The 56745-nt window shown below is 58.3% G+C and carries 57 protein-coding genes and 1 pseudogene (1 of these 58 only partly in view); 35 read left to right on the forward strand and 23 right to left on the reverse strand.

Annotated features, from left to right (window positions below; translation table 11 throughout):
- Positions 1-385 precede the first annotated feature (385 nt).
- Together rhtA and AC1D2P_RS06645 are read left to right on the forward strand one after the other, a co-directional pair.
- Entirely contained in the window at positions 386-1273 is an 888-nt protein-coding gene (gene rhtA, locus AC1D2P_RS06640) for a threonine/homoserine exporter RhtA (protein ID WP_477758423.1), read from the forward strand.
- Positions 1274-1441: 168 nt separating this feature from the next.
- A complete protein-coding gene (locus AC1D2P_RS06645; protein ID WP_046032344.1) occupies positions 1442-1723 on the forward strand; it encodes a hypothetical protein in 282 nt (93 codons plus the stop codon).
- Here AC1D2P_RS06645 and AC1D2P_RS06650 read toward each other — a convergent pair.
- Positions 1710-2282 carry a TetR/AcrR family transcriptional regulator gene (locus tag AC1D2P_RS06650; protein ID WP_046032345.1) on the reverse strand — a complete coding sequence of 191 codons (573 nt, stop codon included), beginning with the start codon at positions 2280-2282 and terminating at the stop codon, positions 1710-1712. The genes AC1D2P_RS06645 and AC1D2P_RS06650 overlap by 14 nt on opposite strands.
- Positions 2283-2372: 90 nt before the next feature.
- Here AC1D2P_RS06650 and AC1D2P_RS06655 point away from each other — a divergent pair, with 90 nt between their 5' ends.
- A complete protein-coding gene (locus tag AC1D2P_RS06655) occupies positions 2373-3101 on the forward strand; it encodes an SDR family oxidoreductase (protein WP_046032346.1) in 729 nt (242 codons plus the stop codon).
- Between the two features lie 36 nt (positions 3102-3137).
- Positions 3138-3728, forward strand: a complete 591-nt coding sequence (locus AC1D2P_RS06660; protein WP_046032347.1) for a 2-hydroxychromene-2-carboxylate isomerase — start codon at positions 3138-3140, stop codon at positions 3726-3728.
- On the opposite strand, the gene AC1D2P_RS06665 is transcribed toward AC1D2P_RS06660, so the two are convergent.
- The gene (locus tag AC1D2P_RS06665) at positions 3725-4723 is read right to left on the reverse strand and encodes a zinc-dependent alcohol dehydrogenase family protein (protein WP_477758424.1); all 999 of its coding nucleotides are present in this window, start codon (positions 4721-4723) and stop codon (positions 3725-3727) included. The two genes, AC1D2P_RS06660 and AC1D2P_RS06665, sit on opposite strands and share 4 nt — an antisense overlap.
- 106 nt (positions 4724-4829) lie before the next feature.
- Between AC1D2P_RS06665 and AC1D2P_RS06670 the strand changes: the two genes are divergently transcribed.
- Positions 4830-5750, forward strand: a complete 921-nt coding sequence (locus tag AC1D2P_RS06670; RefSeq protein WP_177412269.1) for a LysR family transcriptional regulator — start codon at positions 4830-4832, stop codon at positions 5748-5750.
- Here AC1D2P_RS06670 and AC1D2P_RS06675 read toward each other — a convergent pair.
- The 4 genes from AC1D2P_RS06675 to AC1D2P_RS06690 form a co-directional block, all read right to left on the reverse strand.
- A complete protein-coding gene (locus tag AC1D2P_RS06675; protein ID WP_223522815.1) occupies positions 5743-7551 on the reverse strand; it encodes an aminopeptidase P family protein in 1809 nt (602 codons plus the stop codon). The genes AC1D2P_RS06670 and AC1D2P_RS06675 overlap by 8 nt on opposite strands.
- Before the next feature lie 64 nt (positions 7552-7615).
- Positions 7616-8773, reverse strand: a complete 1158-nt coding sequence (locus tag AC1D2P_RS06680; protein ID WP_477811352.1) for a cysteine desulfurase family protein — start codon at positions 8771-8773, stop codon at positions 7616-7618.
- A gap of 204 nt (positions 8774-8977) precedes the next feature.
- Positions 8978-9592 carry a LysE family translocator gene (locus AC1D2P_RS06685; protein ID WP_046032352.1) on the reverse strand — a complete coding sequence of 205 codons (615 nt, stop codon included), beginning with the start codon at positions 9590-9592 and terminating at the stop codon, positions 8978-8980.
- A gap of 103 nt (positions 9593-9695) precedes the next feature.
- Positions 9696-9965 carry a hypothetical protein gene (locus tag AC1D2P_RS06690; RefSeq protein WP_077431685.1) on the reverse strand — a complete coding sequence of 90 codons (270 nt, stop codon included), beginning with the start codon at positions 9963-9965 and terminating at the stop codon, positions 9696-9698.
- A gap of 301 nt (positions 9966-10266) precedes the next feature.
- On the opposite strand from AC1D2P_RS06690, the gene AC1D2P_RS06695 reads away from it, so the two are divergent.
- The gene (locus AC1D2P_RS06695; RefSeq protein ID WP_109787094.1) at positions 10267-11370 is read left to right on the forward strand and encodes a sigma-54 interaction domain-containing protein; all 1104 of its coding nucleotides are present in this window, start codon (positions 10267-10269) and stop codon (positions 11368-11370) included.
- Here AC1D2P_RS06695 and AC1D2P_RS06700 read toward each other — a convergent pair.
- Positions 11367-11732, reverse strand: coding sequence for an antibiotic biosynthesis monooxygenase (locus AC1D2P_RS06700; RefSeq protein WP_477811353.1), 366 nt, complete (start codon positions 11730-11732; stop codon positions 11367-11369). The genes AC1D2P_RS06695 and AC1D2P_RS06700 overlap by 4 nt on opposite strands.
- A gap of 94 nt (positions 11733-11826) precedes the next feature.
- Here AC1D2P_RS06700 and soxR point away from each other — a divergent pair, with 94 nt between their 5' ends.
- The gene (soxR, locus tag AC1D2P_RS06705; RefSeq protein ID WP_109787096.1) at positions 11827-12294 is read left to right on the forward strand and encodes a redox-sensitive transcriptional activator SoxR; all 468 of its coding nucleotides are present in this window, start codon (positions 11827-11829) and stop codon (positions 12292-12294) included.
- Positions 12295-12378: 84 nt separating this feature from the next.
- Here soxR and AC1D2P_RS06710 read toward each other — a convergent pair whose 3' ends face one another.
- The 3 genes from AC1D2P_RS06710 to AC1D2P_RS06720 all read right to left on the reverse strand — a co-directional run bounded on the left by AC1D2P_RS06710 (position 12379) and on the right by AC1D2P_RS06720 (position 15108).
- On the reverse strand, positions 12379-13149 hold the full coding sequence (locus tag AC1D2P_RS06710; protein ID WP_046032357.1) for a MetQ/NlpA family ABC transporter substrate-binding protein: 771 nt from the start codon (positions 13147-13149) through the stop codon (positions 12379-12381).
- Positions 13150-13224: 75 nt separating this feature from the next.
- Positions 13225-13890 carry a methionine ABC transporter permease gene (locus AC1D2P_RS06715; protein WP_046032358.1) on the reverse strand — a complete coding sequence of 222 codons (666 nt, stop codon included), beginning with the start codon at positions 13888-13890 and terminating at the stop codon, positions 13225-13227.
- Between the two features lie 3 nt (positions 13891-13893).
- Positions 13894-15108: an SfnB family sulfur acquisition oxidoreductase gene (locus AC1D2P_RS06720; RefSeq protein ID WP_477758426.1), complete on the reverse strand. Its 1215-nt coding sequence runs from the start codon at positions 15106-15108 to the stop codon at positions 13894-13896.
- Positions 15109-15372: 264 nt separating this feature from the next.
- Between AC1D2P_RS06720 and AC1D2P_RS06725 the strand changes: the two genes are divergently transcribed.
- Positions 15373-15831, forward strand: coding sequence for a VOC family protein (locus tag AC1D2P_RS06725; protein ID WP_046032359.1), 459 nt, complete (start codon positions 15373-15375; stop codon positions 15829-15831).
- 135 nt (positions 15832-15966) lie between these two features.
- On the opposite strand, the gene AC1D2P_RS06730 is transcribed toward AC1D2P_RS06725, so the two are convergent.
- Entirely contained in the window at positions 15967-17292 is a 1326-nt protein-coding gene (locus AC1D2P_RS06730) for an ATP-binding protein (RefSeq protein ID WP_046032360.1), read from the reverse strand.
- Positions 17289-17969 (reverse strand): response regulator, encoded by a 681-nt coding sequence (locus AC1D2P_RS06735; protein ID WP_046032361.1) that lies wholly within the window; start codon positions 17967-17969, stop codon positions 17289-17291. Before AC1D2P_RS06735 ends, AC1D2P_RS06730 begins: the two co-directional genes overlap by 4 nt.
- A gap of 152 nt (positions 17970-18121) precedes the next feature.
- Here AC1D2P_RS06735 and dsbD point away from each other — a divergent pair, with 152 nt between their 5' ends.
- From dsbD to AC1D2P_RS06755, 4 genes are all read left to right on the forward strand, one after another.
- On the forward strand, positions 18122-19855 hold the full coding sequence (gene dsbD, locus AC1D2P_RS06740; protein WP_477758427.1) for a protein-disulfide reductase DsbD: 1734 nt from the start codon (positions 18122-18124) through the stop codon (positions 19853-19855).
- Positions 19855-20721, forward strand: a complete 867-nt coding sequence (locus tag AC1D2P_RS06745) for a TlpA family protein disulfide reductase (protein ID WP_477758428.1) — start codon at positions 19855-19857, stop codon at positions 20719-20721. Before dsbD ends, AC1D2P_RS06745 begins: the two co-directional genes overlap by 1 nt.
- Positions 20697-21467, forward strand: a complete 771-nt coding sequence (gene dsbG / locus AC1D2P_RS06750) for a thiol:disulfide interchange protein DsbG (RefSeq protein ID WP_223522799.1) — start codon at positions 20697-20699, stop codon at positions 21465-21467. The genes AC1D2P_RS06745 and dsbG overlap by 25 nt, the downstream gene beginning before the upstream one ends.
- A gap of 256 nt (positions 21468-21723) precedes the next feature.
- Positions 21724-22272 (forward strand): RNA polymerase factor sigma-70, encoded by a 549-nt coding sequence (locus AC1D2P_RS06755; RefSeq protein ID WP_077431677.1) that lies wholly within the window; start codon positions 21724-21726, stop codon positions 22270-22272.
- Between the two features lie 33 nt (positions 22273-22305).
- Here AC1D2P_RS06755 and AC1D2P_RS06760 read toward each other — a convergent pair whose 3' ends face one another.
- Both AC1D2P_RS06760 and AC1D2P_RS06765 read right to left on the reverse strand, forming a co-directional pair.
- Positions 22306-23100 (reverse strand): substrate-binding periplasmic protein, encoded by a 795-nt coding sequence (locus AC1D2P_RS06760; protein ID WP_177412267.1) that lies wholly within the window; start codon positions 23098-23100, stop codon positions 22306-22308.
- A gap of 89 nt (positions 23101-23189) precedes the next feature.
- Positions 23190-23816 carry a TetR/AcrR family transcriptional regulator gene (locus AC1D2P_RS06765; RefSeq protein ID WP_046032367.1) on the reverse strand — a complete coding sequence of 209 codons (627 nt, stop codon included), beginning with the start codon at positions 23814-23816 and terminating at the stop codon, positions 23190-23192.
- 190 nt (positions 23817-24006) lie between these two features.
- On the opposite strand from AC1D2P_RS06765, the gene AC1D2P_RS06770 reads away from it, so the two are divergent.
- The 8 genes from AC1D2P_RS06770 (at position 24007) to ppnP (ending at position 33421) form a co-directional block, all read left to right on the forward strand.
- A complete protein-coding gene (locus tag AC1D2P_RS06770) occupies positions 24007-25797 on the forward strand; it encodes an acyclic terpene utilization AtuA family protein (RefSeq protein WP_477758429.1) in 1791 nt (596 codons plus the stop codon).
- A 12-nt stretch (positions 25798-25809) separates the two neighbouring features.
- The gene (locus AC1D2P_RS06775) at positions 25810-26679 is read left to right on the forward strand and encodes an SDR family oxidoreductase (RefSeq protein WP_477811354.1); all 870 of its coding nucleotides are present in this window, start codon (positions 25810-25812) and stop codon (positions 26677-26679) included.
- Positions 26680-26682: 3 nt separating this feature from the next.
- Positions 26683-28299 (forward strand): geranyl-CoA carboxylase subunit beta, encoded by a 1617-nt coding sequence (atuC, locus tag AC1D2P_RS06780; RefSeq protein WP_477758431.1) that lies wholly within the window; start codon positions 26683-26685, stop codon positions 28297-28299.
- A gap of 123 nt (positions 28300-28422) precedes the next feature.
- Positions 28423-29580: a citronellyl-CoA dehydrogenase gene (gene atuD / locus AC1D2P_RS06785; protein ID WP_046032371.1), complete on the forward strand. Its 1158-nt coding sequence runs from the start codon at positions 28423-28425 to the stop codon at positions 29578-29580.
- A complete protein-coding gene (locus AC1D2P_RS06790) occupies positions 29577-30374 on the forward strand; it encodes an enoyl-CoA hydratase/isomerase family protein (RefSeq protein ID WP_077431674.1) in 798 nt (265 codons plus the stop codon). Before atuD ends, AC1D2P_RS06790 begins: the two co-directional genes overlap by 4 nt.
- A gap of 117 nt (positions 30375-30491) precedes the next feature.
- Complete coding sequence (locus AC1D2P_RS06795) at positions 30492-32453, forward strand: acetyl/propionyl/methylcrotonyl-CoA carboxylase subunit alpha (protein ID WP_477811355.1); 1962 nt, start codon at positions 30492-30494, stop codon at positions 32451-32453.
- 71 nt (positions 32454-32524) lie between these two features.
- Positions 32525-33067: a 3'-5' exonuclease gene (locus AC1D2P_RS06800; protein WP_109787108.1), complete on the forward strand. Its 543-nt coding sequence runs from the start codon at positions 32525-32527 to the stop codon at positions 33065-33067.
- Positions 33068-33136: 69 nt separating this feature from the next.
- A complete protein-coding gene (gene ppnP, locus AC1D2P_RS06805) occupies positions 33137-33421 on the forward strand; it encodes a pyrimidine/purine nucleoside phosphorylase (RefSeq protein ID WP_007940055.1) in 285 nt (94 codons plus the stop codon).
- A gap of 68 nt (positions 33422-33489) precedes the next feature.
- Here the strand turns inward: ppnP and AC1D2P_RS06810 are convergent, their stop codons facing one another.
- Positions 33490-34296, reverse strand: coding sequence for an MOSC domain-containing protein (locus tag AC1D2P_RS06810; RefSeq protein WP_046032375.1), 807 nt, complete (start codon positions 34294-34296; stop codon positions 33490-33492).
- A gap of 92 nt (positions 34297-34388) precedes the next feature.
- Entirely contained in the window at positions 34389-35324 is a 936-nt protein-coding gene (locus AC1D2P_RS06815) for a chemotaxis protein CheV (RefSeq protein WP_477811356.1), read from the reverse strand.
- A gap of 461 nt (positions 35325-35785) precedes the next feature.
- On the opposite strand from AC1D2P_RS06815, the gene AC1D2P_RS06820 reads away from it, so the two are divergent.
- From AC1D2P_RS06820 to AC1D2P_RS06830, 3 genes are all read left to right on the forward strand, one after another.
- Positions 35786-36256, forward strand: coding sequence for a hypothetical protein (locus tag AC1D2P_RS06820; RefSeq protein ID WP_109787110.1), 471 nt, complete (start codon positions 35786-35788; stop codon positions 36254-36256).
- Positions 36257-36663: 407 nt separating this feature from the next.
- Positions 36664-37557, forward strand: a complete 894-nt coding sequence (locus AC1D2P_RS06825) for a sensor histidine kinase (RefSeq protein ID WP_077431670.1) — start codon at positions 36664-36666, stop codon at positions 37555-37557.
- Positions 37554-38213, forward strand: a complete 660-nt coding sequence (locus tag AC1D2P_RS06830; RefSeq protein WP_477811357.1) for a response regulator transcription factor — start codon at positions 37554-37556, stop codon at positions 38211-38213. The genes AC1D2P_RS06825 and AC1D2P_RS06830 overlap by 4 nt, the downstream gene beginning before the upstream one ends.
- Here AC1D2P_RS06830 and yegS read toward each other — a convergent pair.
- A pseudogene (gene yegS, locus AC1D2P_RS06835) lies at positions 38197-39114 on the reverse strand (lipid kinase YegS). The gene AC1D2P_RS06830 and the pseudogene yegS sit on opposite strands and share 17 nt — an antisense overlap.
- Positions 39115-39436: 322 nt before the next feature.
- On the opposite strand from yegS, the gene AC1D2P_RS06840 reads away from it, so the two are divergent.
- On the forward strand, positions 39437-39745 hold the full coding sequence (locus AC1D2P_RS06840; protein ID WP_223522791.1) for a hypothetical protein: 309 nt from the start codon (positions 39437-39439) through the stop codon (positions 39743-39745).
- A gap of 64 nt (positions 39746-39809) precedes the next feature.
- Here AC1D2P_RS06840 and AC1D2P_RS06845 read toward each other — a convergent pair whose 3' ends face one another.
- Together AC1D2P_RS06845 and moaB are read right to left on the reverse strand one after the other, a co-directional pair.
- A complete protein-coding gene (locus tag AC1D2P_RS06845; RefSeq protein WP_477758432.1) occupies positions 39810-41036 on the reverse strand; it encodes a molybdopterin molybdotransferase MoeA in 1227 nt (408 codons plus the stop codon).
- Entirely contained in the window at positions 41020-41559 is a 540-nt protein-coding gene (gene moaB / locus AC1D2P_RS06850) for a molybdenum cofactor biosynthesis protein B (RefSeq protein WP_007895059.1), read from the reverse strand. Before moaB ends, AC1D2P_RS06845 begins: the two co-directional genes overlap by 17 nt.
- A gap of 80 nt (positions 41560-41639) precedes the next feature.
- Here moaB and mobA point away from each other — a divergent pair, with 80 nt between their 5' ends.
- Entirely contained in the window at positions 41640-42248 is a 609-nt protein-coding gene (gene mobA / locus AC1D2P_RS06855) for a molybdenum cofactor guanylyltransferase MobA (RefSeq protein WP_077431666.1), read from the forward strand.
- Positions 42249-42320: 72 nt separating this feature from the next.
- On the forward strand, positions 42321-42542 hold the full coding sequence (locus AC1D2P_RS06860; RefSeq protein ID WP_046032385.1) for a YgdI/YgdR family lipoprotein: 222 nt from the start codon (positions 42321-42323) through the stop codon (positions 42540-42542).
- Positions 42543-42607: 65 nt separating this feature from the next.
- Here the strand turns inward: AC1D2P_RS06860 and AC1D2P_RS06865 are convergent, their stop codons facing one another.
- The 3 genes from AC1D2P_RS06865 to AC1D2P_RS06875 all read right to left on the reverse strand — a co-directional run bounded on the left by AC1D2P_RS06865 (position 42608) and on the right by AC1D2P_RS06875 (position 44294).
- A complete protein-coding gene (locus AC1D2P_RS06865) occupies positions 42608-43498 on the reverse strand; it encodes a pseudouridine synthase (RefSeq protein ID WP_477758433.1) in 891 nt (296 codons plus the stop codon).
- 71 nt (positions 43499-43569) lie between these two features.
- On the reverse strand, positions 43570-43887 hold the full coding sequence (locus tag AC1D2P_RS06870) for a transcriptional regulator (RefSeq protein ID WP_223522785.1): 318 nt from the start codon (positions 43885-43887) through the stop codon (positions 43570-43572).
- 170 nt (positions 43888-44057) lie between these two features.
- Positions 44058-44294: a glutaredoxin family protein gene (locus tag AC1D2P_RS06875; protein ID WP_007973483.1), complete on the reverse strand. Its 237-nt coding sequence runs from the start codon at positions 44292-44294 to the stop codon at positions 44058-44060.
- Positions 44295-44493: 199 nt separating this feature from the next.
- Here AC1D2P_RS06875 and AC1D2P_RS06880 point away from each other — a divergent pair, with 199 nt between their 5' ends.
- Positions 44494-46206 (forward strand): cation:proton antiporter, encoded by a 1713-nt coding sequence (locus AC1D2P_RS06880; protein WP_109787115.1) that lies wholly within the window; start codon positions 44494-44496, stop codon positions 46204-46206.
- Between the two features lies 1 nt (position 46207).
- On the opposite strand, the gene AC1D2P_RS06885 is transcribed toward AC1D2P_RS06880, so the two are convergent.
- Positions 46208-47416 carry an ammonium transporter gene (locus AC1D2P_RS06885; RefSeq protein WP_477758434.1) on the reverse strand — a complete coding sequence of 403 codons (1209 nt, stop codon included), beginning with the start codon at positions 47414-47416 and terminating at the stop codon, positions 46208-46210.
- A 308-nt stretch (positions 47417-47724) separates the two neighbouring features.
- Here AC1D2P_RS06885 and AC1D2P_RS06890 point away from each other — a divergent pair, with 308 nt between their 5' ends.
- The 8 genes from AC1D2P_RS06890 to AC1D2P_RS06925 all read left to right on the forward strand — a co-directional run.
- Entirely contained in the window at positions 47725-48039 is a 315-nt protein-coding gene (locus tag AC1D2P_RS06890) for an ElaB/YgaM/YqjD family protein (protein ID WP_077431665.1), read from the forward strand.
- 1 nt (position 48040) lies between these two features.
- Positions 48041-48430, forward strand: coding sequence for a phage holin family protein (locus tag AC1D2P_RS06895; protein WP_046032392.1), 390 nt, complete (start codon positions 48041-48043; stop codon positions 48428-48430).
- The gene (locus AC1D2P_RS06900) at positions 48427-48768 is read left to right on the forward strand and encodes a hypothetical protein (RefSeq protein WP_046032393.1); all 342 of its coding nucleotides are present in this window, start codon (positions 48427-48429) and stop codon (positions 48766-48768) included. Before AC1D2P_RS06895 ends, AC1D2P_RS06900 begins: the two co-directional genes overlap by 4 nt.
- Before the next feature lie 157 nt (positions 48769-48925).
- Positions 48926-50257 (forward strand): deoxyguanosinetriphosphate triphosphohydrolase, encoded by a 1332-nt coding sequence (locus AC1D2P_RS06905; protein ID WP_046032394.1) that lies wholly within the window; start codon positions 48926-48928, stop codon positions 50255-50257.
- A 151-nt stretch (positions 50258-50408) separates the two neighbouring features.
- The gene (locus AC1D2P_RS06910; protein WP_109787118.1) at positions 50409-50813 is read left to right on the forward strand and encodes a response regulator; all 405 of its coding nucleotides are present in this window, start codon (positions 50409-50411) and stop codon (positions 50811-50813) included.
- 227 nt (positions 50814-51040) lie between these two features.
- Positions 51041-51667, forward strand: a complete 627-nt coding sequence (locus AC1D2P_RS06915) for a response regulator transcription factor (protein ID WP_046032396.1) — start codon at positions 51041-51043, stop codon at positions 51665-51667.
- An 8-nt stretch (positions 51668-51675) separates the two neighbouring features.
- The gene (locus tag AC1D2P_RS06920; protein WP_477758435.1) at positions 51676-55320 is read left to right on the forward strand and encodes a transporter substrate-binding domain-containing protein; all 3645 of its coding nucleotides are present in this window, start codon (positions 51676-51678) and stop codon (positions 55318-55320) included.
- Between the two features lie 49 nt (positions 55321-55369).
- A protein-coding gene (locus AC1D2P_RS06925; protein WP_477811358.1) for an HD domain-containing phosphohydrolase crosses the window boundary here: on the forward strand, positions 55370-56745 show its 5' end (the start). The gene runs 1573 nt beyond the window's last position; 1376 of the gene's 2949 nt are visible here — the first part of the coding sequence; it begins with the start codon at positions 55370-55372; its stop codon lies beyond the right edge, outside the window.

Consider the following 56745-nt stretch of genomic DNA (forward strand, 5'->3'; position numbering starts at 1 on the left):
AAGTTTTCAAAGTTTCGCTTGGAAATCTTTAACAACTTCAACCACTTGCGCTTCCGATCACTCGGTAGCGGGAGGCGAATTCTACAGCGTTACACGCTGCTGTCAACACCTCTTTTTCAACTCCTTTCGGACTTCGATGAACTGAAGCCACTCACTGCCGAAAACTGCGTAACTCTTTGTTTACCAAGGAGTTTTCCGTTTCGACTGCGCCGGAAGTGGGGCGAATTATAGACACCCTGAATCTGCCGTCAAGCACTGATTTGGCTTTTCTATCAAACAGCCCAAAATCATTGCCATATATAGACGTACACGCCACGAATGCGCACTATATTGCCCAACTGCACAACAAAGAACTTCCGCTTCCTACTTCGGACGACTCCACGTAATGAACGATCAACCCCGCAGCCTTGCCTCGACCTTGTTCTCGGTAGGCCTGCTCATAATAGCCATGGCGTCGATCCAGTCCGGAGCTTCTTTGGCTAAAAGCATGTTCCCGGTTATCGGAGCTCAAGGAACCACCACCCTACGCCTCATTTTCGCCAGCGTGATCATGCTGCTCCTGCTTCGTCCATGGCGGGCGAAGCTCACTGCAAAATCCCTGCGCACCGTCATCATCTATGGCATGGCACTGGGCGGCATGAATTTCCTCTTCTATATGTCCTTACGCACTGTCCCTTTGGGAATTGCAGTAGCCCTGGAGTTCACCGGGCCATTGGCAGTGGCGATCTATGCTTCGCGCCGGGCAATCGACTTTTTGTGGATAGCGCTGGCGGCTGCGGGCTTGCTGCTATTAATCCCCACAGACGCATCAACCATGGGAATCGACCTGGTAGGGGCCGGTTACGCCCTGGGAGCGGGAGTCTGCTGGGCCCTATACATTCTGTTCGGCCAGAAGGCCGGTGCCGACAATGGTGTACAGACCGCAGCACTGGGCGTGATGATTGCCGCATTGTTCGTGGCCCCTATCGGCATCGTCCATGCAGGGACCGCGCTGCTGACTCCTTCGTTGATCCCCGTGGCCATAGGGGTCGCCATTTTATCCACCGCCCTGCCCTACACGCTGGAGATGGTCGCCCTCACCCGCATGCCCGCACGGACTTTCGGCACATTGATGAGCATCGAACCTGCGGTTGGCGCCTTGTCAGGCTTGTTGTTCCTGCATGAGTATCTATCGCTGTCACAGTGGATGGCTATCTTGTGCATCATTCTGGCTTCCGTGGGCGCAACCATGACTATGGGCAGTGCTGCCAAGCCAGCAGTTGCGGCAGATTGATACAGGATTTAACGCAGGTCTGGTAATTGACGCTCAATTAGGCCATGTTTAGGCCCGTAACCCAGCGCCAGACATGGATTTTTCAGGATAGGGATACCAAAACGCTTAAGCGAAAGCGAATGCAGCCAGACCCGGGCACAAGATCCGGGAACGCTAGTAAGGACAGCAATGAAACGAATTTTGATATTGATCGCCGTTCTGGCAGTTGCGGGTTGTGCGGCGACCTCGAAAACACAAGTCAAACATGGCAAGAAAGGGCTGCATATCAACTGTTCGGGGCTCTCATCCTCGTGGGAAAAGTGCTACACCAGCGCCGCCAACTCTTGCGCACCCAAAGGGTACAAGGTCATTGCCAAGTCGGGGGACGCGGTGGAGGAGCCAGGCGATTATCCGTTCGGTCTCAACCCTGCCGGTTACACCAGCCGCAGCATGATCGTCATTTGCAAATAGGCTGATGCCGCCCCGCAATCTGACGGCCAATCTCGTCGTAACTGGATTTCAACACATTGCGCTGGATGTCTGGCGTTGCCAGCATCCGTGCGACAACTAAAGCACCGATGCATTGCGACAGAATTGCCCAAGCCAGGCTGTCGCTTTCCAGAATACGCGCCCAACTCTCCTGTAGCTGACAAATCCAGCGCTCTGCCTGTTTGCGAACCACCATGTCCGAACGAGCAATTTCCGCGCCCAACGCGGGCAGCGCGCATCCGGATTCCGGATGTTCGACATGCGCCATGCTCAAGTAATGCTTCAGGCATCGCTCAAGTTTTTCGCTCCCCCCATCGGTGCCTAATCGTTCCACGCTTTGACCCAGTTCACGCTCGACGATTGAAGAGAACAGTTCATCCTTTGACGAGAAGTGACTGTAGAAAGCCCCGCCGCTCAAACCGATTGCCTTCATTAATCCGTCGACGCCGACCGTGGAAAAACCTGACTTCTTGGCAGACACCGAACTGCTTTCCAGCAACTTTTGTTTGGTTTCCAACTTGTGATTGGCCGAGTAGCGCATTGCAAGTCCTCAGGATTGATCGTCTTGACGTCTGTGGAATCGTAGCATAACGTTCGTTTAGTTAACGATCGTTTATCAAAGGGGCCACCTATGAATAATAAGAAAGTCGTACTGGTTGTCGGCGCTGGTGATGCTACCGGCGGCGCCATTGCCAAGCGTTTTGCACAGGAAGGCTTCGTCGCCTGTGTCACCCGGCGCAGCGCAGACAAACTTCAGCCATTGGTCGATGCCATCAAAGCTGATGGCGGAGATGCCCATGGCTTTGCCTGCGATGCACGCAAGGAGGAAGATGTAATCGCGCTAGTCGAACAAATCGAAAGCCAGATCGGGCCCATCGAAGCATTTGTCTTCAATATCGGCGCCAACGTGCCCTGCAGCATTCTTGAAGAAACCGCCCGCAAGTATTTCAAGATTTGGGAAATGGCCTGTTTCTCAGGTTTTCTCAATGCTCGCGAAGTCGCCAAGCGCATGGCCAAGCGTCAGCGGGGCACGATCCTGTTCACCGGGGCTACAGCAGGCATGCGCGGTGCTGCGGGCTTTGCTGCGTTCGCTGGTGCCAAACATGGTATTCGTGCCTTGGCGCAAAGCATGGCGCGAGAACTCGGCCCGATGAATATTCACGTTGCTCACGTCGTTGTCGACGGCGCCATCGATACTGACTTCATCCGTGAGAGCTTTCCGGAAAAGTACGCAACCAAGGACGAAGACGGCATTCTTAACCCCGAGCACATCGCCGAAAACTATTGGTATCTGCACAGCCAGCCACGGGACTCCTGGACATTCGAGCTGGATTTACGCCCCTGGAGCGAACGCTGGTAAGCCCTCCCCTACAACAATAAACAGAGTGCACCGACCATGAGCAAAACCGTGGAGTTCTTTTTCGACCTCGGCAGCCCGGCCACCTACCTGGCTTATACCCAGCTACCGAAAATCTGCGAACAAACCGACAGCCAATTGATTTACAAGCCAATGCTGCTGGGCGGCGTGTTCAAAGCCACCGGCAACGCTTCACCGGCGACCATCCCGGCCAAGGGTCGTTATATGTTTCAAGATCTCGACCGCTACGCAAAACGTTACGGTGTACCACTGAAATTCAATCCGCACTTCCCCATCAACACACTGATGCTCATGCGCGCAGTGACTGGAATTCAGTTACGTCAGCCCGAACGTTTCCCGGCGTTTATCGACTGCCTGTTCACTGCCCTCTGGGTCGAAGGCCGTAGCCTTGATGATCCTGCCACCGTTGCCGCCGTGTTGACTCAAAACGGTTTTGACCCGCAAACAGTCCTCGCCCTGACGGCCGATGAGGAGGTCAAAGCCGCTCTCAAGGACAATACCGAGAAAGCCATACAGCGCGGTGTATTCGGCGCACCGAGTATGTTCGTCGGCGATCAGCTGTTCTTCGGCCAGGATCGGTTGGACTTCGTGATTGAAGCCCTGAGTTAAATCTCGATCACTAACCGCCCCTTCGCTGCTCCCGAAACGAGCATTTCATGAGCAGCCTCGGCAGTTTCCAGCGTGAACTGCCGAGAATCGAGCAACGGCTTCAACTGACCCGCCTCAATCAACCGCGCCGCTTCATTAAGAATCTGGCCATGACGTTCAAGTCCCTTCCCCGTCAGCAACGGCAATAGCGTAAACACCCCGGAATAACTCGCCCCACGAAACGAGAGCGGCGCAAGGCTGTGCTGCCCCCAACCCAGACAGCTCACTACATGCCCCTCATAAACCCGAACGGCCTTGAACGAGTCATCCAGCACCGCGCCACCCACCGTGTCATAGACGATATCGAAGCCCTCCCCGGCCGTGAATTCAGCCACATAGCTTTCAACCGAAGACGCGCGGTAATCAATAAACGTTGCACCGAAACTTTCGATAGTTGCCCGCTGCCCCGCTGAACCGGTTGCGAACACGTCAGAACCGAACGCCCGGGCAATTTGCACAGCCACATGTCCGACACCGCCGCCGCCGCCATGGATCAGCACCTTCTGACCGGCCCGCACCCGAGCCCGATCAACTAGCCCTTCCCACGCGGTGATCAATACCAAAGGCAGCCCTGCGGCCTCGCGCATACTCAAGTTGCCCGGTTTGCGTGCCAGAAGCCGCGAATCGACCACCGCGAACTCCGCCAGGGAACCCTGCGCGCCACCGATACCGGTCGCCATCGCGAAGACTTCATCACCAGGCATCCATCCACTGACGCCCTCTCCCAGCGCCTCAACTGTCCCCGCTAAATCCATGCCCAATACGGCCGGTAACGGCTGACGCGCATGAGCAGCTTGCCCCGCACGAATCTTTCCATCCAAAGGGTTCACCCCGCTGGCCTTGATCCTGATCAGCACCTGACCCACTCCCGGCACGGGCCGCGACAGGGAAACCAAGCGTAAAGGCCCATTGGCCGAGTCAACAATCAGAGCGCGCATTTCAAGTGAGTCAGTCATTTCGCAGATTCCCGTCAGAAGTGTGTGTGCGGGATTCATCTTCGTCCAGATCACTCATGCCGATAAGACACCATATAGCTATAGTACGTATGCCCATTTGGCATCAATGAGAACTCCCGTGGACACACTCAACGCAATGGCAACCTTCGTCCGTGTCGTCGAACGCGGCAGCTTCTCGGCCGTCGCCCGGGAGATGCAGACCAGCCAGCCGACCATCAGCAAAATTTTAAAAGCGCTCGAAACCAAACTCGGCACAAAGCTGATTAGCCGCAGCACCCGTCAACTGTCACTGACGGATGAAGGTCAGAGGTACTACGACGAATGTCGCCAAATCCTTGCAGCGGTGGACGCGGCAGAACATCGTTTTCAATCAGGACGCGAATCCATTTCCGGCAACTTGAAAATCGGCTCATCCGTGAGTTTCGGGCGCCTGCAGATTGCACCGCGCCTCCCCGACTTTCTAAAAACGCACCCTCAGGTTCAAATTGACCTGCAACTCAGCGATCAAAACCAGGACCTGGTCAGTGAAGGGCTGGACGTGACATTCAGAATCGGTGAGCTGAGCGACAGCGGTCTGCTCGCACGCCACATCGGCACCACCCACCGGATAACCGTTGCAGCGCCTGAGTACCTCAAGCAATTCGGCCAGCCCCAAACCCCGGAAGACCTCGGCGCGCACAACTGCCTGCAATTCAACTTGCTGAACAGTCAAAACCTATGGATTTACAAAAGAGGCGCCCGGCAACACGAAGTACGCATCAAGGGTAACGCGCAAAGCAACAACTCCGAGGCGATCCGCGAGATGGTGCTGGGGGGATTGGGGATTGCGTTGTCGCCAGTCTGGCTGTTCAGTGAGGATCTGAAGGCCGGCCGGGTGAAAGCCATTTTGCAAGACTACACGACGCAGTCACTGCCGATTCATGCAGTGTCCCCGGCGAATCGTCGCCAATCCGCCAGGGTTAAAGCATTTGTCGACTACATGAGCCAGGCGCTCGACCAAGCGCCTGACCTCCAACCCGTCAAATAGCCGCGGTGCGGGTGTTCAACCACTCAAGGGCGGCGCCATCGAGCAATGGACTCAAGCGTTCGCGCACCTCGGCGTGGTAAGCGTTGAACCACTGCTTCTCTTCCAGAGTCAGCAGCGACGGCTCCAGACAGCGGGTGTCAATCGGGCATAGCGTCAGGGTTTCGAACTTGAGGAACTCTCCGAACTCGCTTTTGCCCGCCTCACGGTTCAGCACCAGGTTCTCGATCCGCACGCCCCAACGCCCCGGACGGTAAGTGCCCGGCTCGATGGAAGTGATCATGCCCGGCTGCATCGCGGTTTGCGGCGCAGCAGCGGCCTGATAGGCGATGACCTGCGGGCCTTCGTGAACATTGAGGAAATAGCCAACGCCATGGCCAGTGCCGTGACCGTAGTCGACGTTTTCTGCCCAGATTGGAGCGCGTGCGATAGCATCCAGCAGCGGCGACAAGATCCCTTTGGGGAATTGCGCGCGGGACAGTGCAATCACACCTTTAAGTACTCGCGTGCAGTCGCGCTTCTGCTCATCTGTCGGAGTCCCCACCGGCACCATTCGCGTGATATCGGTAGTGCCACCCAGGTACTGACCGCCGGAGTCGATCAGCAACAGGCCGTCACCCTCGATCACCGCGTGCTCTTCTTCGGTCGCGTGGTAATGCGGCATCGCGCCATTGGCGTTGAACGCGGCGATGGTATTGAAGCTCAGCGACACGTAATCGGGACGTCGGGTACGCGCGGCAGTGAGGTGCTCGTCGATGGTCAGCTCGGTGATGCGTTCACGACCCAAGGCCGAGTCCAGCCACGCGAAGAATTCACAGAGGGCGGCACCGTCCTGCTCCATGGCCTGGCGAATGTGCTCGGCATCGGCCAGGCTTTTCTGCGATTTGGCCAGCGTGGTCGGGTTCAGGCCTTCGACCAGTTTTACGCCGGCATCGAGGTTGCCCAGCAAACCGGCGGTGACACGCGCCGGGTCTACCAGCAGGCTCGTGCCGCTCGGAACGGCGCGCAAGGCAGCGTCCACTTCACTGTAATCACGCAGGATCACACCGTCTTGTTCCAGTACCGCACGCAGCTCGGCATCGACTTTGCTCAGTGCCACGAACAGGGTTGCCTGCTCCTGGCTGACCAGGGCGAAGGACACGAAGACCGGGTTGAACGACACGTCTGCGCCGCGCAGGTTGAACAACCAGGCGATGTCATCGAGGGTGGCGACAAAATGCCAGTCAGCGCCTCGATCTTTCATTACCTCGCGCACCTTCGCGAGCTTTTCGCCACGGCTGACCGTCGCTTGCGGTGGCAAATGTTGATAGATCGGCTCGTTCGGCAACGTCGGGCGATCGCTCCAGACTTCGCTCAACAAATCGATATCGGTACGCAGGCGGGCGCCACGCTCTTCGAGCTTGCCACCCAGCGTTCGCGCCGAGGCCACGGCCATGACCGCACCGTCCACCGCGACGACGCCACCTTCTGGGGTTTGCTCGGCCAGCCAGTCCAGCGGGCCTGGCTGGCCCGGCTGCAGCTTGACCAACTCGATGCCGCTGCCTTTGAGCTCCTTGGTCGCTTGCTCCCAATAACGGCTGTCGGCCCAGACGCCAGCAAAGTCCGGCGTCACGATCAGTGTGCCGACCGAGCCATGGAAGCCCGACAACCACTGCCGTCCCTGCCAGTAGCCTGGCAAGTATTCCGAGAGGTGCGGATCGGCCGACGGCACCAGCAAGGCATGAATGCCTTCGCGGCTCATCAGTTCGCGGGTTTGCGCCAGGCGCTGGGGCACCGATCCATTGATCGAAGGCTGYGTACTCATCATGTCTCCTGCTAATCACTTCAGCTTATTGTTGAGTGCCGATCTGAGTCGGCGCTTTAAGGCGCTACTGCCAGAATGCCGGGGCACTGGCGCAGGCGGCTTTGATCAGGTGCACCGCTTGGTCGATGTCTTGCTCGGTGGTGAACCGCCCGAGACTCAAGCGAATCGTGCGGCTCGCCGAGCGGGCGTCATGCCCCAGGGCCAGCAACACATGGGATGGAACGTTGCTGGCAGAGTTGCAGGCCGATGTCGCGGAAAATGCGATCGAATGGCTCAATGCCGTGGAGTTGAACTCGCCTTCGCTGAAGGTCAGGCTCAGAGTATGGGGAATGCGTTGGGTCGGGCTGCCATTGAGACGAACGCCGGGAAGGCTCAGCAGTTGCTCAAGCAAGCGCTCCCGCAACCGGACGATCGTGGCTTTCTCTTCATCGAACGCAGCGCCAGCCAAGGCGAAGGCCACACCCATCGCTGCGATCTGATGAGTCGCGAGGGTGCCGGAACGTAAACCGCCCTCGTGACCGCCGCCGTGAATCTGCGCCTGCAAGCGTGGTTGCGCGCGCGGGCCGACGTACAGCGCGCCGATGCCTTTGGGGCCGTAGATTTTGTGGGCGGAAAACGACATCAAATCCACGGGCAGGTGGGCCAGATCGATGGCCACTTTCCCTGCACCTTGAGCCGCGTCAACGTGAAACAGCGCATCGCGGGCGCGCACGACTTCGCCGATGGCAGCGATGTCATTGAGCGTACCCAGTTCGTTGTTGACCAGCATCAGCGACACCAGAAAGGTGTCTTCGCGCATCGCTTCGCTGACCGCTTGCGCCGTGATCAAACCGTCGGTGTCTGRCACCAGATACGTCACCGCCACACCGGCGTCCTGTAACTGTTTGGCCGTGTCGAGAATCGCCTTGTGTTCGATCTGGCTGGTAATGAGGTGCCCGCCACTGACGCCGCGTGCCGGGGCCACGCCCTTGAGCGCGAGGTTGTTCGATTCGGTGGCGCCGGAGGTCCAGACGATCTGGTCAGCGGTAGCGCCCACCAGTTCGGCGACCTGCTGCCGTGCGTGGTCCACCGACCGCCGAGCCTGCTGGCCATAAGCATGGGAGCTGGACGCCGGGTTGCCGAAGTTGCCGGTAAAACCCAGACACTCGACCATGACCTTGATGACCCGCTCATCCACCGGCGTGGTGGCGGCGTAGTCGAAATACAACGGACGTTTATTCATAAAAGACTCGCAGAGCGTGTTCCGGGATCAGGAAGCTCATAACGGAAACGTCAAAGCGCAGCCTTGTGAGCTGCGCCGATACTTCAGCACGTTAGAAATACCTGATCGGAAGCCGTTAAAGAAGAACAACTTCATTTAAAAGTGCGTAGGAACGCTCCTGAAGTCGAGCTTAACAGGCATCGGGCAACCGGATGAAGCAATGCGTCAGCTAAAGCTTTCAAGAAGTAACGGATACAGAGAAGCCACCAACAGCAGGGCCATGCCCCAATTGAACAGGCGCAACCAGCGGCGGTCCTTCAACACATTGCGTAACAACGTGCCGCACCCGGCCCAGATACCAACGCTCGGCAGGTTGATCACGGCAAACACCGCCGCAATGATGATCACATTGGTGAAATAGCCCTGCATCGGCGTGTAGGTACTGATGGCACCGATGGCCATGATCCACGCCTTGGGATTGACCCATTGGAACGCCGCTGCGCCCAGGTAAGTGATGGGTTTGCTTTCGCCGTTCTCGCTCTCGGAGACCGGACCTGAATGGGCGATTTTCCATGCCAGATAAAGCAAATACGCCGCACCGACGTAGCGCAACACGGTGTAGAGCAAAGGATAGGTTTGAAACACGGCGCCGAGGCCGAACCCGACGGCGACCACCAGGACAAAGAAACCACAGGTGACGCCCAACATGTGCGGGATGGTGCGGTTAAAGCCGAAGTTCACACCCGATGCCAGCAACATGGTGTTGTTGGGGCCGGGAGTAATCGAGGTGACAAGCGCAAACAGGGCCAGGCCCATCAGCAGATCGAGTGAAAGCGTCATGAGCGGCGGTCCATAAGGGTCAATCGGGTGTTAAGACCCTATCGCACGCCTTGCCGGAAACCCACGGACAGTTTCGGAAAACTTCGAGCGGTACAGTTCTTGATCAGCTTGGGCGACCGTGAAGCTGTACAGCACGCTCGGCGTTCATCTCGCCTTGTTTATCGAAACCAAAGGATTTTTGCGGCTGCCCGAGCAAGGCGGCTTTCCTGGCGTGGTACTCCTCAAAAGACAGACCACGACGGTTCAATTCCTCAAGCGCCAGTTCCTTGGATTCTTCGGCGGTATATGGCCGCAATTCCGGAGACACATGGCTGGCACAACCGGCGAGAACAGAGAGCGCGAGCAGCAGGAAAGTGGCGGTGAGAGTGTTCATTGTTAGCGTCCTGGCATCTGGGTTCGGGGCAATGAACACAGGCTACCTGCGCGGCTTCAAGGGCAGAAATCAACGCTCTCGATAGTGGCTATCAACTTTGGCAAACGTCGTTCTGTTCTCAACCTGTATATCTCCAAAAGATCTATAAATATTTATTTATGTTCTTTTACGGAATAACAGACTCTCTTTATAACACCTCCAGCGCCTCACCCACTGCCGACTGGCCCGCGTCCCATGTCTTTCAAACGAGAGGCTGAGTCAGGACTTGTTTTCATAGCCATTTCCTCATGGAGCGACCCCCATGCAACTGCTGACCTTGCCGCCCTCACCCGCGCTGGCGACCTCGATCCGCGCCACCGCGCAGGTGTTCGAAGATCCGAAATCCCAAGCCTTGCTTGCCCATGTGCAGCAGGTCGCGCCCAGCGAAGCCAGCGTACTGATCAGTGGCGAAACCGGCACTGGCAAGGAGTTGGTGGCGCGGCACATCCACAACCTGAGTACCCGACGCAACCGGCCCTTCGTGGCGGTGAATTGCGGCGCATTTTCCGAATCGCTGGTTGAGGCCGAATTGTTCGGTCACGAAAAAGGTGCATTCACCGGCGCGCTGAACGCCAAGGCCGGCTGGTTCGAGGAGGCCCACGGCGGCACGCTGTTTCTCGATGAAATTGGCGACCTGCCAATGGCGATCCAGGTCAAGCTGCTGAGGGTGCTGCAGGAGCGTGAAGTGGTCCGACTCGGCTCGCGCAAGAGCATTCCCATCGATGTGCGCGTAGTGGCGGCGACTAACGTGCAATTGGAAAAGGCCATCAACGCCGGGCATTTTCGCGAGGACCTGTATTACCGACTCGACGTGGTCAGCCTGGACCTCAGCCCGTTGCGCGAACGCCCCGGCGACATCCTGCCGCTGACCCGGCATTTCATCCAGGTCTACAGTCAACGCTTGGGTTACGGCAGCATCACCCTCAGCAAAGAAGCCGAACTGAAACTGCGAGGCTACAGTTGGCCGGGCAACATCCGAGAGCTGGAAAACGTTATTCACCACACGCTGTTGATCTGCCGTAACGGCGTGATTGAACGCGATGACCTGCGCCTGTCCAACATGCGCATCGAGCGTCAGGATGACCAACACGTCGGCACCGATGATTCACCGGAAGCCATGCTGAATCAGGCCTTTCAAAAACTCTTCGCAGAACAGGCCGGTGCACTGCATGAAAAAGTCGAAGATGCGTTGTTGCGCGCAGCCTATCGCTTCTGTCATTACAACCAGGTGCACACCGCTGCCCTGCTGGGTCTGAGCCGTAACGTAACCCGCACGCGGCTGATCAAAATCGGCGAACTGGCAGTCAACAAGCGTCGGGTCACGGAGAATGTCCAGGGCGAGCGCGTGATGCAGTTGTCGATTTAGCCCACCAGATTGCAGTGCAGCGCATCATCGGGGCCAAGCGCCAAGCTGTGCAGCACCTGGAACGAACCGAACGTCACGGTTTTCGCCTGGTGGGCGCGGATCAAACCCCAGAAATCCTGCTCACCCCGTTCAAAGCTGCGAAATGCGGCTTCACCGGCTTCGCGCGTTTGCCATTGCAAGTAGTTGAGTACCCGCCGGCCATCATCGCTGGCCTGGATACTCGCACTCAAGAAGCCACTGAAATCCCGGGCCAGGYGCTCGGTCTGCAGGGACAGGGCCGTCACCAGCGCCGGTTGCCGATGGGGCTCGATCTCGAATTCGATCAATTGGGTGAAGCCGCGGTTGTTTGCTGACAATTGCATGAACAGTCCCCTTCATGTGTAAACCGATTGTTGCGATCCGAAGGCCTGCAGGGTAAAACCTCTAGCTAACTAGAGGTCAATAGGCAATGTTCAAATGATCACCCCGGAAAATCTGCATAAAGAACTCACCGTTGGCCAACTGGCCGCCCGCAGCGGTGTGGCGGTCACGGCGCTGCACTTTTATGAGTCCAAGGGTTTGATCAAAAGCAACCGCAATCAGGGCAATCAGCGGCGCTATCCACGAGAAGTGTTGCGGCGGGTGGCGTTGATCAAAGTGGCCCAGCGTCTGGGAATTCCATTGGTGGAGATCGGTGAGGCGCTGAAATCGTTGCCGGATAACCGGGCGCCGACGGCGGCAGACTGGAAGGCGTTGTCAGCGCAGTGGAGCCGGGATCTGGACGCGCGGATCAATCAGTTGATGTTGCTGCGCGACAAGCTCAATGGCTGCATCGGGTGTGGATGTCTGTCGATGGAGGCGTGTCCACTGCGCAATTTTGGCGATGTGCTGGGGGAGCGTGGGCCGGGCGCGCAGCTGCTGGAATCCGCTGCAGAACCGAAATAGCGACGCGGCCTTCGCGGGCAAGCCCGCTCCCACAGGTACAGTGGTGAACTTGTTCGCGAAGGCGACCTTCTGGTCGGCGAGTGTTTAGAACCCCGGCGCAATTTGCCCTTTATAGCGGGTCAAGATGAACTGCCGCACTTCATCCGAATTCAATGCTTTTGCCAGTTTCTGCAAGCCAGGATCATTGATGTTATCCGGCCGTGCCACCAGAAACTCGATGTACAAGCTCTTGCCCTTCTCGACGATCAAGGCGCTGTTGGTGTCGATCCCCGCTTCAAGTGCGTAGTTGGCGAAGACAAAGGCCAGGTCGACCTGACTCACCGAGCGCGCCAGCAATGCGCCTTCCAGCTCACGAATCTTCAGGTGTTTGGGGTTTTCGATAATGTCCCGCTGGGTGGCCAAGGTGTTGCTCGGGTCCTTGAGTTTGATCAGCCCGGCTTCGTGCAACAGCACCAGCGCACGGCCGGTGTTCACCGGGTCGTTGGGGATCGACACGGTGGCGCCATCCTTGAGCTCGGCGATGTTTTTGATTTTGGTCGAGTAGGCACCGAACGGTTCAATGTGCACGCCGACCACCGGCACCAGATCGGTGTGGCGAGTCTTGTTGTAATCATCGAGAAACGGGCGGTACTGGTAATAGTTGGCGTCGAGGTTCTTCAGGGCCAATTGCTGGTTGGGCTGGATAAAATCGGTGAAGACTTTGATGTCCAGGTCCACGCCTTCCTTGGCCAGGGTCGGTTTGATGAACTCGAGGATTTCCGCGTGCGGCACCGGGGTCGCGCCGACGATGAGTTTTTCGTTGGCGTGAGCGCTCAACGACACTAAGGCAGCCAGAATGGCCAGGGTCTTTTTCATGCTTTGCTCCTAGACAGATTAAGTGGCCGTCGTGGGGTGGACGTGGGGCCTGTTGTATTTTTTTGGATCGAATATTTAACGTCGGCTGTAACGCGCCACCAGTCGGTCGCCGGTCATTTGCAGGGCCTGAACCAGAATCAGCAACAGCACCACCGTGACCACCATGACGTCAGTCTGAAAACGCTGATAACCGTAACGAATCGCCAGATCGCCCAGTCCGCCACCGCCAATCACACCGGCCATCGCCGTGTAATCGACCAGCACGATCGCAGTCACGGTGACCGCCGCCAACAGCCCTCCCCGTGCTTCGGGCAACAAGGTGTGGCGGATGATCTGCCACGTATTCGCGCCCATCGCCTGGGTCGCTTCCACGACACCGCGATCCACTTCGCGCAACGCGGTTTCCACCAGCCGTGCAAAAAACGGCGTGCAGCCGACCACCAGTGGCGGAATGGTCCCCGGCACACCGAGCGAGGTGCCGACCAGCAGTGTGGTCAGGGGAATCAACACGATCAGCAAAATGATGAACGGCAGCGAACGCAGCATATTCACGACCACCGACAGCACACGGTAAACGCCGACCGCTTCATGCAACTGGCGCTTGCCGGTCAGAAACAGCACCACCCCCAACGGCAACCCCAGCAGCACGGTGAACCCCAGCGCCGCACCGAGCATGCTCAGGGTGTCGAGGCAGGCCTGGGCGATGTCGGCCCAATAGATATTTTTCAGCAACTCGGCCATCAATCACGACCAGTCGTGGCGCGGCGGTTTCACGCCGTTGAGTAGCCAGTTGCCAACGACGTGGTACTTCCAGCGCACCGGATCGTGCAGGGTATGGACCCGGGCGTTGCGCCAGTGCCGGTCGAAATTGTGCTTCTTCAAGGTCGAGCGGGTGCCACCGAGCTCGAAGAGTTTATTGCTGGTTTCGATGGCGATTTCGGTGGTCAGCACTTTGGCCTTGGCCACCGCCAGGGAGGCTTGGGCGACGTTGTCTTCATCGGGCGCCGGACGCGCCGCATCCAGCGCTCGCCCTGCCCGCTCCAGCAAGGCTTCGGCGGCTTCCAGGCGGATCTCCAGGCCACCGATCTGAATGATGGTCAGCGGATCTTCACTGGCCTTCTCCACGCCCGCGTCGATCCACGGCCGAGCGTATTGCTGAACGAAAGCAATGGTGTCACGCAGTGCCGCACGGGCAATGCCGGCGTCGATGGCCGCCGTGGTCAATTGCGCGAAGGGGCCGGCCAGCGTTGGCGTTTCATAGGACCGATAGGTCGGGAACAGATTGAACGCCGACACGTGCAAGTCTTCGGCGAGCACGGTGCCGCTGGACGTTGTGCGCTGACCGATGCTGTCCCAGTCATCGACGATCACCAGCCCTTTTGATCCGCGTTCGACGAAGGCCAACTGGCCCTTCTGTTCTTCATCCAGCGCCAGCACCGCCAGCCAGTGAGCATAGAGCGAACCGGTGCAATAACCCTTGCGCCCGTTGATCACATGAACATCGCCATAGCGGCGGATCGTCGCCTGGATGTCCTGCACGTTTTTGCCGCCGGTTTCCGACAAGGCATTGGCAAAGCGATGCCCTTGCAGCGCCAGCTCGAAAAAATGCGCCTGCTGTTCGGGTGTGCCTTGCAGGCGGATGTCTTCGAGCAGGCAATAGTGGTTTTGCGGGATCTGCCCCAGAGAAGGATCGGCAGCCGAGATGATCGCGATGACCTGCGCCAGCACCGCACAGGACACCTGAGCACCACCAAATGCCTTCGGCACGCTGATACCCCACAGTCCACTGTTGGAATACAGATCGACGATCTCGGCGGGCACCTGTCGGGTGCGGTCGCGTTCGGCGTCCTGCTCCAGCAATACAGCGGCAACGCGCTCGGCGACGCGCAAGGCTTCGGTGTCATCGGCGATCCGATGGGCGGCCGGCGGGTTAATCGGATAAACGGCAGATTCAGGCATTTGAGGTTCCGGGCAGCAGTGTTTATCAGAGCCATTGCAGCTTCTGTGCCGAGGTCCAGCACCAATGTTTTCGGGCAGTTGACGGGTTTTTTTCAAGTCCTGGCGTCACGCAGCCCAGCAATCTGCTGCTTCGCTGTTGATGGCTGAACAGTGTTGCTGCTCGTCGGGTGCGCGGATGCCAACAAGGGAGTGACCTATATTTATCCGGTCGGAAATCGGCACAGGACACCTTTTCACCCACAACAACAAACAGGGAGATCCATCATGAGCGTCAAACCCATTCCAGAGGGTTATCACAGCATCACCCCGTACCTGGGCATTCAAAAAGCCGCCGAAGCCATCGAGTTCTACAAGAAGGCCTTCGGTGCCATCGAAGTCATGCGCCTGGCCATGCCGGACGGCGGAATCGGGCATGCCGAACTGCGGATCGGYGACTGTCCGATCATGCTCGGCACACCTTGCGACCAGGGTCCATTGAGCAACCCGGACACGTCACCGTCGGTGGGCCTGCATCTGTATGTGACGGACGTGGACAAGTCCTATAAACAGGCGATTGACGCGGGCGGCACGGTGGTGTCCGAGGTCAAGGATCAGTTTTACGGCGACCGCTCCGGGACGTTGAAAGATCCGTATGGGCACCTTTGGTTCCTGGCCACGCGCAAGGAAGACCTGACTCAGCAACAGATTGAGCAGCGGGCGAAGGAGATGTTCCAGCAGGGTTGAGATCGTTGTTGCCACTTCTGGCCCCTTCGCGAAAGAGGCCTCACCGTCAACACACATTTCAGACCTGAAAAAAACCCGCTGACGGGCCACCGGTTCAGCGGGCTTTTTTTACGCGCAACATGGAACCCATGCGAGTCAGATGGACTGCAACGGCATGGTCAGCTCAACCCGCAACCCGTCCGGCTGACTGTTGAAATGCAACGTACAGCCGCAACGCTGGACAATCGCCTGGACAATGGCCAGCCCCAACCCGCAACCGGTGCTCTGACCGTTGCGCCAGAAGCGTTGGGTCAGGTGTTGCAAGTCCTCTTCGGCGATACCCGGGCCATGGTCGCGAACCAGAAAACGCACACGGTTGCCGGTGGTTTCCAGGCTCAACTCCACCGCCCCATCCCCAGGGGTGTGGCGCAAGGCGTTATCGAGCAGGTTGCGCAACGCAGCAATCGACAGCACGGCGGGCATCTGCACCGGCGCAGTGGAGAATGTGCTCGGCATCTGCAGTCTGATGCGTTGGCGATCACCGCTGGCCGCATCCTGAATCGCCAGTTTCGCCACTTGCTCGGCGCTGCACTGCACACCGTCGTCAAACGACAGGCTGCCCTCGACCCGCGCCAGCAACAGCAATTGTTCAAGGGTGCGGTGCATGCGGTCAGCGCCCTCTTCGGCCCGGGCCAGTGATTGATCCCGAGACGCGCCGTCGGTCATGCGCGCCACTTGCAGGTGGGTCTTGATGGCGGTCAGCGGGCTGCGCAGTTCGTGCGCCGCGTCGCCGGTCAGGCGTCTTTCGCGCTCGATGGTCTTGCCGATGCGCTGCAACAGCTGATTCTGGGTTTCCAGCAGCGGTTGCAGTTCACTCGGCAGCGGCTGGATCTGCAAGGGTTCAAGGGAGTCGGCGCTGCGGCGCATCAAGGCATCACGCATCCGGTTGAGCGGCGCCAGACCTTGTCCGATACCGAGCCACAACAGGCACAGACAACCGAGCAACGCCACCCCGACAGGCACCGACGCCGCCAGCAGAATCGACATGTTCAATGCCTCGCGCTCGATTTGCCGGTCGGCCGTGGTAATGCGCAGGTCACCCCGGGCCAACGTGAAACTGCGCCACGGCGCACCATCAATCATCTGATCGTGGAAACCCATTTTCTCGGCTTCCAGTTTTTGTTCGGGATCGCTGTGACTGCGAGCGAGAATTTCCCCACGCAATGAACTGACCTGACAGGCCATGCCACCAGGAATGTTCAGTTGCTCCGCACTGAAATGGGTGCCCTCGCCTTTGCTCGGCAATGCCGGCAATTGTTCCAGCAACCCGGCGACCATCCGCGCTGAAGCCACCAGCCGCTGGTCGAGGGAAAACATCATTTGGTTACGCAAGTCGCTGAGCATCCAGGCTGCCGCCAGGGCCCAGATCAAGGCAAAAGCGGCGCCAAGAGTCAGGCTCAGGCGCAAACGCAGGCTCATCACTTCGACTGTTCTCCGCCATCAGCCGGCCCCAGGCGATAGCCCAGGCCGCGCACGGTTTCGACGATGCCGTTGCCGAGTTTGCGCCGCAGGTGATGGATGTGCACGTTGAGGGCGTTACTTTCCAGTTCGTCGTTGAAACCGTAGACGCTGTCCTTGAGTTGCTCGGTGGAGAGCACGCGCCCGCGGTTATGCAGCAAGGCCTGCAATAACGCCTGCTCGCGGCGCGACAGGTCCACCGGTTGACCGCCGAGCAAGGTTTCGCGACTGCTGGGGTCGTACGTCAGGCGACCGTGCTCGATCAAGTTGACACTGCGCCCCGCCACGCGTCGCAACAAGGTGTGCAGGCGCGCGGCAAGCTCACGCAGATCGAAAGGTTTAAGCAGGTAATCATCCGCACCGGCTTGCAAGCCATCGACGCGATCCATCACTGAATCGCGCGCGGTGAGAATCAGCACCGGAATCTCCAGGCCATTGTGACGCAGCTGTTGTAGCAGCTTGAGGCCATCCTCATCGGGAAGACCGAGGTCGAGCACCATGACGTCAAACTCCGCGACCTTGAGCATCGCTCGCGCCGACGACGCGGTGGCGACGTGCTCGACCGTCAGGCCCTGTGCGGTGAGCCCGGCAACAATGCCGCTGGCAATCAGCTCATCGTCTTCACAAACCAGTACGTGCATGGGAGCCCCGCAGAAAAAAGGTGATTAAGCCGTTGGCCGATTAAGCGGACATTATGCCGCAAGCACCATGACAACAAGGCCGGCACGGTTAATCACTGGTTAATCGCCACCTCCCATTGTGCACCTCACCTGCACAGGGATAAGGCTTACCCATGCGTCGTCTGTTTCTATTTTTTGTCCTCTTGATCTCGGGTCTGGCCCAGGCAGGGACCAATCCGTTCGATACCAAACCTGAATTTCTGCCGGTGGAAAAGGCGTTCGCTTTCACCTCTGAACGCCTTGAGACGGGTGAGACCCAGCTCTATTGGCAGATCACGGACGGTTATTACCTTTATCAGAAGCGCCTCAAATTCGACGGCTTGCCTGCTGAGCAGCACCCCGTGCTACCTGAAGGCGAAGCGCACAGTGATGAGTTCTTTGGCGAACAACAGGTTTACCGCCAGGGCCTGGAACTGAAGATCCCGGCCGGCGCGACCGGTCAGATCAAAGTCGGTTTCCAGGGCTGTGCCGATGCAGGCTTGTGTTACCCGCCGCAAACGCAGGTGGTGGATTTGGGCGGCAACGTCACGGTTGCCGCAAACGAAGCACCGGATCAAGCCTTGGCCAGCGACCTGCAACAGCGGGCACTGGGCTGGAGTTTGCTGGTGTTTTTCGGTTTGGGGCTGTTGCTGGCGTTCACCCCTTGCTCGTTGCCGATGCTGCCTATCCTGGCTGGTTTGATTGTGGGCAGCGGCGCCACCTCTAAACGTGGTTTTGCCCTGGCGGGCAGCTATGTGGTCAGCATGGCGCTGGTGTATGCGGCGATGGGCGTATTGGCCGCACTGCTCGGTGCGAACGTGCAAGCGTTGCTGCAAAACCCGTGGCTGCTGGGCAGTTTCGCGGCGGTGTTCGTGTTGCTGGCATTGCCGATGTTCGGTTTCTTCGAACTGCAACTGCCGGTGGCCGTGCGCGACCGCCTGGAAAATGTTTCACGCAATCAGCGTGGCGGCAGTCTGGTCGGTGCCGGTGCACTGGGCGCCTTGTCTGGTCTGCTGGTGGGGCCGTGCATGACCGCGCCGTTGGCCGGCGCCCTGCTCTATATCGCGCAAAGTGGTAATGCACTGCATGGCGGACTGATTCTGTTTGCCATGGGCATCGGCATCGGTGTGCCACTGCTGTTGCTGGTGACGATCGGCAACCGCTTCCTGCCCAAACCGGGCGCCTGGATGAACCTGCTCAAAGGCGTGTTTGGTTTCCTGTTCCTCGCCACTGCACTGCTGATGTTGCGCCCGGTACTGGATCAATCGCTCTGGATCGGTTTGTGCGGCGCGCTGCTGTTGATTGCCGCTTACAGTGCCTGGCGCCAGTCCGGTGGTTTTGGTCGAACGGCGCAGGTGTTCGGCGCCGGTTCATTGCTGCTCGGTTTGTGGGGCAGCCTGCTGATGATCGGCGCTGCAGGTGGCAGCGATGACCTGTTTCAACCGCTGCAGGTCTATCGCGGCTCCAACACGGCCAGTGCCTCTGCACCGGTCGGCCACGAGGCGTTCACCACGATCAAAGACCCCAATGCGCTGCAACAGGAACTGGACGCGGCGCGGGCGCAGGGCCAATGGGTGCTGCTCGATTACTACGCCGACTGGTGCACCTCCTGCAAAGTCATGGAAAAACAGGTCTTCGGTAAAGCCCACGTGATGCAAGCGTTGAGCGATGTGCGCTTGCTCCGGCTCGACGTCACCGCCGACAATGCCGCCAGCCGCGAACTGCTCGGCCGTTATAAAGTGCCGGGGCCACCGAGTTTCCTGTGGATCGGCGCCGACGGCGAAGAGCGTCGCAGCCAGCGCATCACCGGCGAGGTCGATGCCGACACCTTCCTGCAACGCTGGACCACTACCCGAGACGCCCGTTAATGCTGACTTTCACCCTCGGCACCTTTGCCATCGCGCTTAACCACCTGCTGCTGATCAGTGCTCTGGCGCTGGCAACGTTTGTCGGCTGGCGGGTGGCCAAGCGCGGTGGCGATAATCCCGAGTCGGTGCTGTTCAGCCTGTTCCTGATCGGCATGCTGGCGGCCAGGGTCAGTTTCGTGGCGGTGTATTGGGCACACTATCGCAACGATCCGTGGCAGATCATCGACCTGCGCGACGGTGGTTTCCTGGCCTGGCCTGGCGTGATTGTGCTGCTGCTTGCCAGCCTGTATCGCGGCTGGCGCCGTCCGGGTTTACGCCGGCCGCTGGGCTTTGGCGTAGGCAGCGGCCTGGCGTTCTGGCTGCTGGCAACGTTCTCCCTGAGCATTTACGAACAAGGCACGCGCCTGCCTGAAATCTCCTTGCGCAATGCCGCCGGCGAAACTGTGCAACTGGCCGATTACAAGGGTGGCCCGCTGGTGATCAATCTCTGGGCGACCTGGTGCCCGCCCTGCCGTCGGGAAATGCCGGTGCTGGAAAACGCCCAGCAGCAACGCCCGGACTTGACCTTCCTGTTCGTCAATCAGGCTGAAAGCATGCAAAGCGTCAGCACGTTCCTGGAAACCCAGGGCCTGAGCCTGAGCAACGTGTTGTTCGATGCCAGCGGTCGCCTGGGCCAAGCCGTGGGTTCCATGGCATTGCCGACTACGCTGTTCTATAGCAATGACGGTCGCCTGCTGGGCAGCCATTTGGGCGAACTCTCGCAAGCCAGCCTGGCCCGTGCCCTGGAAAACTTCGACACCCCTCCTTCTGCCACACCGTCCACCCCTTCAAGGAAACTGCCATGCCACGCCTCCGCCACCTGCTGACGCTCACCCTGGGCGCAGCCCTGCTGCACCTGCCGTCGGTACAGGCCGCCGAAGAACTGCCTGAAGCGATCAAGAAGATCGAAGCCAAGGGTGCGAAAATCGTCGGCCAGTTCGACGCGCCTGACGGCTTGCGCGGTTATGCGGCGCAATACCAAAACCGTGGCATGGCGCTGTACCTGACCCCGGATGGCAAGCATGTGTTGCTCGGCAATCTCTACGATGCTGACGGCAACGACCTGACCTCCGCGCCGTTGCAGAAGCTGGTCTACGCACCGATGTCGAAGGAGGTCTGGGGCAAGATGGAAGCCAGTAACTGGATCGGCGACGGCAAAAAAGATGCCCCGCGTGTCGTCTACCTGTTCAGCGATCCGAACTGCCCTTACTGCAACGTCTTCTGGGAGCAGGCGCGGCCGTGGGTCAAGGCTGGCAAGGTGCAATTGCGCCACATCATGGTCGGCATCATTCGCGAAGACAGCCCGGGTAAATCGGCTGCACTGCTGGCGGCCAAAGACCCGGGCAAAGCGCTGGAAGAACACGAAAAGGCTGGCAAGGACAGCTCACTCAAAGCGCTGAAAGAAGTCCCTCCAGCGATTCAGGCAAAACTGGCGGCGAACATGCAGTTGATGGAAGACCTGGAGTTGCAGGCCACGCCAGCGATTTTCTATATGGACGACAAGGGTGAACTGCAACAACAGCAAGGTGCGCCTTCGCCGGACAAACTGGCGAAAATCCTCGGGCCGAAGTGAACCCACTGGTGCGCCAGTCCGACGGCATGGCACGTTTTGCGGCACGTACTGCATTGCGCCGAAATAGGCGCTGACAGGCAAGTGGCTGCAAACGAGGGCACCGCATGCCGGTGTTCGCACGTCGCACCCAGTCTCAGTATCAATTCTTCTTCTCAATTGACAATCATTATCATCAAGCCTAGCTTATTGCTCAATGTGTCGGACGGCTCAAGTCTGCGTGCCGTCCCACCAACCTATTGGCAGCAAGGTGATTTCCATGACGGAACAAGTATTCACAAGCAGGTGCGACTCACCGCTACTTCAGGCCTTCGTCGAGAATCGACTGATACTGGTCAAGATTGCCGCTCGCATCACCGGTTGCAGGTCACGTGCTGAAGACGTCGTGCAGGATGCGTTTTTCCGGTTGCAATCAGCGCCGCCGATCACGACTTCATTCAAGGCCCAACTCAGCTATCTGTTCCAGATCGTGCGCAACCTGGCGATCGACCACTACCGCAAACAGGCGTTGGAGCAGAAGTATTCCGGCCCTGAAGAGGAAGGTTTGAACGTGATGATTCAAGGTGCGTCACCCGAAACCTCGCACATCAATTTCTCGACCCTTGAGCACATTGCCGACGCGCTGACGGAACTGCCGAGCCGTACCCGCTACGCTTTCGAGATGTACCGGCTGCACGGAGTACCGCAAAAGGATATTGCCAAGGAACTCGGCGTTTCGCCGACCCTGGTGAACTTCATGATCCGCGATGCGCTGGTGCACTGCCGCAAAGTGTCGGGGCGTCAGGCGGATACATTTATCCGTCGCTAACATCTGAATTTCAGCCACCCGTGGCGTTCGTCATCAAGTTCGCGGCACCGGCACCACCGCGATCTTGTACGGGTCGAAAATCTTCAGCATCTCGCCATTGTCCCTCAGGCCTTGCAACAACTTGCCGAATGCCTCGCCACTGATGGGTGCGGTCGGGCGCAGGATGGCGTAGTGGTGATAGACCTGATCGATGCGCTGGGACACCAGCAACTGATCGGCAACTTTATCGTTGCGCAGCAGGTAATCGCTCAGATAAGAGCGTGTCACCAGGGCGATGTCCGCTCGACCGCGCAGCACCATCAGCAAATTGCTGTCGTGGGAATAGGTCAGCGTAGCGTTGTAGTTCTGTGCGAGGAATTTAGGCTCAGCGTTGAAGTTGGCAAATTCGTAGTGATAGCCGCTGAACAGGGCCAGGCGCTTGCCGGTAAGGTCGGTAAAATAACTCTGCTGTCGATCCGGCAGGCGTTGCGCGACAAAAATCTCGGCGTCTTCAAGGCCCATATCGACGTTGGTGTGGGGAATGTCCTGCCACCCCCATAGCGGGTTCTCGAAAATCGCCATGTCGACCCGGCCTTGCTTGAAATCACCGAAGCGCCGGGGAATGGAGGTGGGCACCAGGACAAACTGATAATCACTTTGCTGGCGATTCAACGCCTCGACCAATTGTGGCAGCAGGCCGGTGTCGGCACCGGATTCCGGACGGATCGTGTAAGGCGGAAAATGGGCGGCACCCACCCGCACCAGTTGCGCAGCCTGGGACGGCAAAACCCAGAGCGCCGCAAGCGACGCCAGCAAAAGCCGCGAAGCCGTCCTGATTGGCGAAGACATCAAAACAACCACTCCCCAAAAATACGCATCAATGCATTCAAGCTAGGCGGTTTCGGCCACTTAGCCAGTTTCCCTGGTCCGGCACAACCTTACTGCTTTTCTTCCAGTACGAGAATCAATGCCTCATCGGCCAATTGATCGAGGCTCATGCTGCCGCCAGCGCGAAACCAGGTCGTGGTCCAAGACAGCGCGCCGGTCAGGAAACGACGCGTGATGAACACATCGCCGCGAATAAAACCCGCCTCTTTGGCTTCACCCAGCACTTGCAGCCAGAGCTCTTCATAAATGTCACGCAGTGCCAACACCTGCGCCTGCCCTTCTTCGGATAACGAGCGCCATTCATACACCAGCACCGCCATGGCCTCGCCGCTGCCCCCCATGATCGACTGCAATTCGCAGCGGATCAGCGCCAGCACGCGCTCGCGCACATTACCGGCGTCGGCCAGGGCTGCATGCATCAATGCCGTGTTGTAGCGGATGGTTTCTTCCATCACGGCCCGCAGGATTTCATCCTTGCTTTTGAAATGATGAAAAATGCTGCCTGACTGTATGCCCACGGCCCCCGCCAGGTCGCGCACCGTGGTGCGTTCATAACCTTTGTTGCGGAACAGGTGAGCCGCCACTTGCAGCAGTTTGCCGCGGGCGCTGTCCGGGTCGGTCAATTGGCCGTTGTCGACCAATTCGCGCATGACCCTCAGGGCTTTTTGCTCGTCCACCCGTTCTCTCCTACAGTCGATCAATCAAATACACCGCTCGCCGCTAAAACTGCGGGGTTGCGCGGGCAATTTAAGCTGGTCGCGGCAACCAAGCAAGCGCTCGGGCAGAAGATATTTCAGACGTTTACAAACCAAGCGCTTGCTTGGTAGTCTCGATCCACTTCAGTGGGAGGTGGCTATGGAGTTGACTGTGCCTAAAACGATTCGCGTCGGCTGCGCCAGCGCCTTCTGGGGTGACACCTCGACCGCCGCCGCGCAGTTGGTGGAAGGTGGACGCCTGGACTATCTGGTTTTCGACTACCTGGCTGAAATCACTATGTCGATCATGGCCGGTGCGCGGATGAAAGATCCGCAGGCCGGCTATGCGGGCGACTTCATCGAAGTGCTCAGTCCACTGCTCACCCGCCTCGCCGAACAGAACATTCGCGTCATCAGCAATGCCGGCGGTGTCAATCCGCAAGCGTGTGCCGCCGCGCTTCAGGCGGCGTGCGACAAGGCCGGCGTCGCCCTGAAAATCGCGGTGCTACTGGGCGATGACCTGCAACCGCAATTCAAACAACTGAGAAACAGCTGCATTCATGAAATGTTCAGCGGCGCACCGTTGCCGCCCATGTGCGTCTCGACCAACGCCTACCTGGGCGCGCCGGGCATCGTCGAAGCCTTGCGCCTGGGCGCGGACATCGTCATCACCGGTCGCGTGGTCGACAGTGCCGTGGTCAGCGCTGCGCTGGTGCATGAGTTCGGTTGGTCCTGGCATGACTACGACAAGCTGGCGCAAGCCGCGCTGGCCGGCCACATCATCGAATGCGGCGCCCAATGCACCGGCGGCAATTTCACCGACTGGCGCGACGTACCCGATTACGAACACATCGGCTTCCCCATCGTCGAGGTAGGTGCCGACAGCCAGTTCATCGTCAGCAAGCCCGAAGGCTCTGGTGGCCTGGTCACGCCCCTGACCGTTGGCGAGCAAATGCTCTATGAAATCGGCGACCCACGGGCGTACCTGCTGCCCGATGTCGTGTGCGATTTCACCCAGGTCAAACTCCGGCAACACGGTAAAAACGCGGTTCAGGTGCACGGTGCCAAAGGCCTGCCGCCGACCGGTCAGTACAAAGTCAGCGCGACGTATCCGGACGGCTTCCGCTGCACCGCCAGTTGCCTGATCGCGGGCATCGATGCAGTCGCCAAGGCACATCGGGTCAGCGAAGCGATCATCAACAAGACCTCGCAAATGTTCAGCCAGCGTGGGTGGGCGCCCTACAGCGAAGTGAACATTGAACTGCTCGGCAGCGAAGCCACTTACGGCCCCCACGGCCAGCGCCGGGACACCCGCGAAGTGGTGATCAAACTCTCCGTGCGCCACCCGAACAAACAAGCATTGATCATGTTCTCCCGGGAAATCGCCCAAGCCGCAACGGGCATGGCGCCGGGGCTGACCGGAATCGTCGGTGGACGGCCAACGGTGTATCCGCTGATCCGCCTGTTCTCCTTCCTTATCGACAAAACCTTCTGCACGCCGGACATTAACCTCAACGGCCAGCGCTACGCCTGCGCCCTGCCCGCGCTCGATGTGCTCGACACCGCAGACCTGCCCGTCGCCTTCGAACCGCCCACACCCACAGACCGCGCCGATGCCAGCGTGCCCCTGGTCAAACTCGCCGTGGCCCGCTCTGGCGACAAGGGCAATCACAGCAACATCGGCGTCATGGCCCGCGATCCCGAGTACCTGCCGTGGATCGCCGAAGCGCTGACACCCGAGGTGATGGTCGACTGGATGAGCCACGTCCTCGATCCTCTTCACGGGCGCGTGGAACGTTGGTATTTGCCCGGCACCCACAGCCTGAATTTTCTACTGGAAAACGCCCTCGGCGGCGGTGGCGTGGCCAGCCTGCGGATCGATCCGCAAGGCAAAGCCTTCGCCCAGCAGCTGCTGGAGATCCAGATTCCGGTGCCTCAGCGCATCGCCGACCAGGTCAACTAGAGGACTGTCGCCATGGCTTACGATTCGATTTTCAAAGCCGATTTGTTTGCGGGCCAAACCATCATTGTCACCGGCGGCGGCAGCGGCATCGGCCGGTGTACCGCGCATGAACTGGCGGCCCTCGGCGCGCACGTGCTGCTGGTCGGGCGCAAGGCCGACAAGCTGAAAAGCGTCGCCGCCGAGATTGCCGAAGACGGTGGCAAGGCGGATTGGGCCACCTGCGATATTCGTGAGGAAGAAGCGGTCAAGCACCTGGTCAGCGAGCTGATTCGCAAATACGGGCCGATCCACGGGCTGGTCAACAATGCCGGCGGGCAATACCCGTCACCCTTGGCCTCGATCAATCAGAAAGGTTTCGAAACCGTGGTGYGCACCAATCTGGTGGGCGGTTTCCTGATGGCCCGGGAAGTGTTCAATCAATCCATGAGCAAGCATGGCGGCGCCATCGTCAACATGCTCGCCGACATGTGGGGCGGCATGCCTGGTATGGGGCATTCCGGTGCAGCGCGTTCGGGCATGGACAACCTGACCAAGACCGCTGCATTCGAATGGGGTTACGCCGGGGTGCGGGTCAACGCGGTGGCGCCGGGGTGGGTCGCGTCCAGCGGTATGGACACTTACGAAGGCGCTTTCAAAGCGGTGATTCCGACCTTGCGCGAACACGTGCCGCTGAAACGCATCGGGACGGAATCGGAAGTGAGCGCGGCGATTGTGTTCCTGCTCAGCCCGGCCGCGGCATTTGTCAGCGGCAGCACCTTGCGCATCGACGGTGCTGCCAGCCTGGGCGGTCGCGCCTGGCCGATCCACAAGGCTACCAACAGTGAGTCGTACAACGGTTTTCACCGCGCGTACTTACCAGAAGTGCTCAAGGACAAGGAATAAGCCATGCCGGTGATTCAATCGCAAGTGGACCCGTTCAGCGCCCAGTTCGCCCAGAACCGTGACGCGATGCTGGCCGTGATCGAACACGTCCGCCAGCTCGAACAGAACCTGTTGAACAAGGCCGCCGAAGCCAAACCAAAATTCGACAAACGCGGGCAACTGCTACCGCGCGAACGTCTCAACCTGCTGCTCGACCCCGGCGCACCGTTCCTCGAACTGGCGAGCCTGGCCGGCTACAAGCTGCACGATGATAAGGATGGCAGTGCTGCCGGCGGTGGCTTGATTGCCGGGATCGGTTACGTGTCTGGCGTACGGGTGCTGGTGGTGGCGAACAACAGCGCGATCAAGGGCGGCACCATTTCCCCCAGCGGATTGAAAAAGTCCCTGCGCCTGCAACAGATCGCCATGGAGAACAAACTGCCGGTGATCACCCTCGCCGAAAGCGGTGGCGCCAACCTGAATTACGCCGCGGACATTTTCGTCGAAGGCGCGCGCAGCTTCGCCAACCAGGCGCGGATGTCGGCCATGGGTTTGCCCCAGATCACGGTGGTGCACGGCTCGGCCACTGCGGGGGGTGCTTATCAGCCGGGCTTATCGGACTACGTGGTGGTCGTACGCGGCAAGGCCAAGTTGTTTCTCGCCGGCCCGCCCCTGCTCAAAGCGGCGACCGGCGAAGTCGCCACCGATGAAGAACTGGGCGGCGCCGAGATGCATGCGCAAACCGCCGGCACCGCCGAATACCTGGCCGAGAACGATGCCGACGGTGTGCGACACGTGCGCGAAATCGTCAGCCTGCTGCCGTGGAACGAACAGTTGCCCTGGTTACCCGAACGTCAATATGAAGAACCGCTCTACCCCATCGATGAGCTGTTGGGCCTGATCCCTGACGACCCGAAAAAACCCTATGACGTGCGCGATATCGTTGCCCGTATCGCCGACGGTTCGAATTTCCTTGAGTTCAAGGGTGAGTTCGATCAACAGACCGTTTGCGGCCAACTGAAAATTCAAGGGCGAGCCTGCGGTTTTATCGGCAACAACGGCCCGATCACGCCCAAGGGCGCCAGCAAGGCTGCGCAGTTCATCCAGCTCTGCGACCAAAGCCAGACGCCGCTGCTGTTTTTCCACAACACCACTGGGTTCATGGTCGGCACCGAATCGGAACAACAAGGCGTGATCAAGCACGGCGCCAAGATGATTCAAGCCGTGGCGAACGCTCGGGTGCCGAAACTGACGATTGTCGTCGGTGGCTCGTATGGCGCCGGCAACTACGCGATGTGTGGTCGCGGCCTCGACCCGCGTTTCATCTTCGCCTGGCCCAACAGTCGCACCGCCGTCATGGGCGGCGCCCAGGCCGGCAAGGTGCTGCGAATCGTCACCGAGGCCAAGCAGCTCAAGGACGGCTTGGTGCCCGACCCGAAAATGCTCGACATGCTGGAACAGGTCACCGCGCAAAAACTCGACAGCCAGTCCACCGCTCTCTATGGCAGCGCCAATCTGTGGGATGACGGGCTGATCGATCCGCGGGACACCCGGACGTTGCTGGGTTACTTGCTGGATATCTGCCACGAGGCCAAAGTGCGGCCATTGCAAGCCAACAGTTTTGGCGTCGCGCGTTTTTGATAGATCGTTCCCACGCTCTGCGTGGGAACGCAGCCCGGGACGCTCTGCGTCCCAAAGCGGACGCAGAGCGTCCATAGAGGCATTACCACGCGGAGCGTGGGAACGATCAGGAGAACAACAAAAATGATCTTCACCCAGGAACACGAAGCACTGCGCCGCACCGTCCGCCAATTCGTCGATCACGAGATCAACCCTCACGTCGAAGAATGGGAAAAGGCCGGTCGTTTTCCGATCCACGAGATCTTCCGCAAGGCCGGCGATCTCGGCCTGCTGGGCATATCAAAACCGGAAAAATTCGGCGGCATGGGGCTGGACTACAGCTACTCCATTGTCGCCGCCGAAGAGTTCGGCACTATCCATTGCGGCGGCATTCCGATGTCCATCGGCGTGCAGACCGACATGTGCACCCCGGCGCTGGCGCGGTTCGGTTCCGATGAATTGCGCGACGAGTTTCTGCGCCCGGCCATTACCGGTGAACAGGTCGGCTGCATCGGCGTCTCGGAAGTCGGTGCCGGTTCCGACGTCGCCGGGCTGAAAACCACCGCCCGCAAGGACGGCGACGACTACGTGATCAACGGCAGCAAGATGTGGATCACCAACTCGCCAAGCGCCGATTTCATCTGCCTGCTGGCCAACACTTCGGACGACAAGCCGCACATCAACAAATCGCTGATCATGGTGCCGATGAACACGCCAGGCATCAGCCTCAGTTCGCACCTGGACAAACTCGGCATGCGCAGTTCGGAAACCGCCCAAGTGTTTTTCGACAACGTGCGGGTGCCTCAGCGTAACCGCGTCGGCCATGAAGGGGCCGGGTTCATGATGCAAATGCTGCAGTTCCAGGAAGAACGCCTGTTCGGCGCGGCAAACATGATCAAGGGCCTGGAGTATTGCGTCGACAGCACCATCGAGTACTGCAAGGAACGCAAAACCTTTGGCAGTGCACTGATCGACAATCAGGTCATTCACTTCCGCCTGGCAGAGCTGCAAACCGAAATCGAATGCCTGCGGGCGCTGGTCTATCAGGCCACCGAGCAATACGTCAAAGGCCAGGACGTCACCCGCCTTGCCTCCATGGCCAAACTCAAGGCCGGGCGTCTGGGCCGCGAAGTCAGCGACAGCTGCCTGCAATATTGGGGTGGCATGGGTTTCATGTGGGACAACCCGGTCGCCCGTGCTTACCGTGACGTGCGACTGGTATCGATTGGCGGCGGCGCCGACGAAATCATGTTGGGGATCATCTGCAAACTCATGGGCATTCTGCCGGGGAAAAAGAAATGAGCCCCCTGCCCGATTGCCAGACATTGCTGTTGGAGCCGCATAACGGCGTGCTGCACATCACCCTCAATCGCCCGGAAAGTCGCAATGCCATGAGTTTGCAAATGGTCGCCGAACTGCGCTCTGTACTCGGGGCGGTGCGCGATGATCGCGCGGTTCGGGCCTTGGTGATCGGCGGCGCCGGCGGGCATTTCTGTGCCGGTGGCGACATCAAGGACATGGCCAACGCTCGCGCTCAAGGCCCGAGCGCCTACCGCGAGTTGAATCGGGCGTTCGGCGCCCTGCTGCAAGAAGTACAACACGCGCCACAAGTGGTGATCACGGTGCTGCAAGGCGCGGTGTTAGGGGGCGGCCTGGGGCTGGCGTGCGTCAGCGATGTCGCCCTGGCCGATCACTTGGCACAATTCGGTTTGCCGGAAACCAGCCTCGGTTTGCTGCCCGCGCAAATAGCCCCCTTCGTGGTCCAGCGCATCGGCCTGACCCAGGCCCGGCGACTGGCGCTGACTGCCGCGCGTTTCGACGGTACGCAGGCGCGGCGCATGGGCCTGGTGCATTTTGTCGAACATGACGCGCAAGCACTGGCCGAGCGCCTCGATGAAATCCTCGCCCATGTGCTGTGCTGCGCGCCGGGTGCTAATGCGACGACCAAAAAACTGCTGCTGGCGAGTGCCGGGCAACCGTCGGACGCGTTGCTGGATGAAGCGGCGCAGTGGTTCAGCGAGGCAGTGACCGGGGCGGAAGGTGTCGAGGGGACGATGGCTTTCGTACAAAAGCGTAAACCGGGATGGGCCTCCTGAAAGCATCGCGGGCAAGCCCGCTCCCACAAGAGATCTTCAGCGTAAAGAGATCAAATGAGGGAGCGGGCTTGCCCGCGATGAGGTCATCACATTCACCGCAAACCAAGGGAACAGAATATGCCCGGACTCAGAAAAATCCTGATTGCCAACCGCGGTGAAATCGCCTGCCGTATCCAGCGTACTGCGCAAGCGCTGGGCTATCGCACGGTTGCAGTGTTCAGCGATGCCGACGCCGATGCCCTGCATGTGCACATGGCCGACGAAGCCATCAACATCGGCCCTGCCCCGGTGCAGCAGTCTTATCTGAACGTCCCGGCCATCATCGACGCCGCCCGGCGCACGGGGGCCGATGCGATCCACCCCGGCTACGGTTTTCTCTCGGAAAACGCCGGCTTCGCCCTTGCCTGCCGCGACGCCGGCATCACCTTCATCGGCCCCAGCCCCGAAGCCATCAAGTTGATGGGCAGTAAACGTCTGTCGAAAATCGCCATGATCGAGGCCGGCGTGCCGTGTGTCAGAGGCTATCAAGGCGCCGAACAGGACGACACTACCCTGAGCCGGGAAGCCGAGCGCATTGGTTATCCGCTGATGATCAAGGCCAGCGCTGGCGGGGGCGGACGTGGCATGCGCCTGGTGCCGGATGCCGGCGAGTTGTTGGAACAACTGCGCACCGCACGCTCCGAAGCGCAGCATGGTTTTGGCAGCGATGAACTGATCCTCGAACAAGCGTTGATCGACCCGCGCCACGTCGAGATTCAGCTGTTCGGCGATCAACACGGTAACCTCATCTACCTCGGAGAACGCGACTGTTCGATCCAGCGCCGCCATCAAAAAGTCATCGAAGAAGCACCCTGCCCGRTGATGACCAGCGAGTTGCGCCAGGCCATGGGCGAGGCCGCGCTCAAGGCTGGCAGGGCGGTGAATTACGTCGGCGCAGGCACCGTGGAGTTTCTGCTGGATGCGCGCGGGCAATTCTACTTTCTGGAAATGAACACCCGGCTGCAAGTGGAACACCCGGTCACTGAATTGATCACCGGGCTGGACCTGGTGGCCTGGCAGTTACTCGTCGCCGAAGGACAACCCCTGCCGTTACGACAGGAACAGGTGCAGCTCAACGGGCATGCCATGGAAGTGCGCCTCTACGCCGAAGACCCGACCCACGGTTTTCTGCCGCAAACCGGTCAGGTCACGGCTTGGGAACCCGCATTGCCGGGCAGTGTACGGATCGATCATGGCCTGATAGAAGGCCAGAGCATCAGCCCGTTTTATGACCCGATGCTCGGCAAGATCATCGCCCACGGCGCGACTCGCGAAGAGGCGCGGCGCAAGTTGCTGCGGGCCGTGCAGGACAGCGTGTTGCTGGGCGTGCAGAGCAACCAGCGTTTGCTCGCCAGCCTGCTCGACCACCCGCACTTCATCAGCGGTGAATTCAGCACCGGTTTTATACCGACCCGCTTCGTTGACCATCCGTGTTTGCAGGCCTATGTCCCGAATGCCTCAGAACTGGCCATCGCTGCCGCACTGTTCTATCACGCCTCGGCACAGGCTCACCCGGCACCACTGACTGGCTGGCGCAACAATGCCAGTGTGCCCTTGCACTACCGCATCGGCCTGAATGAACAGGATTGGCCGGTGGAACTGAACGCCACACCTGACGCACCCATGCGCATTCGTGTCGCCGGGCAAGCGCTGCAATTGAAGATCATCCAGTGCGACGGGCGCTGGGCAACGCTGGACATCGACGGCATCCGCCAGCGTCATGCCTATCGTCTCCAAGCCGGGCAACTGTGGTTGTTCACTCGCCCCGGCAGCCTGCAACTGGTGGATCGGACCCAGGCGCTGGTCAGCGCTCAGGCCAGCGTCAGTAACGGCACGCTCAAGGCACCTATGGACGGTGCCATCGTCGACGTTCTGGTCAGTGAGGGCAGCCAGGTCAGCAAAGGCCAGCTATTGGTGGTGCTCGAAGCCATGAAAATGGAGCATCCGCTCAAGTCAGGCATCGACGGCGTGCTGAAACGCTTGCAGGTGCAGGTCGGCGATCAGGTCAAAAATCGTCAGATTTTGTTGGAGGTCGAATAAGCCGCTAGGCGGATCCGCCGGGTTTGGCTACGCTCAAGCCCTATCAGGACGCGGATACCAGGAACCCTGCGATGCCTCACTGGCTGGTGATAGATCTGGAAGCCACCACCGATGAAGGTGGCTGGCCAGTAACGGAAATGGAAATCATCGAAATCGGTGCCACCCTGGTGGACCGCAAAGGTCGCGAACTGGACCACTTCCAGCGTTTCGTGCGACCGCTGCGGCGGCCTTTGCTGACACCGTTTTGCCGGGAGCTGACTCACATCACCCAAGGCAATATCGATGCCGCGCAACCGTTGACCGAGGTTTGGCCGTCATTCGAACGCTGGCTGGAGCCGCATCATTCTTGTCTGGATGGTTGGGCGAGTTGGGGCGATTACGATCGCAAACAATTGGTTCAGGAGTGGGAGCGCCTGCAACTCGACAGCGCCCTGAGCCGGATACCGCACATGAACCTCAAGCAACGCTTTGCCAAGGCCAGACGGCTGGAACGTCCGCTGGGGCTCAATGGCGCCTTGCAACTGGCGGGCCTGCAGTTCACCGGGCAGCAACACCGGGCACTGGAAGATGCGCGCAATACAGCACGCCTGTTGCCACTGGTTTTCCCCACCTAGAGAGGTGACGGCGTTCGAGGCCTTGTGCATACTGGCCGGCCCTTTTTAGCCCTTTTCGAGGAATCGCCCATGTTTAAAGTCAACGAGTACTTCGACGGCACCGTCAAGTCGATCGCCTTTGGCACTGCTGAAGGTCCTGCGACCATCGGCGTCATGGCTCCGGGCGAGTACGAATTCGGCACCAGCCAGCGTGAAATCATGCACGTGGTCAGCGGTGCTCTCACCGTTAAACTGCCTGACAGCAGCGACTGGGAAACCTTCGCCGCCGGCAGCCAGTTCAATGTGCCTGCCAACAGCAAGTTCCAGCTGAAAGTGGCCGTCGACACCGCTTACCTGTGTGAATACCGCGGCTAAACCCCCGGGTTCTCATCGCAAAAAAATGCCCGTGTCCTTGGACACGGGCATTTTTCATTTCGGGGTTCTCATTCGAGAATCGTCACCGACATCCCGACTTCCAGATGACCGTTGCTATCGTTAACCAGGTTCTGCCCAAACATCGCGCCGTCGGCTTGGGCACGGTACTTCTGCAACGTGGCCAGCGGCTCCCGGTCTTCGCTGCGCTCGCCAGTTTGCGGGTCGATGGTGGTCAGAATGCAGCGCGAACAGGACTTGACCACCCGGAACTCGACGTCACCGATGCGAATACGCTTCCAGCCATCTTCGGCAAAAGCTTCACTGCCCTCGATCACCAGGTTCGGTCGAAAGCGCAGCATCTCAAGTGGACGCCCGACCTTTTGCGACAAGTCTTCCAGGGACGACTGCCCGATCAGCAATAACGGGTAGCCGTCGGCGAACGCAACCTGATCATCGTCGTTGCCGTAACCGGCCTCCGTGGTGCGTGCACGATCCAGAGGAACTTGCACCAGCCGCGTCGGTTTACCAATGAACTCGCTGACCCAGGCACCTGCTGCGTCACCGGCATCCGGCACACGCAAGGTGTCACGCCAGATAGTCACACCACGCAGTGGCGCGTCGTTACCGGGCAAGGCGATATCGATTGACGTGTGGCCCGGTGCATTGAGGGTCAGCCCGCCATCGGCATTCCACAACGCCGACAATTGGCTCATTGACGCTACCGCGCGCTGGGTCAGGAAGCGCCCGCTGGCCTCATCGACCAGCATCCAGCGTCGATCACCGTCCAAACCCAGCTTGTCGAGGCCGACGCGCTGCAAGGGTTCGCCCTTGCCGGATTTCAACGGATAACGATAAAGCGCGCTCAGACGCAGCATGGCCAGCTCCTTGGTGGGCAAAAAAACCCACCCTATACGAGCTTGATCGCCGAATCAAAGGCTGACGTAACCGCCAGCCTGTCGCACCGAAATCAGGCCGGCACTTCGTCGAGCATCAGGCGCTGGCGCACCACGTCGACGAGTTTGTCCGGCTGAAATTTGGAGAGGAAGTTGTCACAGCCGACTTTCTTGACCATCGAGTCGTTGAAGCTGYCCGACAGCGAGGTGTGCAGGACGACATAAAGGCCGCGTAGACGTGGATCATTGCGAATTTCTGTGGTCAGGCGATAGCCGTCCATTTCCGGCATCTCTGCGTCGGTGAACACCATCAGCAATTTGTCGGTCATCGATACGCCCGTATCAGCCCAGGCCTTGAGCATATTCAGTGCTTTCAGACCGTCGCTGGCAATGTGCATCTTCACGCCCAACTGACCCAGGGTGTCGCGCAATTGCGACAGGGCGACGTTGGAGTCATCGACCAGCAGCACTTCCCTGCCACGGGCGCGCTCCAGCACCGGGTCTTCGAGTTTTTCGCGAGAGACTTTGGCGTTGTACGGCACGATTTCGGCCAGGACTTTTTCGACGTCGATGATTTCGACCAACTGGTCGTCAACCTTGCTGATCGCCGTCAAATAATGCTGGCGACCGGCACTGGTCGGCGGCGGCAGGATGGCTTCCCAGTTCATGTTGACGATGCGGTCCACGCCCCCGACCAGAAACGCCTGCACCGACCGGTTGTATTCAGTGACGATGATCGTGCTGGTCGGGCTCGGCACCAGCGGACGCATGCCGATGGCCTGGGACAGATCAATCACCGGCAAAGTCTGGCCACGCAGGTTGACCACGCCACAAACAAAAGGATGGCGTTGCGGCATCAGGGTCAGTTTCGGCAGTTGCAGCACTTCCTGCACTTTAAAGACGTTGATCGCAAATAATTGCCGGCCGGCCAGGCGAAACATGAGAATTTCCAGGCGATTCTCACCCACCAGTTGCGTGCGTTGGTCTACCGTGTCGAGAATGCCGGCCATTAATGACTCCTGGGCTTGTTCTGATTAATTCACTAAAAGGGTTTATCGGCTGTTATTGCCAGATCTTGACCTTGAGACAAAATGCCACGATCGAGCATTGATGTCACATTAACATCATGCTTTACTGCATCCGCACTCAATCAGCTTTACTCCCTGCGGCGCGACCACGGTTTGCACGTTAGGTTCCCTCACGTAAGGGATTCCCCTAGTAACAATCAGGCCCAACCTGATATTCGCAATATCCAATAGCCATTAATGTGACGCCATTCTCATTGCATGAACGGAGTCAGGCTTTTGTGTGCGATCGCAGGTAAGTGGCCACCCACCCGCTCGAGTTCCCCAGCCTTAGCCCAGGCCTGCCGGAGCGCGATCTCATGCCGGCATGGCAGCGCCGGGACGCAAGACGTCCTCGTCGACATACGCGACATCCCCTCATTTGACATGACGTTGTGGAGATAAGCATGCCGAACAAATCGAAGCAGTGGGCTCAGCGTCTACCCGAGTTTCTTGTTGAGGCGGAAACCCTCCTGGCCAAATCGGAGGAGTGCCTGAACCACTTGCAACTGATCAGTAATGACCAGGACGCAATCGATTGCATGCTCAGCAGCCTGCTCAAACTGGCGAGCCGGGCCGACGCCCTCGCACTGCAAGCCGTGTCGGAGTTTTCCCTGCATATCCACGGTTTGCTCAACCTGGGTCACAACCATATTGACCTGCACGAGCAGGCACTGGGTGCACTGAAGGACTGCTTCACGCTGATGGCCTGGCAGCTCGAACTCATCGACCAGACCACCGGCCAACTCAGCCTTGATGACAGTGAACAGACGTCCCTGATCGAAGCCTTTGCGGTCCAGATCGGACAAAGTCATTTTCAGTTACCGGTTAATTCCAAACCCTTTACGCTCGTTACCTATTCGGAACGACAGGCTTAAATTAGTCAGACAACTTTGCAGTGCGCATTCTTATTGCCCTGATGCAGCTCCCTATATGAGCGCTCATGTCGCAATTGAATACTTCGTACCTGCAAACGACAGTCATTAATCGCCCCCCTCCGTAAAACTTTTTCTATTGTGGAACTATCGTCCAGCCTTCTTGTTTCCTGACTCTGTGGACATATATACCAAACGCGACCAACGGTATCTTAGGTGGTATTATGCCGACCATTAGTTGACGCCAATTAATGGCAAAGTGACGCCAGATGAGAGCAGGCCGATAAAGGTTGAAGTTCCACCACTGGACCGCGCCCTGTTCAAGACGACCACTACAGTTTTTCAGACAGAGACCCGTCAGCCACTATGGCCGGTCTGCCCGCAGCGAACATTCATTGGCTCCATCCGCTATGTACGCCAGCCTCAAGTCACTCACCCAATGGCCACCTTCCCAAAATAACGCGCGACGGTTCACGCTGTTGCTGTGCGTTTGCTCGACCCTTGGCACCCTGCTGGTCTTCGGTTTGTCCGCCCCCCTTCCATTGAGCTTGCTGCTGCTCAATATCGCGGCATTGACCAGCGTCTGGGTGCAGCATCGCCTCTCGAGCACATCAATAAAATTTCAGCCGCAAGAGCTGGCGGACCGCCTGTTGGAAGTACAGGAAAACGAACGCCATCGGCTGAGCAGAGAATTGCACGACGATATTGGCCAATTGCTGACCGCTGCAAAACTTCAAAGTGAATGGCTCAAGCGCCGGATGCCAGAAGACATGCAGGGCCAGTGTTCAGTGCTTTGCGACACACTGGAAGAAACCCTGACCAAGGTTCGTGACGTCTCGGCCATTCTCAATCCCAGGCAGTTGACGAGTCTCGGGCTGGAAGCCAGCCTTCGTGCGCACCTGCTCAAGACCCTGGCCAATACATCAATGCACTGGAGCCTGGAATGCCATCAACGCTTGACCGGCATACCAGAGGAAATGGCGGTGGCAGCGTTTCGAATTACCCAGGAAGCAGTGACCAATATCCAGCGTCACGCTGAAGCAAAAAATCTGCTGGTTCGCCTGCAACGTATGCCCCAAGGCCTGTCATTATTGATCAGCGACGACGGCCAGGGTTTCGCACCGGCGGCGGATCCTGGTCGAGAGGGCCAGCGTGGGATGGCCGGGATGCGGGAGCGGATCGATCAGTTGGGCGGAACGTTGGCCGTGACCAGCGAGCCGGGTAAAGGTACTCAAATCGAAGCACTCTTCCCCTGGGCGCCCCGCGCGCTCGAACGGGCCAGTACGAATAAGGTTATGCATTGACTTGTAACTTACTTCTGGTGGATGACCACTCGCTTATCAGGGCAGGCGTGCGCGCTCTGGTGCTGGATATTCCCGGCTATGCAGTTATTGGCGAGGCCAACGACGGCGCACAGTTGCTCGAAATGGTCGAGAAACTGTCCCCTGACATTGTTCTGCTGGATATTTCCATGAAGGAGACCAGCGGCCTTGAAGCCTTGCAGCGACTCAAACAAGTGCGCCCTCAAAGCAAAGTACTGATTCTGTCGAWGCACACTGATCCTGCACTGATCATGCAAGCCCTGGAGTCCGGCGCTCATGGCTATTTGCTCAAAGACACGACGGCCACCGAGCTGGAACACGCCCTGGATGCCTTGCGCAACAACGAACGCTACCTGAGCCCTGCCATCGCCCACACCGTTATCAACCAGGCGCTGATCCGCAACCAGAAGCAGCAACCGGAAGTACCCGACTCACACAACCTGACGGCACGGCAACTGGAAATCCTGCGACTGATTGTTCGCGGAAAATCCACCCGGGAAATCGCCAACGGCTTGGGCCTTAGTATCAAGACCGTTGAAACCCACCGCTCGCAGATCATGAAACGCCTGCAGATCTACGACGTGGCTGGCCTGGTCCTGTTCGCGGTACGCGAGCAAATCATCAGCCTGGACGATTAGCTACCGCGATGCTCGCAATAGCGGTGAATTCTCCGGCAAATGCACGCGCAATGCCGCTGGACGCGCAGAAAAACGCAAGCTGTCGCCTTCCAGAGGCTCGCCATCAAGGTTGATGTGCAGTCCTTCCGAAACCTTGATCTCAACCCAGGGCAATCGAGCGCGCACAAACATGTTGTCGATGCCAAAACCATCGGCCAGCAGGTTTTTCAAGGTCCCGATCACTTCCTGTGGCGCTGGCAAAATGCTGATATCCAGCAAACCATCGTCCGCCAGCGCTTCCGGGCATAGCACATGCCCACCCCCCGCTTGCCGACCATTGCCGATGCCGAGTGCCAACAGTTCGCCGCTCCAATGAAAACCTGGCCCCTGCAAATCGCCATAAGCGGCATGCAACTCACTGAAGCGTGAGAGACCGGTAAACAGGTAGGCTGCGCCGCCGAGAACTTTTTTCAACTCTTCCGATGTATTGGCCGTGACCTGACTGCCGAAACCGCCGGTGGCCATGTTCAGAAAGATTTGCCCCCCCCACCTCCCCCAAATCGATAGCGTGCGGCGCAACATCCAGAAGTTCCAGTGCCAGTGCTGGCACAAGCGGCACACCGGCGGCGCAAGCAAAATCGTTGGCGGTGCCCAACGGCATCAAGACCAGACTGGCCTGATTCGGGTGCATCGACATGGCCTCGGCGATATCGCGCAAAGTGCCATCGCCGCCACCGGCAATCAGTTGCTTATAGCCTGCGCTCAGCGCCTCTTCCACCAACCGCTGTGCGTCACCCGCCTCCCAGGTCAATCGGACGGCCAGATCCCAACCCTGCTCGCGCTTGCCTTCGACGGCCGCACGAACTGCCTCATTGAGTGCCTGCTTGCCATGCAGAATCAACAGCGCCTTGCGCTCACCCATTGTTGTCGCTCCTGATTGGGATTCATTCTGGAGATGTTGACCTCACAGAGCCCTGGAAAGGTCGCAACGTATTGAGTTTTTTCGACGCGCACAGGTTTGTGTTCCTACAGGGCGGGATATTTTCTTACGACATGTGAGGAATCGGCTCAATTGACCAACCTGGACGATTGGTACACTTTGGTGTCGGCGAATATCAGCCATCAACAGCAATCACACAGGGATGTGCAAGCAATGAGTAGACACCCTTCAAGGGCCTTAAAAAACACAATCAATTCGAGTTTCGGCGACCCGAAGGGCATTGATGCAAGGAGCGTTTTTCTCCATGCAAGCTCATGACATCACGTTACCGATGAGCCCGGTGATGCCGTTCTCGGAAAGCCGCGCCAATCATCAGACTGAACTCAACAAAAACGCAAAACCCGCTGGAGCAGTTGATATGGAACCTCGCGTCATTGAGCTGGAGACCCATCTGAAATACATCCGAAGAGACATGGATGAAGTGCGCAGTGACGTCAAATCCATCAAGCACAGGCTTGCCTACTCGGCTGGCGGCGCAGCAGTAGTTCTCGGGTTGTTGGGTTGGGTCGCCAATAGCCGCTTTGACCAGGTCGTGACACTTCTGGTCCGTTAAGCGTTGGACATGCACGCAAGTCCCGGCCGTTTCACCGGGCTTGCGGCAAGAGCGTGCTTTGAGGTCAGTTCAGGATTTCGCTCAGCGGAATGAACACGACATATTCACCCGAGATCAACGTCCGCCCTTCCAACACCTCAACCAAACCATCGGCCCAGGCAGCACTACGAAGTACGCCAGAGCTCTGATTCTTGTAAATGATTGCCCGGCCGTTCTCCAGGCGCCCACGCAAGTATTCTCGGCGATTGCCAGCTTTAGGCCAGTCGAACCCTGCGGGCACCTGAAACTTCAATGGCTCGACCTCTTTTACACCTTGGCGGCGCATCAGATAGGGTTTTGCCAACAAAGCAAAAGTGACCAGTGTCGACGCCGGATTGCCGGGCAACCCGATCACAGGTACACCCCGGAAATGCCCGAATGTCAGCGGCTTGCCAGGTTTGATGGCGAGTTTCCAAAGCGACAGTTCGCCCGCTTCGCGCAGCGCCATGCCCAGGAAATCCGCTTCACCTACAGACACCCCTCCCGTAGAGAGGATCAAATCGACATCGTTCAACTCGCCCAAACGGGCACGGGTGATCGCCAGATCATCAGGAAGAATGCCGGCATCGATGACTTCACAGCCCAGCCGCTGCAACCAACTGCACAGCAACACCCGATTGCTGTTGTAGATCTGTCCCGGGCCCAGGACCTGACCCGGTTCAACCAATTCATCTCCGGTGGAGAGAACCGCAACACGAACCTTGCGAACCACGTCCAGTTCAGCACAACCCAGCGATGCCGCCAGCCCCTGTTCGATAGCCCCAAGTCGCGTGCCGGCCGGCAAAATCAGTTCGCCGACCGTCGTTTCCTGACCTTGTGGCCGGATGTTTTGACCGGGGCTCATCGGTTCGATGAAACGGATCCGTTCATTTTCCAGAACCTCGGCATTTTCCTGCATTTCGACACAGTCGGCGCCTGCTGGCACGGGCGCACCGGTGAAGATTCGGGCACAAGTACCCGGCTTCAACGGTTCAGGCGCCTGACCGGCATATACCTTCTGGCTGACCACCAACGGTTCTCCCGTCCAGTCAGCAACTCGCAAGGCGTAACCGTCCATGGCACTGTTCGGCCAAGGCGGCAGATCGAGCGTCGAGACCAGGTCATCGGCGAGCACACGCCCCTGAACCTGTGCCAGCGGCAAACGTTCACGGTCGTGGATGGGCGAGGCGTCCGCCATTTCCAGCAGACGCGCCAGCGCCACCTCGACAGGCATCAGGCTACCGCTTTTACCTGGCTTACCCGCGGGATTCACAGGGTGCCGCCTGCTTCAAGTGGGCCACGAAATTGCAGGGACGATGACGAGAATCCAGCTGTTCGGCGAGAATGCCATCCCAGCCGGTGCGAACGGCATTGGTAGAACCTGGCAAGCAGCAGACCAGCGTCCCGTTGGCCAAACCGGCCAGAGCCCGTGACTGCACGGTCGAGGTGCCGATATCGGCAACGGAAATCTGCCGGAACAGTTCACCAAAACCATCCACTTGCTTATCCAACAGGCAACTCACCGCCTCTGGCGTGCTGTCGCGCCCCGTAAACCCGGTACCGCCAGTGATCAGCACCACCTGAACCACTTCATCGGCAATCCAATTGGCGACTTGCGCGCGAATTTTGTAGAGATCATCTTTAAGCAACACTCGAGCGGCCAGGTTGTGACCGGCTGCGCTCAAGCGGTCGACAAATACCTGGCCTGATGTATCGGTTTCCAGAGTTCGAGTATCGCTGACCGTCAGCACCGCGATGTTAAGCGGTGCGAACGGTACATCAGCCTTGGCTTTCATAGGCTCGTCCAGTTGTAGGAAAAACAGCTCGGTGTTATATCACAGCGCTTCAATTTTTCAGCGTCCCATGGAGACCTGCCATGACCTCGAATTCACCATTGCCACCCTGCTCCATTCTGCTCCTGGCAGGTGGTCGCGGCCAACGCATGGGCGGTCAGGACAAAGGTTTGCTGAAATGGCATGGCGAGCCGCTGATTGCGCACCTGCATCGAAAAACCCGTGGCCTGAGCGATGACTTGATCATCTCGTGCAACAGGAACCTGGACATGTACGCGCCGTATGCCGATCAGTTGGTCCATGACGACGAAGGTGATTTCCCTGGACCGTTGGCCGGGATTCGCGCGGGTCTCAAAGCTGCGCGCCACGCTCATCTGCTGGTGTTGCCGTGCGACGTACCTCGCATTAGCGCCGCCCTGCTCCAGAGCATGCGCGAAACTGCCAACCAGCATCCGGACAAACCGCTGATGCTGCGCCAGGGCGAACACTGGGAGCCGCTGCTGTGTATCATCCCGGTCGCGCTTTGCGCGGCGTTCGACTCCGCATGGAATGACGGTGAACGCAGTCCGGGGCGCATTATGCGCAAGCTGGGGGCCAGCGCTCTGCAATGCGCCGAAAACGACCCTCGCCTGGCCAACCTGAATACCCCGGAACTGTTAAGCGCGCATAGCCCCGAGTCAGAACGACTCTAGCCAAGGAACTTGCGTGCGCTGTATACGTCTCAAGCTCAGTAATCAAAAGAATTCATATTTGGAGACACTCTCATGACTCAACGGATCCTCGCCACTTTCATGCTCGCCGCGGGCATCGCGACCCTCGCCGGCTGCGCATCGCCATCAGTGATTACCCTGAATGACGGTCGCGAAATCCAGGCCGTCGACTCGCCACGGTACGATGAAGAATCAGGCTTCTACGAATTCGAACAGCTGGACGGCAAGCAAACCCGCATCAACAAGGATCAGGTTCGCACCGTTAAAGAGTTGTAATCTTTGCCGCTCCGACCGGATACAAAAAGCCCGCTTAATGCGGGCTTTTTCGTGGGCGATATTTTTCACCACTGCAACGTGATAGTGCTTTCAAAGACTCTTTCCTGGCCGGTGACCGGGTCCAGAAACCGCAAGCCCTGCGCGAGCAATTTCAGCGGATTGGCATAGTCATCTTCAATGTCCTTGAGCACCTGCGGATAAAACGGGTCGTTGCAGATACTCGCACCCAGCGCAGTCATGTGTACCCGCAATTGATGTTTCTTGCCCGTCACCGGGTAAAGCGCATATCGCCACAGGTCTCCGTTCTTTTCCCGAACCTCGACTGCTGTCTCGGTGTTGCAGATGCCTGGACCTTCCTGCATGCGAAAAAACGGTTCGCCATCGATGAGACGACTTTTATGAACCAATGGGAAAGACAGCTCAGGCAAGGCACGGGCGATTGCTTCGTAGCGTTTCTCGATTTGTCGTGTCGGAAATAACGACTGATACGCTGAACGGCTCTGAGGGTTGGCCGAAAACAGCACCAGCCCCGCCGTATGCCGGTCAATGCGATGCAACGGCACCAGATGAGGGTTATCCAGTCGACGAATCAGCCTGCGCAGCAGCGTCTGCTCCACGTATTCGCCAGCCGGCGTCACTGGCAGAAAGTGCGGCTTGTCTGCGACGACCAAGTGCTCGTCGGCATAGAGAATCGTCTCGACTACCGGGATCGGCTTCTCGTCCGGCACCTCACGAAAATAATGAATCCGCAGGCCTTCCTTGTAGGGTAGATCAAGCGTGATCGGCATTCCGTGCCCGTCCAGCACCCGACCACGCGCCACTCTGTCCAGCCATTGGTCACGGCCGATAGCGCTGAAGTGTTCGCACAGGCAATCGATGACGGTCTGCCACGAACCAGGCGGCAGATAGAGTGTGCTGGCCTGGTTGTGTGCCGCAGAAAAAGTTGAAGTGGACATACGAACGTTCTGACCCTCGATACAGGCCGGCATTATCCAACAGCGGCCGAGTCGAACCTAGCAGAGAATCCTCATGCCGGAATTTGTGCGCGCGCCGCCGCGTCGGTGAACTCCTTGAGCCAGCGCAATACATCGACGGCTTCCCAGCGAGCAGGATCGTAAAGCGCATACAACAACCCCTGATAGCCCACGACATCCAGCTGCCGGTGGTAACCCGCACGCTGGAACAACGCCTCGATTTCGGCAAAACAGGTATTGAAATGCACTTTATTGAAGGGCGTTTTGCCTTCCGTCACCAGACCGTCCAGACGCAATTCGAGGACGGCCTCGCGCACAACATCGACCGACATCCGGTTCACGCTGTTTTTCAGTTGTTCGACATTGACCACGATTTATCCCTCTCATACCCCGAACCACCTGCCCATCCCCGAAAACCCGGGACGGAATGGCAGCATTACGAATAGCTGTATGCGCATACAGTATCCGAAGAGTATCGATTAAGCCAAGGGGATCAATCGCAAAGTTCGACGGGCGGGACCGCCGACCACACAAAAAACGCTTAACGCAAGAACGCCACTACCTCATCGGCACTGAATGGCCACCCCAATTCAGCGCCGGTATCGACTCGTCGCAACACCGGAATGCGCAGGCTGTAGGCGGCGAACCAGGTTTCGTCGTCTGCAATATCGACCAGCTCGACCAACAGGCCACGTTCGACAAACTCCATCAGCATGGCTTCGGCGACTTCACAGAGGTGGCACCCAAGAGTGCCGAACAGCTGACATTCAGGAAGCATGAGCGCTCAACCGAAAAAATTAAGTGTCTATTCTAGGCCTGCCCTGAAAAACCGTCGAGCCGTTGATTCCTCTGCTCTGGAACATGAACCGTAATGACGACGGTTTGACGCATATCACTCGTGATCGGTGCCATTTAAGCGATGCTGGTTTTTTTTGCTTCTACGCTTGAGTAGCCAGCGTCTATCAGCGGAGTTATTCGTGTTTGCCAATCTCTTGATAATCCTCGTTTCCTCTCTGGTGGTCATCGCGCTGTTCCAGCGCCTGCGATTGCCACCGGTTCTGGGCTATCTGTGCGTTGGGTTGATGATTGGTCCGACCGCCTTCGACTGGGTGAATGAAAGCGAAGGGCTGCCATACCTTGCCGAGCTCGGTGTGGTGTTCCTGCTGTTCTCGCTCGGTCTCGAGTTTTCCTTGACGAAAATGATCGCATTACGCCGTGTGGTGTTTGGTCTTGGCAGTTTGCAAGTGCTGGTCAGCGGACTCTTGCTGGGTGTTTTGTTGATAATGTTCGGGATGCCGACCACACCTGCTTTATTACTGGGCGCGGGACTGTCGCTGTCGTCCACCGCCATTGTCAGCAAGGAGTTGAGCAGCCTCGGCGAAATTTTCAGCAGTCATGGCCAGAATGCCATCGCGGTACTGCTGTTCCAGGACGTTGTGGCCGTCTTGCTGCTGACCCTGGTGCCCGTGTTCGCCGGCAGCAGCGATCAAGCCTGGTACTGGGCGCTGCCCCTGACACTGGTAAAAACCGTGGTGTTGTTTGGTGGTCTGATGCTGGTCAGTCGCTGGCTGCTGCCACGGTTGTTCCACGAAGTCGCTGCTGCCCGTTCTCCCGAACTGTTCGTACTGCTGGCGCTGGTCATTGTTCTGCTGACCGCCTGGCTGACTCACTTGCTGGGCCTTTCCCCGGCCTTGGGCGCGTTTCTCGCTGGCATGCTGTTAGGTGAAAGTCATTACCGACACCAGGTCGAGGCGGATATCCGTCCGTTTCGCGACATTCTGCTCGGGGTGTTCTTCGTCAGCATTGGCATGCTCATCGACTTGAATTTGTTTGCCAGTCACGCCCCGCTGATCCTCGCTATGACACTGGGGTTACTGCTGATCAAGGGCATCGTGATGGCGCTGTTGGTCAAATGGCGTGGCAGCGATGGCGAAACCGCCTGGCGCAGCGGCATGGCGCTGGCCCAGGGGGGGGAGTTCTGCTTTGCACTGATGGCGCAAATGCAACAAAACGATCTGATTCCCGCACAACTTAGCGGCCTGCTGCTGGCCGCCACCTTCTGTTCGATGCTGGTCACGCCATTGATGCTACGTGCGGCCCCGACTATTGCCAAGCGCCTGCACCGCAAGTCCAACAGGGAAGCAAAACTTGAAGAAATCAGCGCCTTGAACGCAGAGCTGGACAAGCATGTCGTCATTTGTGGTTACGGTCGCGTTGGTCAGTCCATCGGTCGCTGCCTGCGCCAACAGCAACAACCTTACATTGCGCTGGACCACGATTCGGTACGGATCGAAGAAGCGGCCGTCAGTGAAAGCTGCGTACATTACGGAGACTCCCGACGCGGCGAACTGCTGGAGGCCGTCGGGTTGGCGCGCGCCAAACTGCTGGTGATCGCCGTGGACCAGGCTGAAATCGCGCTGGAGATCCTCAAGGAGGCACGCCGGCTCAATTCAAGTGTGCCGATTCTGGTCCGCACCCGGGACGACAGTCAGCTGGCCGAATTGAAAGAGGCCGGCGCCAACGAAGTCGTGCCCGAATTGCTGGAGTCCAGCCTGATGCTCGCCTCCCATGCGCTGATCATGCTGGGACTACCTGCCCATCAGGTACAGGAACGAGTCGATCAGATACGGCACGATCGCTACCGGATGCTCCACGGTTTCTATCCCGGGGCTGTAGATGAAGAGAACTGATTCAGTCCTGACTGACGGCGCCAATCTTGTGCACCGACAAATCCGCGCCGTAATACTCTTCTTCCTGGCTCAAGCGCAGCCCGTGAAACGCCTTGATCGTCCCATACACGGAAAAGCCACCGGCCAGCGCCACGACCACACCCAAAGAGGTTCCGATCAACTGGCTGATCAGGCTCACCCCACCCAAACCGCCCAGCGCGGTCTGACCAAAAATGCCGCACGCGATGCCACCCCACGCACCACACAGACCGTGCAACGGCCACACACCCAGCACATCGTCGATGTGCCATTTGCCCTGCGCCGCGGTAAAACACCAGACAAACAGCGCGCCAGCGATGCCCCCCGTCACCAGCGCACCCACCGGGTGCATCAGGTCGGAGCCAGCGCAAATGGCCACCAGACCGGCCAATGGGCCGTTATGCAGGAAGCCAGGGTCATTGCGTCCGACAATCAGCGCCGCCATGGTTCCGCCGACCATGGCCATCAACGAATTCACCGCCACCAGTCCGCTCACGCCTTGCAGCGTCTGAGCGCTCATGACGTTGAAGCCAAACCAGCCGACAATCAGGATCCACGAACCCAACGCAAGAAATGGAATGCTCGACGGCGCAAACGCCACCAGACGACCGTCGCGATAGCGCCCCTGTCTTGGCCCGAGCAACAACACCGCCGCGAGCGCCAGCCAGCCGCCCATGGCGTGAACCACTACCGAACCTGCAAAATCATGGAAGCTGGCCCCCACATGGACCAGCAACCAGGCTTGCAAACCAAAATTGCCATTCCAGATCATGCCTTCAAAGAAGGGGTAGATGAACGCCACGATCAGCGCTGTCGCACACAACTGCGGGACAAACCTGGCGCGCTCGGCAATGCCACCGGAAATGATCGCCGGAATGGCCGCGGCGAAGGTCAGCAAAAAGAAGAATTTCACCAGTGCGTAACCATGGTCGGCGTTGATCACCGCTGCCGGTTGCAGGAAGGTAACGCCATAGGAAATCCAATAGCCTATAAAGAAGTAGGCCAGGGTCGAAATGGCGAAGTCGCTGAGAATCTTCGACAAGGCGTTGACCTGGTTCTTTTGCCGAACCGTGCCAACCTCAAGAAAGGCGAAACCGGCGTGCATGGCCAACACCATGACTGCGCCGATAAGGATGAACAATGTATTGGAGCTGTGGACCAGACTGTCCACCGCGCTTTGCAGATTTTCCATGGAGTTTGGCAGACCTTAAGGCTGAAAAAAGCACCAAAGCAGTTCGCGCAGGCAAACGATGCACCAGTTTGCGGCTCGCCTGGATCGAATCACTGATCCCTGCGAACCGTTTTGGCGCATAGAAGCGTCACCCTCGCGCGAGTTTTGATTGTTTGCGTCAGGGCTTTACTGAAATCATGCCCGGCAACGGCGCATCAGCACCGGCAAACGCACCACGACACAGCAAAAGTTGTACCAGTCATTTGTAATGAACCTTCGCGCAAGGCTCATACTCGAACCCATCAGAAGCCACAGACGGAGATCCACCCATGGCCAGCATCAAGGCAAAGACTGCTCAAGAAATCCTGATGAACGATTTTCAGACTCTGGTCAGCGACACCGAACGGTTGCTGGAACACACCGCCACCCTGGCCGGTGATCAGGCTGATGAGCTGCGTAACCAGATCCACGACAGCCTGTTGCGTGCCCGGGAAACCTTGAAGTTGACCGAAGATTCATTGAAAGAGCGCGGCCAGGCAGCGGTCACCGCGACCGAGGATTATGTTCAGGCCAACCCATGGCAATCGGTCGGGATCGCCGCCGGGGTGGGCTTCCTGATTGGCCTGCTGGCTTCTCGGCGCTGATATGTCTATCGGCGAATCCAGCTCGTCTGCGACGGGCACAAGCGCTACATCGCGACGCCTGGGCGCCGCTTTTCTTGGACTGTTGCACAGCCATGTCGAACTGTTCGGCATCGAGTTGCAGGAACAAAAAGCGCGCACCGTAAGCCTGCTGCTGTTTGCGGGCCTGGCGCTGGTCTTTGCATTACTGCTGCTGGTGGGGTTGTCGACACTGGTGTTGATCGTGTTCTGGGACACTTATCGCCTGGCCGCCATCATCGGGCTCTGCGTGTTCTATACCTTGGCCGCCATATTCTGCGGGCTGCGTTTGAAAGCAGCGGTCTTCGATGAGTCCTCGCCTTTCCATGGCACCCTGCAAGAATTGGCCAACGATCGGGAGCGTCTGCTGCCATGAGCCTGCCTGAACTGCCTCATAACAGCTCGCGCGCGGAAATGCGCAAGGCGTTGATTCGCCTGCGCATGGAAATGCACCGTCAGGAAATTCGCCATGAATCCAGGGAACTGCTGCTGCCCTTGCAGCGGATGCGCGGTATGACGCAAAACCTGCAGGAGAATTTTGGCATCAAGCATGCTCCGCTCTGGGGCGTGGCGGCTGTCACTTTGCTGGGCTTCCTGACCGGCAAAGGCGCCAGACGCGGTGGCGTCAGCAGCCTGACTCGCCTGGTACGGCTGGGCACCAGCCTGGCGCCCTTGATCAAACTGGTCCTGCAAAGCAATTCACGTAAAGACTGAATGGCATGCTTGCAACACCCGCGGGACGAACCTCTTTATCGAGAGGTTCGATCCTGCGTGTCCATCGACATCGACGCCGCCGGGCGCCAGTTCCACTTGCAGGCACCGGCGCGAACCCGGAAGCTAAGGGCTCAGTCACCTGACGGAGAGACCCGCCTTGGATTGGCAAACCCTGCTTACCCGCGAACGCCTCGGAAAACCTCTGCACAGCCCGGAAGAACTCGGCCGCAGCCCTTTCCATAAAGACCATGACCGCATTATTTTCTCAGGCGCTTTTCGCAGGCTTGGACGCAAGACCCAAGTCCATCCGGTCACCAGCAACGATCATATCCATACGCGCCTGACCCACTCACTGGAAGTCAGCTGCGTCGGCCGCTCACTGGGCATGCGTGTGGGCGAAACCATTCGCGACGCCCTGCCCGACTGGTGCGACCCGAGCGATCTGGGAATGGTGGTGCAATCGGCCTGCCTGGCCCATGACATTGGCAACCCACCCTTCGGCCACTCCGGCGAAGACGCCATCCGACACTGGTTCCAGCAGGCCGCAGGCCGTGGTTGGCTGGATGCCATGAGCGAAGTCGAACGCAACGATTTCCTCAATTTCGAAGGCAACGCCCAAGGCTTCCGGGTGCTCACTCAGCTTGAGTACCATCAGTTCGACGGTGGCACGCGGCTGACGTATGCCACGCTGGGTACGTACCTGAAGTATCCCTGGACGGCGAAGCACGCGGACTCACTGGGTTACAAAAAGCACAAGTTCGGCTGTTATCAGAGCGAACTGCCGTTGCTGGAGCAGATCGCTCACAAACTCGGCCTGCCACAACTGGAAGAGCAGCGCTGGGCGCGCCATCCATTGGTGTACCTGATGGAAGCCGCCGATGACATCTGCTACGCGCTGATCGACCTGGAAGACGGTCTGGAAATGGAGTTGCTGGAATACGCCGAAGTCGAGTCTTTGCTACTCAACCTTGTGGGCGACGACCTTCCGGAAACCTATCGCCAACTCGGTCCACTGGATTCGCGGCGTCGCAAACTGGCCATCCTGCGGGGCAAAGCCATCGAACACTTGACCAATGCTGCGGCGCGCGCCTTCGTCGAACAACAGGACGCCCTGTTGGCCGGCACACTGCCCGGTGATCTGGTGGAGCACATGCATGGCCCGGCCAAGCGTTGCGTCTTGAATGCCAAAGACATGGCCAGAAAAAAGATTTTCCAGGACAAACGCAAGACGCTGCATGAAATCGGCGCCTACACCACGCTGGAAATTCTTCTGAACGCGTTTTGCGGAGCGGCGCTGGAACAACACAACGGTCGAACGCCCTCGTTCAAAAGTCGTCGCATCCTTGATCTATTGGGGAACAATGCACCCGATCCTCGCGGGCCTTTGCATACGTCTTTCTTGCGCATGATCGACTTCATCGCCGGTATGACCGACAGCTACGCCAGTGAAATGGCCCTGGAAATGACCGGTCGTTCAAGCCGCGGGTGAATCCCCCTCGACCAGCTGTTCAGATTGCCTGAAGAGCTGGTTGATGTTCACTCGCAAACAGAATCGCCCTACATCGTGCGCAGCGCTGGCTGATCGACTGCCTGCCCTGCTGGCGCAATAATCACCGTCCACTCTGCTCGACACATGAAGCATGAAAAATGTCAGGTTCAAACACGATTGGCGCATCTTGCTGGTGGAAGATCATCCCTTTCAGCTCAAAGCGACCCAATGCCTGCTAGAGAGTTATGGCTTCACCCAACTCACCGCCTCGGACAGTGCCGCGAGCGCTTTACGCCGGATGCTCGAGTCTTCACAGCCCTTCGACATTCTTCTGTGTGATCAATGCCTGCCGGATCTCCCGGGCCTTGATTTGATCGAGTTCGCCAGCCACCAGGGAATGATCAAGCAAGCGATACTTCTAAGCAGTCTGACACCCCGAGAACTGGACGAGCTCAAAAAAACAGCCGACGAACATGATCTCCCCTTACTGGGTTACTTGATAAAACCATTGCAACAATCAGATTTTAGAAATCTGTTGACCCTGGCCTCACTATAAGTCCTTTAATCCAACACACTTAATACACTAACTATAGATTTAGAGTCCGGCTCACACATATAACATATCCATTGATCCTCATTAAAAACCTAGTTGAGGTGTAGTCCATATCCTCTTTGATTGTAGGATTTGTCCTATATCACTGCTATCGGCTTGTCAGTTCATGCGCCCCCTCAACTATCTGAGCTAAGGTGCGCGCTTTATTTGAGCTCGCATGGGATCTGATTATGAACTCCGTATTTATTGTCGACGATCACCCCGTTATCCGTCTTGCCGTCCGAATGTTGCTCGAACATGAGGGGTATAAAGTCGTCGGCGAAACTGATAATGGGGTCGACGCCATGCAGATGGTTCGCGAATGCATGCCGGACCTGGTGATTCTCGACATCAGCATTCCCAAACTGGATGGACTGGAAGTCCTCTCGCGTTTCAACGCCATGTGCACCCCGTTAAAAACGCTGGTGTTAACCGCTCAGTGCCCGACACTGTTCGGTATTCGCTGCATGCAATCCGGTGCCTCGGGGTATGTATGCAAACAGGAAGACCTCAGTGAACTGGTGAGTGCAATCAAAGCGGTGCTCTCGGGCTACAACTACTTTCCCAGCCAGGCATTGAACCCTGTCCGTAGCGATGACTCGCGATACGCCGATCTGGAACTCTTCAAGTCGGTCAACGACCGGGAGTTGATGGTATTGCAACTGTTTGCACAAGGTCGCACCAATAAGGAAATTGCCAAGGGCATGTTCCTGAGCAACAAGACGGTCAGCACCTATAAAAAGCGCCTGATGCAAAAACTCAAAGCCAAATCACTGGTTGAACTCATCGATATGGCAAAACGTAACGCCTTAGTGTGAGAGACCGGATGCCCAGTCGTTTAAAGGACTATCTAATACTGATAACCGCAGGCTTTTGTCTGAGCCCCTCAGTGTCTGCGGCACATTCCGCCAGCGAACATTTCACCTTGCTCAGTCGATCAATGGTCGGGCACATGGAAGTCCAACTGGATTCATCACAACGACACTGGATCAACAATAAACGTGAACTGATCCTCGGTACTTCAGCCCCCGACTACCCGCCATTCGACCTGACGCAAAGTGGCAACGACTATGAAGGCTTCACCGCCGATTATGCGGGAATCCTTGGCAAGGCCACCGGCCTGCCAGTCAAGGTTCAGCGCTATGCCTCCCGGGAAGACGCGATCGGGGCACTGGAAAGCGGCGCAGTCGACATGCTCGGCAGTGCCAACGGATTCGAGGCACGTAACGCCAATATTGTGCTTTCAGCACCTTACGCCGCGGATCAACCTGTTCTGGTGACACGGGAAGGTGAAACCCGATCCCTGACCGATGGCCTTGCCGGGTTGCGATTGAGCATGGTGTACCACTATTTGCCCATGGAAGAAGTCAAAGCCCTGTATCCAAAGGCGATCATCACGTCCTACCCGTCTTACCAGAATGCAATCAACGCCGTTGCTTTCGACCAGGCCGATGTCTTTCTTGGCGACACCATTTCCACCCATTACCTGATCAACAAGGGCTACCTGAACAACATCCGGATGGCGAACTTCGGTAAGCACGAAGTCCACGGCTTCAGTTTTGCCGTGCACAGGAACAACCCGGACCTTCTTGGGATTATCAACGCGATACTGATTGCCACGCCCACCAGCGAGCGAGAAAACATCGCCAAGCGCTGGAGTGCCGGCAGTGACATTCTTCTCACCGATCACAAGCTGCAACTGACCGGTCGCGAAGAACGCTGGCTGGCGCAACATCCGGTCGTGCGCGTAGTGGTCAATGAAGCGTTTGCGCCGCTGACGTTTTTCGATAATGACGGCAACTTTCGGGGAGTCACCGCCGACCTGCTGGAGCTGATCAGGTTACGCACCGGACTGCGCTTCGAGATCCATCGAACTCGAAGCGATGACGAGATGATCGAGCGAGTCAGTCACCATCAGGCCGACCTGATTGCCGCGCTGCTACCCAGCACACAACGTGAAACGCTGCTGAACTTCAGCCGTCCCTATCTGGAAAACTCCTTTGTCCTGCTGACGCGCAAAGGGGCTGGCAGCTCGACAAACCTCACACAGTTTTCAGGCAAGCGCCTGACGATTGCCCAAGGTAACCCGATGGTGGATTACCTGCGCCATCAGTATCCGCACATCAATCTGATCGAAACACCGGACACCTTCAGTGCCGTGCAACTAGTTGCAGAGGGCCAGGCTGACGGTGCGATCAATTCACTGGTGATCGCCAACTACTTTGTTTCATCCAGAATCTTCGAAGACACCCTTCAGATCACTTCCACTCTTGGCACTCAGCAGGCGGCGTTCTCTTTGGCGACCGGGCGTGATGCCAAGGAATTGAGTGCCATCCTCGACAAGGCGCTGCTGAGCATTACCCCGGAAGAGTTGGGCATCATCAACAGCCGCTGGCGGGGTTACGCGTCGACTTCGCAAAACACCTGGCAAAGCTATCACCGGGTGTTCTATCAGGTGGTCCTGGGGGTAGGCGTGCTGCTGCTGATTTCCATTGCCTGGAACGCTTACATGCGTCGTCAGATAAAACAGCGTCAGTCGGCCGAGCTCGCGCTGAATGATCAACTTGAGTTCATGCGGTCGCTGGTCAATGGAACGCCGCATCCAATCTACGTGCGTGATCGGCAGGGGTTACTGCAAAGCTGCAACGACAGTTACCTGGAGGCCTTTAGTGCGAAATACGAAGACGTGATCGGCAAAAGCGTCATTGAGGGCAAGATGAGCAATGCTTTCGAAGCGCGTGAATACGAGACGGATTATCAGCGCGTCATGAGTGAAGGGATACCGCTGATTCTCGATCGCACGCTGCACATCGGCAATCGCCAGATGACGATTTATCACTGGGTTTTGCCTTACCGGGACTCAAGCGGTGAAGTGCAGGGCATCATCGGCGGCTGGATCGATATCAGCGAACGGCGACAACTGTTCGATGAACTTCGCGCCGCAAAGGAACGTGCCGATGAAGCGAACCGGGCCAAAAGCACCTTCCTGGCGACCATGAGCCATGAAATYCGCACCCCGATGAATGCAATCATCGGCATGCTGGAACTGACCCTCAAACGTATCGAAGCGAATCATCCAGACCGACCCGCCATCGACGTCGCCTACAACTCGGCAAGAGACCTGCTGGAACTGATCGGGGACATTCTTGATATTGCGCGAATCGAATCCGGGCACCTGAGTTTGAACCCGGAACGCGTCAACCTGGGCGAAACGATGGCTTCGGTGGTCAGGATCTTCGACGGCCTTGCCCGCCAGAAAAACCTGCGCCTGCTGCTCGACTTCAACCCTGCCCAAATGCCAACCGACGTCCTGTTAGACCCGATGCGCTTCAAGCAGGTGCTGTCCAATCTGGTCAGCAACGCCATCAAGTTTACCGAACAAGGTCAGGTCCGGATTGTGAGTGAGTTGCATGCCACTGACGAAACCGATCGGGTTTTGTTGCGTTTGCAGATTCAGGACAGCGGAATCGGCATCAGCGAACAGGATCAACAGCGCCTGTTCGAACCCTTCGCTCAGGCGACCCATAGCGCGCAGTCGACTCGTGGGGGGGCGGGGCTGGGTCTGGTGATCAGCCGCACGTTGTGCGAGATGATGGGTGGCAGCCTGCAATTGCGCAGTCAGCCCGGTGTCGGTACTCAGGTCGAGATTTCGCTGCAAATGGCCACGTTGCCGCCCGAGCCGGTAACGAACACCGCCGAAGCGCCTGTTCCCCCCACCTCATCCCCCTTGAATGTCCTGGTGGTCGATGATCACCCGGCCAATCGCTTGCTCATGTGTCAGCAACTGGAGTTTCTGGGGCACCACTACTGCGCTGAAACGGATGGCCAGACCGGGCTGGATGCATGGAAAAACGGAGGGTTCGATCTGGTGATTGTCGATTGCAACATGCCGGTCATGAACGGCTATGAACTGGCCCGTCTGATTCGCCAACACGAACGGCAACAGCCGCGCGCGGCCTGCACCTTGTTGGGCTTCACCGCCAACGCGCAGCCGGAAGAAATACAGCGCTGCAAAAATGCCGGAATGGACGACTGCCTGTTCAAGCCCCTCAGCTTGATGGCGTTGAGGCACTGGATTGAGCGCATCAAACCGATCGCCCGCGAGCCGGCATTCAGCCTCGAAGGGTTGCAACTGCTGACCGGCGGCAATCCGAAGCTGGACCAGCGTTTGTTGTCCGAATTGCTGAACAGCAATCGACTGGACCGCCAGGAATTGCTGGCGCTATCACAATGCAAAGACCGCCAGTCGTTCCTGGACGTCGCTCACAAAATCAAGGGCGCGGCCCGCATCGTCCAGGCGAGTCGAGTGATCGACAGTTGTGAGGCACTCGAAAGCGCCTGCCATGACGTTTTCCACCCCGAAGATGTCGCCAATTGCACCAAGGCCATAGAGCTCACCATGCTCGAACTGGAGCAGGCATTGCAGCAACAAATAGGGCACAACGACCGAAGCAGAAAGAAAGAGCCTTAACTATGCTTGAGCGCTGAGCAGTGTGTTAACCATCACGGAGAGACCAGTAATGTCCAGCCCACTGCGCACCGATCAACGACGGCTTCCGCTGCACGTCCATATCAGCGTGATGTTTACTTTCCTGCTGCTGCTCACGGGCGTGGTGCTGGGCATTTTTAATTACCACCAAACCACGCAGATCATCCTGTCCAGCAGCGAAAAACTGTTCAACCGCATCGAGCAGGATGTCCGGCTGGACCTGCAAGGCACCTATGAACCGATTCGCCACCTGCTGAGCTTGTTGGTGGACAATCCGGCAACCGAGGCGCCCGCGCTGGAGCAACGACTCTTGCTGCTCAAGCCCTTTAGCCAGTCGCTCAAAAGTAATCCCAACCTGGCCTCGCTGTACCTGGGATACAGCAATGGCGACTTTTTCATGGTACGCCCCCTGCGAACCCCGGCCCTGAGAACACTCACTAATGCCCCGGACTCGGCGGCCTATCAAGTCTGGAGCATTGAGCGTCCGGCTAGCGGTGAGAAAGCGCGGTCCCTGTCACTGTTTTTTGATCAGAAGCTGGCCCTCATCAACCGCCAGGATAACCCCGACGAAACCTACGATCCGCGCACTCGCGCCTGGTTTACCAGCGCGCGCCGCGATGAAGGTCAGATCACGACCGAACCTTATGTGTTTTTCTCCACCCACAATGTCGGCACCACCCTCGCCCTGCGCAGTGGCGAGAACGCGGTAATGGGCGCCGACCTTACCCTCGCCGAACTCTCCGCGACGCTGGCCAAGCATGTGGTGACGCCGCATACCGAGATCGTCCTCTTCGATAGCAAGGGCAATGCCGTTGCCTACCCCGATAGCAGCAGGCTGATCGTCGACGACCAGACTGCACGCTTGATCAAGGCGACCGATTTGAACCCGGCACTCGCTGCCTTGCTCACCCATCCACCCGAAGGTAATCGCCTGGATGCGGCCGGTCGCCAATGGATCGTGGCCCGCAGCAGCATGCAGGAAGGCGGGCCTGAAGGATTGCAGCTGGCGCTGTTGGTGCCGGAAGATGAATTGCTCGTCGATGCCTACCGCATGCGCTGGCAAGGGGCGCTGGTGACGTTGGCCACGTTGCTGTTGTGCCTGCCGCTGGGTTGGCTTACCTCGAGGATTCTGGTCAAGCCCCTGCGCGCACTGGTGCAGGAAGCCGATGCGATCCGCAGTTTCGATTTCAACTTTCCCGTCAGCCGGCGCTCGCCAGTACTTGAAGTTGACCAATTGAGCGTGTCGATGGCGCGCATGAAGGACACCCTGGCGAGCTTTTTCCAGATCACTGACAGCTTGAGCGCCGAGACCCGTTTCGCCCCACTGCTGCAACGAGTGTTGTTCGAAACCGTGAAAATCGGGCAGGCCCAGGCGGGTCTGATCTACCTGCGCGAACAGGATGGCGA

The sequence above is a fragment of the Pseudomonas sp. P1_F1_2 genome, from assembly GCF_056405815.1.

Bases quoted from the DNA above. Each gene is read 5' to 3' on its own strand.
- rhtA (WP_477758423.1), top strand. From the start codon at position 386: ATGAACGATCAACCCCGCAGCCTTGCCTCGACCTTGTTCTCGGTAGGC.
- AC1D2P_RS06645 (WP_046032344.1), top strand. From the start codon at position 1,442: ATGAAACGAATTTTGATATTGATCGCCGTTCTGGCAGTTGCGGGTTGT.
- AC1D2P_RS06650 (WP_046032345.1), bottom strand. From the start codon at position 2,282: ATGCGCTACTCGGCCAATCACAAGTTGGAAACCAAACAAAAGTTGCTG.
- AC1D2P_RS06655 (WP_046032346.1), top strand. From the start codon at position 2,373: ATGAATAATAAGAAAGTCGTACTGGTTGTCGGCGCTGGTGATGCTACC.
- AC1D2P_RS06660 (WP_046032347.1), top strand. From the start codon at position 3,138: ATGAGCAAAACCGTGGAGTTCTTTTTCGACCTCGGCAGCCCGGCCACC.
- AC1D2P_RS06665 (WP_477758424.1), bottom strand. From the start codon at position 4,723: ATGACTGACTCACTTGAAATGCGCGCTCTGATTGTTGACTCGGCCAAT.
- AC1D2P_RS06670 (WP_177412269.1), top strand. From the start codon at position 4,830: ATGAGAACTCCCGTGGACACACTCAACGCAATGGCAACCTTCGTCCGT.
- AC1D2P_RS06685 (WP_046032352.1), bottom strand. From the start codon at position 9,592: ATGACGCTTTCACTCGATCTGCTGATGGGCCTGGCCCTGTTTGCGCTT.
- AC1D2P_RS06690 (WP_077431685.1), bottom strand. From the start codon at position 9,965: ATGAACACTCTCACCGCCACTTTCCTGCTGCTCGCGCTCTCTGTTCTC.
- AC1D2P_RS06695 (WP_109787094.1), top strand. From the start codon at position 10,267: ATGCAACTGCTGACCTTGCCGCCCTCACCCGCGCTGGCGACCTCGATC.
- soxR (WP_109787096.1), top strand. From the start codon at position 11,827: ATGATCACCCCGGAAAATCTGCATAAAGAACTCACCGTTGGCCAACTG.
- AC1D2P_RS06710 (WP_046032357.1), bottom strand. From the start codon at position 13,149: ATGAAAAAGACCCTGGCCATTCTGGCTGCCTTAGTGTCGTTGAGCGCT.
- AC1D2P_RS06715 (WP_046032358.1), bottom strand. From the start codon at position 13,890: ATGGCCGAGTTGCTGAAAAATATCTATTGGGCCGACATCGCCCAGGCC.
- AC1D2P_RS06720 (WP_477758426.1), bottom strand. From the start codon at position 15,108: ATGCCTGAATCTGCCGTTTATCCGATTAACCCGCCGGCCGCCCATCGG.
- AC1D2P_RS06735 (WP_046032361.1), bottom strand. From the start codon at position 17,969: ATGCACGTACTGGTTTGTGAAGACGATGAGCTGATTGCCAGCGGCATT.
- dsbD (WP_477758427.1), top strand. From the start codon at position 18,122: ATGCGTCGTCTGTTTCTATTTTTTGTCCTCTTGATCTCGGGTCTGGCC.
- AC1D2P_RS06745 (WP_477758428.1), top strand. From the start codon at position 19,855: ATGCTGACTTTCACCCTCGGCACCTTTGCCATCGCGCTTAACCACCTG.
- dsbG (WP_223522799.1), top strand. From the start codon at position 20,697: ATGCCACGCCTCCGCCACCTGCTGACGCTCACCCTGGGCGCAGCCCTG.
- AC1D2P_RS06755 (WP_077431677.1), top strand. From the start codon at position 21,724: ATGACGGAACAAGTATTCACAAGCAGGTGCGACTCACCGCTACTTCAG.
- AC1D2P_RS06760 (WP_177412267.1), bottom strand. From the start codon at position 23,100: ATGTCTTCGCCAATCAGGACGGCTTCGCGGCTTTTGCTGGCGTCGCTT.
- atuC (WP_477758431.1), top strand. From the start codon at position 26,683: ATGCCGGTGATTCAATCGCAAGTGGACCCGTTCAGCGCCCAGTTCGCC.
- atuD (WP_046032371.1), top strand. From the start codon at position 28,423: ATGATCTTCACCCAGGAACACGAAGCACTGCGCCGCACCGTCCGCCAA.
- AC1D2P_RS06790 (WP_077431674.1), top strand. From the start codon at position 29,577: ATGAGCCCCCTGCCCGATTGCCAGACATTGCTGTTGGAGCCGCATAAC.
- AC1D2P_RS06800 (WP_109787108.1), top strand. From the start codon at position 32,525: ATGCCTCACTGGCTGGTGATAGATCTGGAAGCCACCACCGATGAAGGT.
- ppnP (WP_007940055.1), top strand. From the start codon at position 33,137: ATGTTTAAAGTCAACGAGTACTTCGACGGCACCGTCAAGTCGATCGCC.
- AC1D2P_RS06810 (WP_046032375.1), bottom strand. From the start codon at position 34,296: ATGCTGCGTCTGAGCGCGCTTTATCGTTATCCGTTGAAATCCGGCAAG.
- AC1D2P_RS06820 (WP_109787110.1), top strand. From the start codon at position 35,786: ATGCCGAACAAATCGAAGCAGTGGGCTCAGCGTCTACCCGAGTTTCTT.
- AC1D2P_RS06825 (WP_077431670.1), top strand. From the start codon at position 36,664: ATGTACGCCAGCCTCAAGTCACTCACCCAATGGCCACCTTCCCAAAAT.
- AC1D2P_RS06840 (WP_223522791.1), top strand. From the start codon at position 39,437: ATGCAAGCTCATGACATCACGTTACCGATGAGCCCGGTGATGCCGTTC.
- moaB (WP_007895059.1), bottom strand. From the start codon at position 41,559: ATGAAAGCCAAGGCTGATGTACCGTTCGCACCGCTTAACATCGCGGTG.
- mobA (WP_077431666.1), top strand. From the start codon at position 41,640: ATGACCTCGAATTCACCATTGCCACCCTGCTCCATTCTGCTCCTGGCA.
- AC1D2P_RS06860 (WP_046032385.1), top strand. From the start codon at position 42,321: ATGACTCAACGGATCCTCGCCACTTTCATGCTCGCCGCGGGCATCGCG.
- AC1D2P_RS06865 (WP_477758433.1), bottom strand. From the start codon at position 43,498: ATGTCCACTTCAACTTTTTCTGCGGCACACAACCAGGCCAGCACACTC.
- AC1D2P_RS06875 (WP_007973483.1), bottom strand. From the start codon at position 44,294: ATGCTTCCTGAATGTCAGCTGTTCGGCACTCTTGGGTGCCACCTCTGT.
- AC1D2P_RS06885 (WP_477758434.1), bottom strand. From the start codon at position 47,416: ATGGAAAATCTGCAAAGCGCGGTGGACAGTCTGGTCCACAGCTCCAAT.
- AC1D2P_RS06890 (WP_077431665.1), top strand. From the start codon at position 47,725: ATGGCCAGCATCAAGGCAAAGACTGCTCAAGAAATCCTGATGAACGAT.
- AC1D2P_RS06895 (WP_046032392.1), top strand. From the start codon at position 48,041: ATGTCTATCGGCGAATCCAGCTCGTCTGCGACGGGCACAAGCGCTACA.
- AC1D2P_RS06900 (WP_046032393.1), top strand. From the start codon at position 48,427: ATGAGCCTGCCTGAACTGCCTCATAACAGCTCGCGCGCGGAAATGCGC.
- AC1D2P_RS06910 (WP_109787118.1), top strand. From the start codon at position 50,409: ATGAAAAATGTCAGGTTCAAACACGATTGGCGCATCTTGCTGGTGGAA.
- AC1D2P_RS06915 (WP_046032396.1), top strand. From the start codon at position 51,041: ATGAACTCCGTATTTATTGTCGACGATCACCCCGTTATCCGTCTTGCC.